At 62.4% G+C, this 56,175-nt stretch carries 52 protein-coding genes; 23 read left to right on the top strand and 29 right to left on the bottom strand.

Annotated features, from left to right (window positions below; genetic code table 11):
* Positions 1 to 148 precede the first annotated feature (148 nt).
* Complete coding sequence (locus tag ACLEJR_RS20135) at positions 149 to 1,159, bottom strand: DUF6515 family protein (protein ID WP_440816000.1); 1,011 nt, start codon at positions 1,157 to 1,159, stop codon at positions 149 to 151.
* A 415-nt stretch (positions 1,160 to 1,574) separates the two neighbouring features.
* Here ACLEJR_RS20135 and ACLEJR_RS20130 point away from each other — a divergent pair, with 415 nt between their 5' ends.
* Positions 1,575 to 2,054 carry an Lrp/AsnC family transcriptional regulator gene (locus ACLEJR_RS20130; protein WP_440815999.1) on the top strand — a complete coding sequence of 160 codons (480 nt, stop codon included), beginning with the start codon at positions 1,575 to 1,577 and terminating at the stop codon, positions 2,052 to 2,054.
* 243 nt (positions 2,055 to 2,297) lie between these two features.
* Entirely contained in the window at positions 2,298 to 2,507 is a 210-nt protein-coding gene (locus ACLEJR_RS20125) for a DUF2788 domain-containing protein (protein ID WP_003228500.1), read from the top strand.
* On the opposite strand, the gene ACLEJR_RS20120 is transcribed toward ACLEJR_RS20125, so the two are convergent.
* Positions 2,502 to 3,068, bottom strand: a complete 567-nt coding sequence (locus ACLEJR_RS20120) for a pseudouridine synthase (RefSeq protein WP_440816039.1) — start codon at positions 3,066 to 3,068, stop codon at positions 2,502 to 2,504. The two genes, ACLEJR_RS20125 and ACLEJR_RS20120, sit on opposite strands and share 6 nt — an antisense overlap.
* Before the next feature lie 149 nt (positions 3,069 to 3,217).
* Positions 3,218 to 4,717 (bottom strand): AMP nucleosidase, encoded by a 1,500-nt coding sequence (gene amn, locus ACLEJR_RS20115; protein WP_440798687.1) that lies wholly within the window; start codon positions 4,715 to 4,717, stop codon positions 3,218 to 3,220.
* Between the two features lie 352 nt (positions 4,718 to 5,069).
* Here amn and ACLEJR_RS20110 point away from each other — a divergent pair, with 352 nt between their 5' ends.
* Positions 5,070 to 6,275, top strand: coding sequence for a hypothetical protein (locus tag ACLEJR_RS20110; protein WP_440815998.1), 1,206 nt, complete (start codon positions 5,070 to 5,072; stop codon positions 6,273 to 6,275).
* Positions 6,276 to 6,369: 94 nt separating this feature from the next.
* Here the strand turns inward: ACLEJR_RS20110 and ACLEJR_RS20105 are convergent, their stop codons facing one another.
* Entirely contained in the window at positions 6,370 to 8,019 is a 1,650-nt protein-coding gene (locus ACLEJR_RS20105; protein WP_440815996.1) for an acyl-CoA dehydrogenase family protein, read from the bottom strand.
* 74 nt (positions 8,020 to 8,093) lie between these two features.
* Positions 8,094 to 10,478, bottom strand: coding sequence for a hybrid sensor histidine kinase/response regulator (locus tag ACLEJR_RS20100; protein WP_440815994.1), 2,385 nt, complete (start codon positions 10,476 to 10,478; stop codon positions 8,094 to 8,096).
* A gap of 410 nt (positions 10,479 to 10,888) precedes the next feature.
* On the opposite strand from ACLEJR_RS20100, the gene ACLEJR_RS20095 reads away from it, so the two are divergent.
* From ACLEJR_RS20095 to ACLEJR_RS20080, 4 genes are all read left to right on the top strand, one after another.
* Complete coding sequence (locus tag ACLEJR_RS20095; protein WP_440798729.1) at positions 10,889 to 11,686, top strand: hydroxymethylpyrimidine/phosphomethylpyrimidine kinase; 798 nt, start codon at positions 10,889 to 10,891, stop codon at positions 11,684 to 11,686.
* Between the two features lie 17 nt (positions 11,687 to 11,703).
* Entirely contained in the window at positions 11,704 to 12,330 is a 627-nt protein-coding gene (thiE, locus tag ACLEJR_RS20090) for a thiamine phosphate synthase (RefSeq protein ID WP_440815991.1), read from the top strand.
* Between the two features lie 23 nt (positions 12,331 to 12,353).
* Positions 12,354 to 13,637, top strand: coding sequence for a glutamate-1-semialdehyde 2,1-aminomutase (gene hemL / locus ACLEJR_RS20085; protein WP_440815989.1), 1,284 nt, complete (start codon positions 12,354 to 12,356; stop codon positions 13,635 to 13,637).
* A 217-nt stretch (positions 13,638 to 13,854) separates the two neighbouring features.
* Entirely contained in the window at positions 13,855 to 14,409 is a 555-nt protein-coding gene (locus tag ACLEJR_RS20080; protein ID WP_440798696.1) for a tetratricopeptide repeat protein, read from the top strand.
* Positions 14,410 to 14,574: 165 nt separating this feature from the next.
* Here the strand turns inward: ACLEJR_RS20080 and ACLEJR_RS20075 are convergent, their stop codons facing one another.
* On the bottom strand, positions 14,575 to 14,904 hold the full coding sequence (locus ACLEJR_RS20075) for a DUF1820 family protein (RefSeq protein ID WP_003185742.1): 330 nt from the start codon (positions 14,902 to 14,904) through the stop codon (positions 14,575 to 14,577).
* A 132-nt stretch (positions 14,905 to 15,036) separates the two neighbouring features.
* On the opposite strand from ACLEJR_RS20075, the gene miaB reads away from it, so the two are divergent.
* The 5 genes from miaB to lnt all read left to right on the top strand — a co-directional run bounded on the left by miaB (position 15,037) and on the right by lnt (position 20,475).
* Positions 15,037 to 16,365 (top strand): tRNA (N6-isopentenyl adenosine(37)-C2)-methylthiotransferase MiaB, encoded by a 1,329-nt coding sequence (gene miaB / locus ACLEJR_RS20070; protein WP_440798699.1) that lies wholly within the window; start codon positions 15,037 to 15,039, stop codon positions 16,363 to 16,365.
* Positions 16,366 to 16,582: 217 nt separating this feature from the next.
* Positions 16,583 to 17,593 (top strand): PhoH family protein, encoded by a 1,011-nt coding sequence (locus ACLEJR_RS20065; protein WP_440798700.1) that lies wholly within the window; start codon positions 16,583 to 16,585, stop codon positions 17,591 to 17,593.
* A complete protein-coding gene (ybeY, locus tag ACLEJR_RS20060) occupies positions 17,586 to 18,044 on the top strand; it encodes an rRNA maturation RNase YbeY (protein WP_440815986.1) in 459 nt (152 codons plus the stop codon). The genes ACLEJR_RS20065 and ybeY overlap by 8 nt, the downstream gene beginning before the upstream one ends.
* A 40-nt stretch (positions 18,045 to 18,084) precedes the next feature.
* Positions 18,085 to 18,924: an HlyC/CorC family transporter gene (locus ACLEJR_RS20055; protein WP_440798704.1), complete on the top strand. Its 840-nt coding sequence runs from the start codon at positions 18,085 to 18,087 to the stop codon at positions 18,922 to 18,924.
* A gap of 27 nt (positions 18,925 to 18,951) precedes the next feature.
* Positions 18,952 to 20,475 carry an apolipoprotein N-acyltransferase gene (gene lnt, locus ACLEJR_RS20050; RefSeq protein WP_440815983.1) on the top strand — a complete coding sequence of 508 codons (1,524 nt, stop codon included), beginning with the start codon at positions 18,952 to 18,954 and terminating at the stop codon, positions 20,473 to 20,475.
* Positions 20,476 to 20,627: 152 nt separating this feature from the next.
* On the opposite strand, the gene ACLEJR_RS20045 is transcribed toward lnt, so the two are convergent.
* Entirely contained in the window at positions 20,628 to 21,389 is a 762-nt protein-coding gene (locus ACLEJR_RS20045) for a YdcF family protein (protein WP_440798708.1), read from the bottom strand.
* Positions 21,390 to 21,491: 102 nt separating this feature from the next.
* On the bottom strand, positions 21,492 to 21,815 hold the full coding sequence (locus ACLEJR_RS20040; protein WP_440798710.1) for a hypothetical protein: 324 nt from the start codon (positions 21,813 to 21,815) through the stop codon (positions 21,492 to 21,494).
* 291 nt (positions 21,816 to 22,106) lie between these two features.
* Between ACLEJR_RS20040 and leuS the strand changes: the two genes are divergently transcribed.
* The 5 genes from leuS (at position 22,107) to ACLEJR_RS20015 (ending at position 28,296) form a co-directional block, all read left to right on the top strand.
* Complete coding sequence (gene leuS, locus ACLEJR_RS20035; RefSeq protein WP_440798712.1) at positions 22,107 to 24,713, top strand: leucine--tRNA ligase; 2,607 nt, start codon at positions 22,107 to 22,109, stop codon at positions 24,711 to 24,713.
* A gap of 89 nt (positions 24,714 to 24,802) precedes the next feature.
* A complete protein-coding gene (locus ACLEJR_RS20030) occupies positions 24,803 to 25,411 on the top strand; it encodes an LPS-assembly lipoprotein LptE (RefSeq protein WP_440798714.1) in 609 nt (202 codons plus the stop codon).
* Positions 25,412 to 25,464: 53 nt separating this feature from the next.
* Positions 25,465 to 26,502 (top strand): DNA polymerase III subunit delta, encoded by a 1,038-nt coding sequence (holA, locus tag ACLEJR_RS20025; RefSeq protein WP_440798716.1) that lies wholly within the window; start codon positions 25,465 to 25,467, stop codon positions 26,500 to 26,502.
* A 234-nt stretch (positions 26,503 to 26,736) separates the two neighbouring features.
* Positions 26,737 to 26,901, top strand: coding sequence for an alternative ribosome rescue factor ArfA (gene arfA / locus ACLEJR_RS20020; RefSeq protein WP_072345410.1), 165 nt, complete (start codon positions 26,737 to 26,739; stop codon positions 26,899 to 26,901).
* Between the two features lie 72 nt (positions 26,902 to 26,973).
* A complete protein-coding gene (locus ACLEJR_RS20015; RefSeq protein WP_440815981.1) occupies positions 26,974 to 28,296 on the top strand; it encodes a lytic murein transglycosylase in 1,323 nt (440 codons plus the stop codon).
* Positions 28,297 to 28,426: 130 nt separating this feature from the next.
* Here ACLEJR_RS20015 and ACLEJR_RS20010 read toward each other — a convergent pair whose 3' ends face one another.
* The 14 genes from ACLEJR_RS20010 to ACLEJR_RS19945 form a co-directional block, all read right to left on the bottom strand.
* Positions 28,427 to 29,371: a S66 peptidase family protein gene (locus ACLEJR_RS20010; RefSeq protein ID WP_440815979.1), complete on the bottom strand. Its 945-nt coding sequence runs from the start codon at positions 29,369 to 29,371 to the stop codon at positions 28,427 to 28,429.
* Positions 29,372 to 29,592: 221 nt separating this feature from the next.
* On the bottom strand, positions 29,593 to 29,838 hold the full coding sequence (locus ACLEJR_RS20005) for a hypothetical protein (RefSeq protein ID WP_440816044.1): 246 nt from the start codon (positions 29,836 to 29,838) through the stop codon (positions 29,593 to 29,595).
* A 533-nt stretch (positions 29,839 to 30,371) separates the two neighbouring features.
* Positions 30,372 to 31,394, bottom strand: coding sequence for a lipoyl synthase (lipA, locus tag ACLEJR_RS20000; RefSeq protein WP_440799630.1), 1,023 nt, complete (start codon positions 31,392 to 31,394; stop codon positions 30,372 to 30,374).
* A 1-nt stretch (position 31,395) separates the two neighbouring features.
* A complete protein-coding gene (gene lipB, locus ACLEJR_RS19995; RefSeq protein ID WP_440815977.1) occupies positions 31,396 to 32,043 on the bottom strand; it encodes a lipoyl(octanoyl) transferase LipB in 648 nt (215 codons plus the stop codon).
* Complete coding sequence (locus tag ACLEJR_RS19990; protein ID WP_107432461.1) at positions 32,043 to 32,318, bottom strand: DUF493 domain-containing protein; 276 nt, start codon at positions 32,316 to 32,318, stop codon at positions 32,043 to 32,045. Before ACLEJR_RS19990 ends, lipB begins: the two co-directional genes overlap by 1 nt.
* Positions 32,319 to 32,399: 81 nt before the next feature.
* Positions 32,400 to 33,557: a D-alanyl-D-alanine carboxypeptidase family protein gene (locus ACLEJR_RS19985; protein WP_440799637.1), complete on the bottom strand. Its 1,158-nt coding sequence runs from the start codon at positions 33,555 to 33,557 to the stop codon at positions 32,400 to 32,402.
* Positions 33,558 to 33,900: 343 nt separating this feature from the next.
* On the bottom strand, positions 33,901 to 34,926 hold the full coding sequence (locus ACLEJR_RS19980) for a septal ring lytic transglycosylase RlpA family protein (protein ID WP_440799640.1): 1,026 nt from the start codon (positions 34,924 to 34,926) through the stop codon (positions 33,901 to 33,903).
* Positions 34,926 to 35,936: a lytic murein transglycosylase B gene (gene mltB / locus ACLEJR_RS19975; protein WP_440799643.1), complete on the bottom strand. Its 1,011-nt coding sequence runs from the start codon at positions 35,934 to 35,936 to the stop codon at positions 34,926 to 34,928. Before mltB ends, ACLEJR_RS19980 begins: the two co-directional genes overlap by 1 nt.
* A gap of 17 nt (positions 35,937 to 35,953) precedes the next feature.
* Entirely contained in the window at positions 35,954 to 37,057 is a 1,104-nt protein-coding gene (rodA, locus tag ACLEJR_RS19970) for a rod shape-determining protein RodA (protein WP_440799688.1), read from the bottom strand.
* A 31-nt stretch (positions 37,058 to 37,088) separates the two neighbouring features.
* Positions 37,089 to 38,984, bottom strand: coding sequence for a penicillin-binding protein 2 (gene mrdA / locus ACLEJR_RS19965; protein ID WP_440815975.1), 1,896 nt, complete (start codon positions 38,982 to 38,984; stop codon positions 37,089 to 37,091).
* A 10-nt stretch (positions 38,985 to 38,994) separates the two neighbouring features.
* The gene (gene rlmH / locus ACLEJR_RS19960; protein ID WP_003185785.1) at positions 38,995 to 39,462 is read right to left on the bottom strand and encodes a 23S rRNA (pseudouridine(1915)-N(3))-methyltransferase RlmH; all 468 of its coding nucleotides are present in this window, start codon (positions 39,460 to 39,462) and stop codon (positions 38,995 to 38,997) included.
* A 9-nt stretch (positions 39,463 to 39,471) separates the two neighbouring features.
* Positions 39,472 to 39,897: a ribosome silencing factor gene (gene rsfS, locus ACLEJR_RS19955; RefSeq protein WP_053151789.1), complete on the bottom strand. Its 426-nt coding sequence runs from the start codon at positions 39,895 to 39,897 to the stop codon at positions 39,472 to 39,474.
* A gap of 72 nt (positions 39,898 to 39,969) precedes the next feature.
* The gene (gene nadD, locus ACLEJR_RS19950) at positions 39,970 to 40,644 is read right to left on the bottom strand and encodes a nicotinate-nucleotide adenylyltransferase (RefSeq protein ID WP_440799649.1); all 675 of its coding nucleotides are present in this window, start codon (positions 40,642 to 40,644) and stop codon (positions 39,970 to 39,972) included.
* Positions 40,645 to 40,672: 28 nt separating this feature from the next.
* The gene (locus ACLEJR_RS19945; protein ID WP_440815972.1) at positions 40,673 to 41,944 is read right to left on the bottom strand and encodes a glutamate-5-semialdehyde dehydrogenase; all 1,272 of its coding nucleotides are present in this window, start codon (positions 41,942 to 41,944) and stop codon (positions 40,673 to 40,675) included.
* 409 nt (positions 41,945 to 42,353) lie between these two features.
* On the opposite strand from ACLEJR_RS19945, the gene ACLEJR_RS19940 reads away from it, so the two are divergent.
* Both ACLEJR_RS19940 and ACLEJR_RS19935 read left to right on the top strand, forming a co-directional pair.
* On the top strand, positions 42,354 to 43,034 hold the full coding sequence (locus ACLEJR_RS19940; RefSeq protein WP_440799655.1) for a DNA-3-methyladenine glycosylase: 681 nt from the start codon (positions 42,354 to 42,356) through the stop codon (positions 43,032 to 43,034).
* 291 nt (positions 43,035 to 43,325) lie between these two features.
* The gene (locus ACLEJR_RS19935) at positions 43,326 to 44,642 is read left to right on the top strand and encodes a bifunctional DedA family/phosphatase PAP2 family protein (protein ID WP_440815969.1); all 1,317 of its coding nucleotides are present in this window, start codon (positions 43,326 to 43,328) and stop codon (positions 44,640 to 44,642) included.
* Positions 44,643 to 44,785: 143 nt separating this feature from the next.
* On the opposite strand, the gene ACLEJR_RS19930 is transcribed toward ACLEJR_RS19935, so the two are convergent.
* The 3 genes from ACLEJR_RS19930 to ACLEJR_RS19920 are packed head-to-tail and all read right to left on the bottom strand — an operon-like array spanning position 44,786 to position 46,465.
* Positions 44,786 to 45,376 carry an LON peptidase substrate-binding domain-containing protein gene (locus tag ACLEJR_RS19930; RefSeq protein ID WP_440799661.1) on the bottom strand — a complete coding sequence of 197 codons (591 nt, stop codon included), beginning with the start codon at positions 45,374 to 45,376 and terminating at the stop codon, positions 44,786 to 44,788.
* A gap of 10 nt (positions 45,377 to 45,386) precedes the next feature.
* Positions 45,387 to 46,103, bottom strand: coding sequence for an LrgB family protein (locus tag ACLEJR_RS19925; protein ID WP_440799664.1), 717 nt, complete (start codon positions 46,101 to 46,103; stop codon positions 45,387 to 45,389).
* Complete coding sequence (locus ACLEJR_RS19920; RefSeq protein ID WP_440799667.1) at positions 46,100 to 46,465, bottom strand: CidA/LrgA family protein; 366 nt, start codon at positions 46,463 to 46,465, stop codon at positions 46,100 to 46,102. Before ACLEJR_RS19920 ends, ACLEJR_RS19925 begins: the two co-directional genes overlap by 4 nt.
* A gap of 191 nt (positions 46,466 to 46,656) precedes the next feature.
* Between ACLEJR_RS19920 and ACLEJR_RS19915 the strand changes: the two genes are divergently transcribed.
* From ACLEJR_RS19915 to ACLEJR_RS19905, 3 genes are all read left to right on the top strand, one after another.
* Positions 46,657 to 47,112, top strand: coding sequence for a MaoC family dehydratase (locus ACLEJR_RS19915; protein WP_440799670.1), 456 nt, complete (start codon positions 46,657 to 46,659; stop codon positions 47,110 to 47,112).
* A 102-nt stretch (positions 47,113 to 47,214) separates the two neighbouring features.
* Positions 47,215 to 48,933, top strand: coding sequence for a C13 family peptidase (locus ACLEJR_RS19910; protein ID WP_440815966.1), 1,719 nt, complete (start codon positions 47,215 to 47,217; stop codon positions 48,931 to 48,933).
* 27 nt (positions 48,934 to 48,960) lie between these two features.
* The gene (locus ACLEJR_RS19905; protein WP_440799676.1) at positions 48,961 to 49,602 is read left to right on the top strand and encodes an oxidoreductase; all 642 of its coding nucleotides are present in this window, start codon (positions 48,961 to 48,963) and stop codon (positions 49,600 to 49,602) included.
* Between the two features lie 225 nt (positions 49,603 to 49,827).
* On the opposite strand, the gene ACLEJR_RS19900 is transcribed toward ACLEJR_RS19905, so the two are convergent.
* The 4 genes from ACLEJR_RS19900 to ACLEJR_RS19885 form a co-directional block, all read right to left on the bottom strand.
* Positions 49,828 to 50,112: a YceK/YidQ family lipoprotein gene (locus tag ACLEJR_RS19900; RefSeq protein ID WP_440815963.1), complete on the bottom strand. Its 285-nt coding sequence runs from the start codon at positions 50,110 to 50,112 to the stop codon at positions 49,828 to 49,830.
* The gene (ubiX, locus tag ACLEJR_RS19895) at positions 50,105 to 50,752 is read right to left on the bottom strand and encodes a flavin prenyltransferase UbiX (protein ID WP_440815960.1); all 648 of its coding nucleotides are present in this window, start codon (positions 50,750 to 50,752) and stop codon (positions 50,105 to 50,107) included. Before ubiX ends, ACLEJR_RS19900 begins: the two co-directional genes overlap by 8 nt.
* A complete protein-coding gene (gene mpl / locus ACLEJR_RS19890; protein ID WP_440815957.1) occupies positions 50,749 to 52,098 on the bottom strand; it encodes a UDP-N-acetylmuramate:L-alanyl-gamma-D-glutamyl-meso-diaminopimelate ligase in 1,350 nt (449 codons plus the stop codon). Before mpl ends, ubiX begins: the two co-directional genes overlap by 4 nt.
* Before the next feature lie 140 nt (positions 52,099 to 52,238).
* Positions 52,239 to 54,146 (bottom strand): sigma-54-dependent Fis family transcriptional regulator, encoded by a 1,908-nt coding sequence (locus ACLEJR_RS19885; RefSeq protein ID WP_440815955.1) that lies wholly within the window; start codon positions 54,144 to 54,146, stop codon positions 52,239 to 52,241.
* A gap of 460 nt (positions 54,147 to 54,606) precedes the next feature.
* On the opposite strand from ACLEJR_RS19885, the gene exaC reads away from it, so the two are divergent.
* Positions 54,607 to 56,127 carry an acetaldehyde dehydrogenase ExaC gene (gene exaC / locus ACLEJR_RS19880; RefSeq protein ID WP_440799583.1) on the top strand — a complete coding sequence of 507 codons (1,521 nt, stop codon included), beginning with the start codon at positions 54,607 to 54,609 and terminating at the stop codon, positions 56,125 to 56,127.
* Positions 56,128 to 56,175: the final 48 nt, after the last annotated feature.

Here is a 56,175-nt window from a genome sequence, read left to right as displayed (position 1 = left end):
CCTGTGGCGAGGGAGCTTGCTCCCGCTCGGTTGCGCAGCGACCGCAAGATCCTTGGGCCGCTTCGCCCGAGGCGTCGGACCGTCCCAGCGGGAGCAAGCTCCCTCGCCACAGGGGAACGCGTTCTCACTACAAGGGACCGCATTGCGCTCAGTAACTCACCTGATACCCCCGGCTACTCAAGCAACTGCCCTGGGCCTGCCGATAGGTCTGCACCACCTCCGGCGCCGGCGGGTAGGTGTAGTTGCGCGGGTCGAAGCCGCTCTGCTGCACGGCCCAGCGATAGCAATCGTAGCCATCCTGATTGACCTGCTCGGGTGACTGGCCGTTGGCCGGATACGCCACCACGTCGTAGCTGTTGCCCTGGGGTTGCGGCTGCGGGTTGGCAACGGGCGCATCGACCACCACGTAATCCTGGGTGTTGGCCTCATAGATGTAATAGGCCCCGGCGGCGAGGAAAAACAGCGAGCTGCCGATCCACACTTCCCGGGCGTAGTCGGGCAGGTAGCGGGTGCGAATACCCCGTGGCGGCTGGACCACGACATAGCGCGGACCCTGTGGGCGATACCAGTAGCCGCCCGAATAGAAATAGTCCTGCCCGCGATAGGGCACGCGGTAATTGCGATCCGGGAAGCGATCGATCACATACCCCGGACGATATTGCGGGCCAGGCCCCCAACCGTTGCCATGGCCGTCCGGCCGTCCCGCCCAATGCGGGTCAGGGCGGTTGTGATGGCCCGGTCCAGGACGCGGCCCACCGTTGGGATAGCCGTCGTTGCGGCGCGGAATATCGCGGTAATAACCCGGTTGCGGTTCCCGGGTCTGGGTCACGCTGTCGGGACGTCCCTGGATCGGTAGATTATTGCCCGGTTGCTGCGGCGGCCGCCCCTCGCCGTTAGGGTCGTGAGGCGGCCGATAATAGTTTTGCCCGCCTTGACGCTGGGCACCGGGTTCGAACTGGCGACTATTGTCGCCCCGAATGATCTCGTTGCTCTGGGGCCGAGGCTGGCCTGAATACCCCTGGCCGTTGCCGCCTCGCCCATCGTGATCGCGCCCACCGTCAGGACCTCCACGGTTCTGCTGATCATCGGCCATTCCCTGCGCACTGACACTTGCCCACAACAGACCAACACCTGCCAAACGCCAGATGCGCGACTTCATGTTATTCCTCACGACGGTTCAGGGCCTGATGATAAGACTGGAGAAATCACAGGCCGGTTCGGCGACAGATTATCAGCCGCTGGGTTTATTTCGCAGGCATTAAAAAAGGGAGACCCGTCGGCCTCCCCTTGAGAACTTCGTCCGTGCGCGACGCTTTTGACGTCGGCTCACCTCACATCGTCTTCTGGACAGTGTGCAGCTCGGGGGGCGCCAGCTACCTGTAGGTGCCGCGACCGCAGCCGGCCTGATTGGGCGGGCTGCACTGGACTGTTTGTCCGAGCAGTGATCTTGGTGATAAGAATAGGCTTGGCGCGCCGACAGATGATTGCGAAGATTGCGTAAATAAACATCACTTGCGCAATTTTTAACCTCGGATAGATAATCTGCCGCAATTATCAAGATAAAGGCCCGACCGATGAGCAAACTCGACCGTTACGACCTGAGCATTCTGGCGGAATTGCAGCGCGACGCACGCATCTCCAATCAGGAACTGGCCGAACGCATCGGCTTGTCGCCTTCTCCCTGCTCGCGTCGGGTCAAGCAGTTGGAGGACGACGGCTACATCACCCGCCAGGTCGCCCTGCTCGATCGCAAGTTGCTCGGCCTGAGCCTGACCGCCTACGTGCTGATCGGCATGGACCGCCACACCCCCGAGCGTTTCGAGAACTTCGAAGCAGCGATCCGCAACCTGCCGCAAGTGCTGGAATGCAGCCTGGTGACCGGCATGGATGCCGACTATCAACTCAAGGTCGTGGTGCCCGACATGGACCACTACCAGAAATTACTGTTGGGACACCTGACCCGGATCGACGGCGTCACCAGCGTGCGCTCCAGCTTCGTGCTCAACCAGGTGCTCAGCAGCACGGAACTGCCGTTGACTCACCTGCGCAACTGAAGCCGCCAAGCCCTTTGTGGGAGCCGAGCTTGCTCGCGATAGCGGTGGAACAGTCACACCGTTGCCGGCTGGCATGCCGCCATCGCGAGCAAGCTCGACTCCCACAGGGTCCAGGCAGGTCAAAAAACAACATGGTCACAAGGCGATGAACAGCTGCGACACACCGCCGCAGGCCAATCCCTAGCTCATCCCCCATGCCGTATAATCGCCCAGCCTTTCAACCCCCCACGCCGGAGTATCCCGATGGATCCTGCTGTTTTCGAAGAGTGGATGATGACCGGCCTGGTCAGCATCCTGATCATTTTCATGGGCTTCATCGTCTGGGATCTGGCGAAGAAATCCAAGGCCGGGCGTTTCGGCTCGTTCATCCTGTTCTTCGTACTGGGTCTGGGCGTGGCCGCCTTCATCATCAAGAGCGTGGTGATCGGCCTGATCGAATCCGGGGCGTTATAAGCGCGCCGGTACTTCCTTCCACTGGCCCTGGTCCAGCCCTTCGAGGGTCCAGTCGCCGATTCTGACCCGCACCAGTCGCAGCGTCGGCAACCCCACCGCAGCGGTCATGCGCCGCACCTGGCGATTGCGCCCTTCACGAATCACCAGTTCCAGCCAGCTCGTTGGAACACTTTTACGAAAACGTACCGGCGGATTGCGCGGCCACAGTTGCGGCTCATCCAATGGGCGGGCCTCGGCGGGCAAGGTCATGCCGTCGTTCAACTCCACCCCATCGCGCAGGCGCTGCAACTGCTCGGCACTCGGCTCGCCTTCCACTTGTACCCAATAGGTCTTGGCCAGCTTATGTGTGGGATCGGCGATGCGCGCCTGCAGTTGTCCGTCGTTGGTGAGCAACAGCAACCCTTCACTGTCACGATCCAATCGACCAGCCGGGTAGATACCGGGCACGTCGATGAAATCCTTGAGCGTCGCCCGCCCTTCCCCATCGCTGAACTGCGTCAGCACATCGAAAGGCTTGTTGAACAGAATCAGCCTGGGCTCGGCCGGTGGAGCCTTGGCCACCCGACGCGGGGCGCTGGCTTGGGGCCTGGCGCCAGGACGGCGTGAAGCGGGACGTGGAGGACGGGGCATGGCGATTACAACATCTAACGGTCAGGGCCGACCATGCTAGTGGCCCGACCGTTAAATAACCACTGCCCGTCAACAGGGCATCAGCGGAACGGCGGCTCGTCGAAGCTGCGCAGTTTGCGTGAGTGCAACGAAGTGAGTTCGGTGCGCAGCAGATCCAGCGCCTCGATACCGATCTTCAGGTGCTGGTTGACCGCACGCTCATAAAACGCGTTGGCCGAGCCCGGCAGTTTGATTTCGCTGTGCAACGGTTTGTCCGACACGCACAACAACGTGCCGTACGGCACCCGCAGGCGATAGCCCTGGGCGGCGATGGTGCCGCTTTCCATGTCCACTGCCACGGCACGGGACAGGTTGATCAACGGCCGCTCCTGGGCCCAGCGCAGTTCCCAGTTACGATCGTCGTAGGTCAGCACGGTGCCTGTGCGCAGGCGTTTTTTCAGCTCATCGCCCTTCTCGCCGGTGATGTTCGCCGCGGCCTGTTGCAACGCCAGCTGCACCTCGGCCAGGGCCGGGATCGGAATGTTCGGCGGCACCACCCGGTCGAGAATTCCATCGCGACGCATGTAGGCGTGGGCCAGCACGTAGTCGCCAATGGTCTGGGACTGCCGCAGCCCGCCGCAGTGACCGATCATCAGCCAGCAATGCGGGCGCAGCACCGCCAGGTGATCGGTGATGTTCTTGGCGTTGGACGGACCGACGCCGATGTTCACCAGGGTCACGCCATGGCCATCGCTGGCCTGCAGGTGATAGGCCGGCATCTGGTAACGGTGCCAGACCACGCCGGCGGCGATGGCCGACGCTTCGCCGTGGTCCATGTTCTTGTCGATGATCACGTTGCCCGGCAGGACCATGCGCACGAAACGCGGATCACTGCGCAGTTGCTCCAAGCCATGCACGATGAATTGGTCGACGTAGCGGTGATAGTTGGTCAGCAGGATCCACGGCTGCACATGGCGCCAGTCGCTGCCGGTGTAATGCACCAGGCGCCTCAGAGAAAAGTCCACGCGAGCGGCGTCGAACAGCGCCAGGGGCAGCGGGTCGGTATTTTCCCAGTCGTACAGGCCGTCGGCGATGCCATCGGTGGCGGCCGACAGGTCAGTGCTGGGGAACACCCGCGCCAGCACCGCAGCGGTCACGCCGGAGCCGGCCAGCTCATCGCCCTGCTCCACCACGTACGGGTACGGAATATTCTGCTCGCTGACGCCGACTTCCACGGTGACCGTAAAGTCGTGCATCAGCGGGACCAGTTGTTCCAGCAGGTATTTGCGGAACGCGGCAGGATGGGTGACGGTAACGCAGTAAGTGCCCGGCAACTGGACCTTGGCATAGGCGCGAGTGGTTTGCGGGACTTCGCCATGGCAGTGATAGGTCAGGCGCAGGGCCGGGTAGCGAAACAACGCCCGTTCCTCGGCACTCGGCTCGACACGGTCCTTGAGATAACGCATCAGCGCCTGGTTCAGCGCGGTGGTCGCACGCTCGTGCAGGGCCGCCAGGCGATCCACGGCTTGTTCGGCGGTTTGAACGACAATAAACGCTTCGGTCACGATCAGCTTCCTGTGTTCTGACTTGCAGGCCTTCATCTTGCCTGCATCGTCGTCTTACGGGAACAGTGGCTTAATGGGCGCTGTTGGGCAGCCGCTCATCCCAAAGCCATGGCAAATCCCTGTGGGAGCGAGCCTGCGCGAAAGCGGTCCTTCAGTCGGTGCGCTGGTTGGAGGTGCCATCGCCTTCGACGCATAACTCGAGGCCCACTCACCAGTCATTGCTTGCCCCTATCGACGCCCAGCTCACAATAGCTGTCAATTTTGACAGTATACAGAACAGCTACTTATGTGGTTCTGTTCTTGTGCCTGTTGCCAATCATAAAGCCGTATCGATTAAGAAGTTGATTGGGTTGTAAGGGCTCCCTCTAACAACCAAGGTCCACTCCAAATGAACACATCAACCAAAAATGGCACTGCTGCCGGGAACTTCGATGATAGCTTCGGAACTCAGGGAATTGTTCGCGTCCAACTGCCGACCGGGTCGTTTCACGGCACATCCAAGCTACTACCTGATGGAAAGATACTGTCAATTTCAGGGACCGAGCAAGTAGACACTCTGGCAATTGTGAGACACACAACTGAGGGGGTGCTAGATACCACATTTGGCAATGAAGGTGTGGTCCTTACTCGACTCCCAATCAGCACCAACTTCAAACTATTGAACTTCGTCGTATTAGCAAATGGAAAAATTGTCGTGGTTGCAGCGCTGGGTGAAAACTTCGATTATTTCCTTGGAGCACTGTTCGTTCGCCTGCTTCCCGATGGCCGTCTGGATCTTATGTTTGGCAGTGGTGGCGTCACAACTTTCGATATAGAGCTGGCGAATCGTTATAGAGCGGGAATAGCCGCTAAAGAGGATGGAAGCATCTTTGCGGCAACCGAAACCAGAGATACCGGAGCGGGGCGCGACGGGGTTATTTTTGGTCTCAATGCAGCGGGCAAGCCTGATGTGGATTTCGGTAACAACGGAATGGTGTACTCAATGGAAGGCGCCAGCTTTCAATCCATCGCTATACAAACAAACAAGATTCTGGTCAGTGGCATTTACCAAAAAGGCGGACTCATCGCTCGTTATACCAATCAGGGCGAGCTCGACTTGAGTTACGGCGGTTTCAATCAGGGGTATGTTTTAATTGATGGCACGGGGGGCGCTCATGTAGAGCTCATCCACTTGGCCCAGCAATCTGATGGAAAGACATTGGCTGCAGGATATATATTCAAAGGAGAGATGGGCAGCCTGCTGGGGACGTTACCTCTTCTGTCACGCGTTAATGCAGATGGCACACAAGACGGTACGTTCAACGGAGGAAACGCTCTGGAAATATTCGTACCCAACGAATCAGACTACGGATGGCACGCTTTGCATACCACGGCACAACCGGACGAAAAACTCATCGTGCTATGTCAAAAATCCAACCGAACCGCCTTGCTTCGATATATGAAAGACGGCTCCCCGGACGCCAACTTCAACGCCCCGGCACTCCAACTGATGGGTTCAAGACCGCTCCCGGCCATTCAGTTACAACCTGACGAGAAAATTTTGGTTTCTGGCTCGATCGACGGCATCGGTACCATTGTCCGACTGCTGGGTTAATCGAAGGATCATGTGAAGAGGGAATCATCAGTTTCCCTCGTCACGTTACCGTCCAAGCCACTACCCCATGCAAGTGATCACGATGATCGCCTTGTCAGATCCCCAGCGGGGTCGAACGGCCCACAATCGCCTCTACATCAACCCCGCGAGGCAAGCTGCCGTAAGCCCGCCCGCTTCCCTGCAATCGACTGGCGATGAAACCGTCGCTGACCTCGGCATTGCCCGCTTCCAGCAACAACTTGGCTTGCAAGGCCAGCGCAATATCCTCGGTCAATTGCCGGGCGCGGTACTGGATGTCATCGGTGTCCTTGAACGCCGCCTGCAACCGGTCGATATGAGCGGCCAGGCGTTTGTCGCCATGGCCGTCACCCAGTTCGCTGAACAACACTTCCAGCACCCCAGGCTCCTTGGACAGGGCACGCAATACGTCCAGGCATTGCACGTTACCGGAGCCTTCCCAGGTCGAGTTGACCGGCGCCTCGCGATACAAGCGCGGCAGGATGCTGTCTTCGACGTAACCGGCGCCGCCCATGCATTCCGCCGCTTCGTTGATCATGACCGGGGCGCGCTTGCAGATCCAGTACTTGCCCACCGCCGTCACCAGTCGGGCGAATCTGGCTTCGTGCTCGTCATTCAAATGGTCCAGCGCCCGGCCCATGCGCAGGCTCAAGGCCAATGCGGCCTCGCTTTCCAGCGCCAGGTCGGCCAGGACGTTCTGCATCAGCGGCTGTTCGCTCAACAGCTTGCCGCCGACCTTGCGATGGGCACAATGGTGGCTGGCCTGGGTCAGCGCCTGGCGCATCAGGGCGCTGGAGCCGACCATGCAATCGAAGCGGGTCATGGCGACCATCTCGATGATGGTCGGCACGCCGCGCCCTTCTTCACCGATCATCCAGGCCAACGCGCCACGAAATTCCACTTCGCTCGAGGCATTGGAGCAATTACCCAGCTTGTTCTTCAGCCGTTGGATATAGAACTGGTTACGGCTGTCGTCCGGACGATGGCGCGGCAGCAGGAAACAGGTCAGGCCCTTGTCGGTCTGGGCCAGCGTGAGGAAGGCGTCGCACATCGGCGCTGAACAGAACCATTTATGCCCCACCAGCTCATAGGCCTGGCCCGGACCACTGGCACCCACCGGGTAGGCCTTGGTGGTGTTGGCCCGCACGTCGGTACCGCCCTGCTTCTCGGTCATCGCCATGCCCAGGGTGACCCCGGCCTTGTGGGTCATGCCGACATTGCGTGGGTCATACTCAGTGGCGAGCACCTTGGGCAGCCAGCGCTCTGCCAGGTCCGGCTGCAAGCGCAGCGCCGGCACGCTGGCGAAGGTCATGGTCAGGGGGCAGCCGGTGCCGGCTTCGGCCTGGCTGTGCAGATAAGTCATCGAGGCACGGGCGACATGGGCGCCGGGTTGCGGATGAGCCCAGGGCAGGCTCGGCAGGCCATGCTCGACGGCGGTGCGCATCAGTTGGTGGTAGGCCGGATGAAATTCCACCAGGTCGATCCGATGCCCATAGCGGTCATGGCTGGAAAACACCGGTTTGTTCTGGTTGGCCAGGAATCCCGCCTCCATCAGCGGCCCGCCGGCCAATGCCCCATACTCATCGATCCGCTCCTGTGCCCAGCCCGCGCCGAAGCGCTGCGACCACTGCTGCAATGGCAGGTCGATGCGGTACAGGTTGACGCCGTCCAGGGACGGTGGCTGATTGGTGACGGCGTGGGTTTCGGCGAACTGATGCAGGTTCATGACGGCGCTCCTCGGTCGGCCAACAGGGACTCAGTTAAGCACCGCCTTCAGGCCGAACAAAGTGTCATATCCGCCTAAATATCGGCGCTTTCACCCTGTTTCGGACAAAGCACGCGACGCTGTAGCACTGCCTGCAGCGCCTCGAATTTTACCGGTTTGGCCAGGAAATCGATCAACGCACCCGAAGGGCAAAAGCTTTGCTCGCGGTCCGGGCTGACCACCAGCACCGGCAGGTCCTCGCAGCCGGCCAGCGTACGGATCTGGCAGCAGACCGACGCCCCGTCCAACGGCGGCGACTGACAATCGAGCAGCACCGCATCGAAACTCTCGTCGCGCAGTATATCCAGGGCCGCCAGCCCGCTGTCGGCGGTGCGCACTCGGTAGCCCAGCTTGAGCAACATGCCACGCATGACCAACTGATCGATGTTGTTGTCATCCGCCAGCAACACCGTGCAATCCTGCGGCAGACGAGAGTCCTGGTGCGCGCTGAATGAAAGCGATGAAGAGACGGCCTCGGGCACGGCCACTTCAAAGTCGACGTCCAGCTGAAAGCGGCTGCCGCGCCCAGGTTCGGAGGTGTGGGTCAGGCGCCCGCCCAACAGTTCCACCAACTGTCGACAGATCGCCAGCCCGACGCCGAGCCCGCCGTACTCGCGGGTCATCGAACCGTCGAGCTGGAAGAAGCGCTGGTACAAGGTCGCTTCCCCGAGGTCGGTAAAGCCGATGCCGGTGTCGACCACCGCGAAGGACAGCACCAACCGATCCAGCTCGGTCATCCTGCCATTGACCCGCAGCACCACGCCCCCGACCCGGGTGAACTTGATGGCATTGTCCAACAGGCATTCCAGGCACTGGGTCAGCTTGCCGCTGTCGCCCACCAAACGGTCCGCCAGCCCGGGCGCCATGTCGACCTTGAAGTCCAGCCCCTTGGCCGCCGCGCTGGCATCGAACTGCACTTGCAAGGCATCGATCACCCCGCGCAGGCTGAACGGTACCGGCCGGGCCTTGAGCTTGCCGGCCTGCAACTCGGTGAGGGTTAGCATGCCGTTGACCATGCGCATCATGTCCCGCGCCGAGCCGGCGGCGGTCTGTTGGTACTGGGTCAGTTCCTCGTCCATTTCGACCGTTTCCATCAATTCCAGGGAACCGATCACGCCATTCATCGGCGTGCGCAGTTCATGGGTCAGTGTGGCGAGGAATTCATCCTTGAGCTTGTTGCCCTGGGCCAATTGCTGGTTGAGCACTTCCAGCTTCTGCCCGGCATCGAACAGGGTCTGGGCCTGTTGCTCGCGCATGGCATTGATGCGGTCGGCCAGGGCCAGGGACAACAGCGCCACTTCGATGGCCGAGCCGATCTGGCTGGCGTACATGGTCAGGAACACATTGGGCAGATAGCCAAGCACCATCAATGTGTTGACGATGCCTCCCAGCAGAAACGCCGACCAGGCGATGATGAAGTAGCGCGCCACTCGCAGCCCACGCCACCAGGCGAACAGCCCGGCGGCAAAGATCACCACGGTGAACACCAGCGCCAGCAACGTCGCCAGGCGCAGCGCCAGGGCATAGCTGGTCATCAGCGACAGCCCCACCACCGTGGCGCTGTAAGCGATCAGGGCCAACAACAGGCGGTCAAGCCAACGGCTGTGCTGCGCCGTTTGCAGGAAGCTGCGGGCGAACTGACTGCCGAACAAGCCCGCGCAACCGATGAAAAACGGCGTCGCGGCGTTGGCCCACCAGGGATTGTCCGGCCAGAAATACTCCACGGCCGCGCCATTGACCGACAACTGATACAAGCCGAACGAGGCGATATAAACAATGTAATAGAGGTAACTGGTGTCTCTTACGCTCAGGTAGATGAACAGGTTGTAGACCAGCATCCCCAACAGCACGCCATAGATGGTACCCAGCACATACAGGCGCAACGGCTGCTGTTCGAGATAAGCGGTGCTCGACCACAGCGTCAATGGTGCCTGGATCGAACCCTGGCTCTGCAGGCGCAGGTAGACGGTCTGCTGTTGGTTCGGCTTGAAGTCCAGGCTGAACAGGTAATTGTTCTGGCGAATTTCCCGGGCGGCGAATGGCAACGCGTCACCGGTCTGGCGAACCAGGCGATACGTCCCTGTGGCGTCCGGCAGATACAGATCGAGATGATCCAGCGGCGGGTAGGCCAACTCCAACAGCCAGGTGCGCTGGGCGTCCGGGTTGCCGGGACGGTAGCGTAGATCGATTTTGAGCCAGAACACCGAACGCGAATAACCGGCGTTCAAGGTGGCTTTGTCGTGGGGTTTGAAACGTCCGGCGGCGGCCTGGGCCACAACGTCTTCAATCGTAGCCGTGCCGTCGGCGTCTTCCAGCACTTGCAGGGCATGGCCTAGAGGCAGGCTTTGGGTGAGTTCATCGAATTCGAGGGCACTTGCCAGAGGCGACAAGCACAACAGCAACATCAGCAAATAGCGCATTTAAGCCCCAGCGTGGCCTGTCCGGTTGAGTCAGGAAGCCCCCCATTCCCTGAGTAGACGTAAAACCGGCATTACCTGTTATTGGTTGGATCCATCTCTAGCATAGCCGTTGATGGCCAACTTGCACCATTGAAATTTTTCCCACAGAAGGCTCTAGAACGGGCGTTTCAGCGCGAAGCATTGAGATAGAGCTGTTGCTTTGGTCAGGTGGGGAATCTAACCGGACGAACGTGGCGAGGGAGCTTGCTCTCGCTGGAGTGCGCAGCGCTCCCAAAAACCAGGGCCGCTTCGCAGCCCAGCGGGAGCAAGCTCCCTCGCCACAGAGGCAACCCACTAAGCAAGCGATTGAGTACAAATCCCGCAGAGCCCGAGCACCGATAAAACAGGTTTTGGTGGTAAGCTCGCGCACCATGAATATCTACAGCACTCGCCCCGTTGTCCTCTGTCTCTCCGGCCACGACCCCAGTGGTGGCGCCGGCTTGCAGGCAGATATCGAAGCCCTGCTCGCCCAGGGCTGTCATGCCGCCCCTGCGGTAACCGCGTTGACTGTGCAAGACACGGTCAACGTCAGCGATTTCCGCGTACTCGACCGGGAGTGGGTGCTGGCGCAAGCCAATGCCGTGCTCAACGACTCGCCGGTTGCGGCGGTCAAGCTGGGGATGCTTGGCTCATTGGAGATGGTCGACACGGTGGTCGAACTGCTTCAGGCCCATCCGCACCTGCCAGTGGTTTGCGACCCGGTGCTACGCGCCGGCGGCGGCGGGCGGCTGGGCAAGGATGAAGTCGGCTATGCCATGCGTGAGCGCTTGCTGCCGCTGGCAATCATCGCCACCCCGAACCTGCCCGAGGCGCGGATCCTCGCCGAACTGCCCGAGGGCAGCGCCGACGACTGCGCGGAAAAACTGCTGCCCTTCGTCAAGCACCTGCTGATCACCGGCGGTCACGGCGATGAGCATGAAGTCCATAATCGCCTGTACAGCCGCGACGGTCGCCGCGAAACCTTTACCTGCCAGCGCTTGCCCGGCAGCTACCACGGTTCCGGCTGCACCCTGGCCAGTGCCCTGGCCGGCCGGCTGGCCCAGGGCGAACAGCTCGCCAGCGCGGTCAAGACAGCACTGGATTACACCTGGCGCACCTTGCGCGATGCCGACCGACTGGGCCAAGGCCAGTTCGTACCGCGCCGCCTGCCGCTGGATTTCTGCTCTTAGCACCGGAGGCCTGTGGAATGAAATTACGTGGCCTGTACGCCATCACCGACAGCCAGCTGCTGGCCGGCAAATTCCTTGCTTATGTGGAGGCGGCGCTGGAAGGCGGCGTCACCTTGCTGCAATACCGTGACAAAAGCAGCGACGAGGCCCGACGCCTGCGCGAAGCCGAAGCGCTGCGCAACCTGTGCGAGCGCTACAAGACCCATCTGATCATTAACGATGACGCCGAACTGGCCGCGCGCCTGGGCGTCGGCGTGCACCTGGGCCAGACCGATGGCCCGCTGGCGCCGGTGCGGGCCTTGCTCGGGCACCAGGCGGTCATCGGCGCCACGTGCCATGCCAGCCTGGAACTGGCCGAACAGGCCGCCCGTGAAGGCGCGAGCTACGTCGCCTTCGGGCGCTTCTTCAATTCCAATACCAAGCCCGGCGCGCCCAGCGCAAACCTTGAACTGCTCGGCCAGGCCCGCCTCAAACTGCCTATACCGGTGTGCGCCATCGGCGGCATCACCCTGGACAACGCGCCCCCCCTGGTGGCCCGTGGCGTCGACCTGCTGGCCGTGATCCACGGTCTGTTCGGCGCCGAAAGTACCGGGGAAGTGACGCGCCGCGCCCGCGCATTCAATGATCTTTTGAAGATCAACTAATTTCCGTTTTCGAGAGCCCAACCATGTCCCGTTCCGAAACCCTGTTTACCAACGCCCAGAAACACATCCCCGGCGGCGTGAACTCGCCCGTGCGTGCATTCAAGAGCGTTGGCGGCACCCCGCTGTTCTTCAAGCACGCCGAAGGCGCGTACGTGACCGACGAAGACAACAAGCGCTATGTGGATTACGTTGGTTCCTGGGGCCCGATGATCCTCGGTCACAGTCATCCGGACGTACTCGAAGCGGTGCGCAACCAGCTGCAGCACGGTTTGTCCTACGGCGCCCCCACCGCCATGGAAACCGAGATGGCCGACCTGGTCTGCTCGATCGTGCCGTCGATGGAAATGGTGCGCATGGTCAGTTCCGGCACCGAGGCGACCATGAGCGCGATCCGCCTGGCGCGCGGTTACACCGGGCGCGACAGCATCATCAAATTCGAAGGTTGCTACCACGGCCATTCCGACAGCCTGCTGGTCAAGGCCGGCTCCGGCGCGCTGACCCAGGGCGTACCGAGTTCGGCTGGCGTGCCGGCGGCGTTCGCCAAACATACGCTGACCCTGCCGTTCAACGATCTCGAAGAAGTCAAGAAGATGCTCGCCGAGGTCGGCCAGGAAGTGGCCTGTATCATCGTCGAGCCGGTGGCCGGCAATATGAACTGCGTACCGCCGGCGCCGGGCTTTCTCGAAGGCCTGCGCAGCCTGTGCGATCAACATGGCGCAGTGCTGATTTTCGACGAAGTGATGACCGGTTTCCGCGTGGCCCTCGGTGGCGCCCAGGCCCACTACGGCGTAACACCGGACCTGAGCACCTTCGGCAAGATCATCGGCGGTGGGATGCCGGTGGGCTGCTTCGGCGGCAAGCGCGCCATCATGGAATGCATCGCCCCGCTGGGCCCGGTCTACCAGGCCGGCACGCTGTCGGGCAACCCGCTGGCGATGGCCGCCGGCCTGACCACCCTGCGCCTGATCAGCCGTCCGGGCTTCCATGCCGAACTGACCGACTTCACCACCCGCTTGCTCGACGGCCTGCAGATCCGTGCCGACGCGGCCGGCATCCCGTTCGTGACGACCCAGGCCGGCGGCATGTTCGGCCTGTATTTCAGCGGCGCCGATGACATCGTCACCTTCGACGACGTGATGGCCAGCGATGCCGACCGCTTCAAGCGCTTCTTCCACCTGATGCTCGAAGGCGGCGTGTACCTGGCACCGAGCGCCTTCGAGGCCGGCTTCACTTCCATCGCCCATGGCGAGGCCGAGCTGAAAATCACCCTCGACGCGGCCGAACGCGCCTTCGCGGCATTGAAATAAGCCTGTGGATAACTGACGCTGGCTGACACCGGCGTCAGTGATTGCCGACAACCTCCGTGACTTTTCCTACGCATTTAGCCGAGATGCAGCAATTGGCATGCATTCGCAGCAGAAAAACGAGTAAAGACTTTGTAAGGATGGCCCCGCTTATTTCATAATGCGCGCTTATTGGATCCCCCCGAGGGTCCGCGCGCCCTTCAGAGGTAAGTCGATTCCCATGAACCGCACCGGCCGCATCCTTGCCTTGGGCTGCCTGTTGCTCTTTCAGCCCCTGCTTGCGAACGCACAGGCAGGCGGCAACTCGTTGTTGATCCCGGCACTGGGCCGTTGCACGCTCAACACCCAGCCACAAGATCTCGCACCGGCACTCGACGCCTGTAAAAAAGCGGCGGACGCGGGTGATACACAAGCGCAATACGAATTGGGCGAGTTCTACTACGAAGGCAAGGCCGCGCCCCGCGACCTCAAACTGGCCCTGGACTACTTCGAAAAAGCCTCGCTGCAAGGCCATGCCCAGGCGCAATACAAGCTGGGCGGCATGTTCTTCCATGGCGAAGGCGTACCGGCCAACAATGTCCAGGCCTACATCGTCCTGAAGATGGCAGCGGTCAACGGCGCCGAAGAAGCCCTCGACACCGCCGACGAAGTCGCCGAGCAGATGCCTCGCGATGAACTGGAAGTCGCCACCCAAGTGCTGGGGCAGATCTTCCGCAAATACCTGATGGAACTGCAGAACGCCGACGGGCGCACGCCTTTTTCGCCGTTGCCCTGAATCCACCCTGGCCTTGGCTGGGAGCAGTTGTGGCGAGGGAGCTTGCTCCCGCTCGGTCGGTCCGACGCCTCGGGCGCAGCGACCGCAAAATTCTGGGGCCGCTGCGCAGCCCAGCGGGAGCAAGCTCCCTCGCCACAAAGGACTGCGCTCAACTTATCGACAAGTTTACTTCTCAGGCATCGGCATCGGAAACGGCATCACATTGCCGACCGCGCCGCGGGCTTCGCTGATTTTCGGCGTGCCGAGGCGTTCGACTTCGTCGATGCGCACGATAGAGTGCATCGGCACGAAGCTGCGTACCACACCTTCGAATTGCGCCTTGAGCTTTTCCTCGCTCGGGTCGACGACCACTTGCGTGCGCTCGCCAAAGACGAACTCTTCCACTTCCAGGAAGCCCCACAGATCACTCTGATAGATCTGCTTGGCGTACATTTCGAACACCTGGCCCTGGTTGAGGAAAATCACCTTGTAGATTGGAGCTTCACGTTTGGTCATGGCTGGCGAAACACATCGGCGGGTCAAAAAGAGGGCGCGAACTATAGCATAGCCACTGCTCGCGCAGCGGTAGGAACCGAGGGACTTGTTCCCTATAATGCGCGGTTCTTTGAATCACGTGATGACCCGTCCATGGCCAAGAAGCTTTATATCGAAACCCACGGTTGCCAGATGAACGAGTACGACAGCTCGCGCATGGTCGACCTGCTGGGTGAACACCAGGCCCTGGAAGTCACCGCCCGCGCCGAAGACGCGGACGTGATCCTGCTCAACACCTGCTCGATCCGCGAACGCGCCCAGGATCGGGTGTACTCCCAGCTCGGCCGCTGGCGCGAATTGAAGCTCGCCAACCCGGACATGGTCATCGCCGTCGGTGGTTGCGTGGCCAGCCAGGAAGGCGCCGCCATCCGTGATCGCGCACCCTATGTAGACGTGGTCTTCGGCCCGCAGACCCTGCACCGCCTGCCCGAGATGATCGACGCAGCCCGCGTGACCCGGCTGCCGCAGGTAGACGTGTCGTTTCCGGAAATCGAAAAATTCGACCACCTGCCCGAACCGCGCATCGACGGCCCCAGCGCCTATGTGTCGGTGATGGAAGGCTGCAGCAAGTACTGCACGTTCTGCGTCGTGCCCTATACCCGCGGCGAAGAAGTCAGCCGGCCGTTCGACGATGTGATCGCCGAAATCATCCATCTGGCGGAAAACGGCGTGCGCGAAGTGACCCTGCTGGGGCAGAACGTCAACGGCTATCGTGGCCTGACCCACGATGGGCGCCTGGCGGACCTCGCCGAGCTGATCCGCGTAGTAGCGGCGGTGGATGGCATCGACCGCATCCGCTACACCACCTCCCACCCGCTGGAGTTCTCCGACAGCCTGATCCAGGCCCACGCCGAGGTCCCGGAACTGGTCAAGCACCTGCACCTGCCGGTGCAATCGGGCTCCGACCGGATCCTCGCGGCGATGAAGCGCAACCACACAGCCCTGGAGTACAAATCCAAGCTGCGCAAATTGCGAGCAGCGGTGCCAGGAATCTGCATCAGCTCCGACTTCATCGTCGGTTTCCCCGGCGAAACCGAAAAAGACTTCCAGCAGACCATGAAGCTGATCGAAGACGTGGGCTTCGACTTCTCCTACTCCTTCGTCTACAGCCAACGCCCCGGCACCCCGGCTGCCGACCTGGCGGACGACACCCCGGAAGAATTGAAGAAAGAACGGCTCAATGCGCTGCAACATCGCTTGAACCAACAGGGTTTCGAGATCAGCCGACAAATGGTCGGCACCGTTCAGCGGATCCTGGTCACCGACTATTCGAAAAAAGACCCGGGCGAATTGCAGGGAAGGACCGAAAACAACCGCATCGTCAACTTCCGCTGCGACACCCCGGCACTGATCGGCCAGTTCGCCGACGTGCACATCGACTCCGCGCAACCGCACTCCCTGCGGGGTTCGTTGATCCAGTGACAACGTAGCCACCTGTGGGAGCGAGCCTGCTCGCGATAGCGGTGTATTAGTCAGCATTGATGTTACTGATCCGACGCTATCGCGAGCAGGCTCGCTCCCACAAAGGACCGCGTCGGTCGCCTGGAATCCGCCTGGGTCCGCTTAAGACCTTTCGCACCCAGCCTACTGGCGCTATCCTTGCTTTACCTCAATTGCCTCTGGGCGGCTAAAAACGACCTTGAACGCACCTATCGAACCACATCGCTTTATTCTGGAGCCCTTCGAGGCTCGCCGCTTCGCCAATCTGTGCGGGCAATTCGACGAGCATCTGCGCTTGATCGAACAGCGCCTGGCCATCGAGATCCGCAACCGCGGAAACCAGTTCGAACTGATCGGCGAACCCAAACACACCACCTCCGCGGAAAACCTGCTGCGCCGTCTCTACCGGGAAACCAAGGGGAGCGAGCTGTCGCCGGACACCGTGCACCTGTTCCTGCAGGAGTCGGCGCTCGAAGAACTCGACAACCACGCGCCATCGGAACCTGCCGTGGCCCTGCGCACGAAAAAAGGCATGATCCGTCCGCGCGGCCTGAACCAGCAGCGCTATGTGAAGGAGATCCTCGGTAACGACATCAACTTCGGCATCGGCCCGGCAGGTACCGGCAAGACCTACCTGGCGGTGGCCTGCGCGGTGGATGCGCTGGAACGCGAACAGGTGCGACGCATCCTGCTGGTGCGTCCGGCGGTCGAAGCCGGTGAAAAGCTCGGCTTCCTGCCGGGCGACCTGACCCAGAAAATCGACCCGTATCTGCGCCCGCTCTACGACGCGCTATACGAAATGCTCGGTTTCGAGTACGTCGCCAAGCTGATCGAGCGCCAAGTCATCGAGGTCGCGCCGCTGGCTTACATGCGTGGGCGCACCCTGAACAACAGCTTCATCATCCTCGACGAAAGCCAGAACACCACGGTCGAGCAGATGAAGATGTTCCTGACCCGGATCGGCTTCGGCTCCACCGCTGTCATCACCGGGGACATCACCCAGGTCGACCTGCCGCGCGGCACCAAATCCGGCCTGACCCACGTGATCCAGGTGCTCAAGGACGTACCGGGCATCAGCTTCACGCATTTCATGCCCAAGGACGTGGTGCGCCATCCGCTGGTGCAACGCATTGTCGAAGCCTACGAGCGTTTCGAGAATCGCGCCGACGAAGACGCCACCGAAGGCAAGGGCAATCGCCACAATGCTTGAACTCGACCTGCAACGGGCCAGCGACCTTCCTGCCCCCAGCGAAGCCCTGTTCCGCCGGTGGTGCGAGCTGGCCCTGCGCCAGCGCAGCGCCGATTCGGAACTGACGATCCGTCTGGTGGACGAACCGGAAGGCCGTGAGCTGAACCACACCTGGCGGCAGAAAGACTATGCCACCAACGTGCTGTCGTTCCCTGCCGACGTCCCCGATGAGCTGCTCGACATTCCACTGCTGGGTGACCTGGTGATCTGTGTCCCGGTGGTGGAGCGTGAGGCCGCCGAGCAAGGCAAGGCCTCCGAGGCCCATTGGGCCCATCTGGTGATTCACGGCTGCTTGCATCTTCTGGGCTACGACCATATAGAGGATGACGAAGCCGAGGAAATGGAAGCACTGGAACAAACGTTGCTTGCAGAGTTGGGTCACCCCGACCCCTACGCTGGCGACGAACACTGATACATCAACCTGTAACGACAAAGGATTCAGAGTAATCGCTATGAGCGAAGATCGATCGAGCAACGGGCAGAAGTCATGGCTGGGCAAGCTCACCCAGGCTTTTGCCCATGAGCCGAAAAATCGCCAGGAGCTGCTGGAGCTGCTGCGCGATGCACACCAGAACAAACTGCTGGACAGCGAAGCGCTGGCCATCGTCGAAGGCGCCATCCAGGTGGCTGACCTGCAAGTACGCGACATCATGGTCCCGCGCTCGCAGATGGTCAGCATCAAGGCGACCCAGACCCCACGCGAATTCCTGCCCGCAGTGGTCGATGCCGCCCACTCGCGCTACCCCGTGGTCGGTGAAAGCCATGATGACGTCATGGGTGTTCTACTGGCCAAGGACCTGCTGCCACTGATCCTTCAGGAGAACGGCGCCAGCTTCAACATCAAGGACCTGCTGCGTCCGGCCACCTTCGTGCCCGAGTCCAAGCGCCTGAACGTGTTGCTGCGCGAATTCCGCGCCAACCACAACCACATGGCGATCGTCATTGACGAGTACGGCGGCGTGGCCGGGCTGGTCACCATCGAAGACGTACTGGAGCAGATCGTCGGCGACATCGAAGACGAGCACGACGTCGAGGAAGACAGCTACATCAAGCCACTGCCCAGCGGCGATTTCCTGATCAAGGCGCTGACGCCGATCGAAAATTTCAACGAATTCTTCGACAGCCAATTCTCCGACGATGAGTTCGACACCGTCGGCGGCCTGGTGATGAGTGCGTTCGGCCACCTGCCCAAACGCAACGAAACCACGGAAATCGGCTCCTGGCGCTTTCGCATCCTGAACGCCGACAGCCGTCGGATCCACCTGCTGCGCCTGTCCCCTATTGCCCGATAACCCCTGCGAGACCCGCTAAGGACGAAAATGCGCTGGATAACCCGCCCCGGCTGGCCCGGTAACCTGCTGGCCGTGGCGGCTGGCGCGATCACCACCCTGGCCCTGGCGCCGTTCGACATTTGGCCGCTGGCACTGCTGGCGGTCGGGTTGTTCTACGCCGGGTTGCGCGAGCTTTCGCCACGCCAGGCCCTGGGCCGTGGCTGGTGCTTCGGCTTTGGCCTGTTCGGCGCCGGCACCAGTTGGATCTACGTCAGCATCCACAATTTCGGCGGAGCCTCGGTGCTGCTCGCCGGGTTGCTGATGCTGCTGTTCATTGCCGCCATCGCCTGGTTCTTCGCCCTGCCCGCCTGGTTGTGGGCGCGCTGGCTGCGACGCAACGAAGCACCGCTGGCCGACGCCCTGGCGTTCGCCGCGCTGTGGTTGGGCCAGGAAGCATTCCGCGGCTGGTTCCTCACCGGTTTTCCCTGGCTCTATTCCGGCTACAGCCAGCTCGACGGTCCATTGGCCGGCCTCGCGCCGCTGGGCGGGATGTGGCTGATTTCCTTTACCTTGGCCCTGACCGCCGCGCTGCTGTGCAACGCGCCCCGCTTGATCCGCCACGGGCGCAAAGGCTTTATCGCCGCGGGCGTGGTGCTGCTGGCCGGCCCCTGGTTGGCGGGCATGGCGCTCAAGGGCCATGCCTGGACCAGCCCGTCAGGCGATCCACTGAGCGTCGCGGCGATCCAGGGCAACATCGAACAAAGCATGAAGTGGGACCCCGAGCAGCTCAACGCCCAGTTGGCGCTGTACCGCGACATGAGCTTCGCCTCCAAGCGCGTCGACCTGCTGGTCTGGCCGGAAACCGCGGTGCCGGTGCTCAAGGAATCGGCCCAGGGCTACCTGGACATGATGGGCAGCTTCGCGGCCGAGCGGCATTCGGCGCTGATCACCGGCGTACCGATTCGTCAGTTGGTGCACCGCGAGAAACGTTACTTCAATGGCATCACCGTGACCGGTGAAGGTGACGGCACCTACCTGAAGCAGAAACTCGTGCCATTCGGCGAGTACGTGCCGCTGCAGGACCTGTTGCGCGGGCTGATCGCCTTCTTCGACCTGCCCATGTCGGACTTCGCCCGCGGCCCGGCGGACCAACCCTTGCTGCAAGCCAAGGGCTACCAGATCGCACCGTTCATCTGCTACGAAGTGGTGTACCCGGAGTTCGCCGCCGGCCTCTCGGCCCGCAGCGACCTGTTGCTGACCATCAGCAACGACACTTGGTTCGGCACCTCCATCGGCCCGTTGCAACACCTGCAGATGGCCCGGATGCGCGCGCTGGAGGCAGGCCGCTGGATGATCCGCGCCACCAACAACGGCGTGACCGGCCTGATCAACCCCTTCGGCCAGATCACCGCCCGGATCCCGCAATTCGAACGCGGTATCCTCTACGGCGAAGTGGTGCCGATGCACGAGCTGACGCCTTACCTGCAATGGCGTTCGTGGCCGCTGGTCATCCTGTGCGTATTGTTGCTGGGATGGGCATTGATGGCGGGTCGGATGGCCAAGACGCTCTGATACTGCCCTCCAAGTTTGTGTGAACACTTTGTGGCGAGGGAGCTTGCTCCCGCTGGGCTGCGCAGCAGCCCCAAAAAACAGGGCCGCTGCGCGCCCCAGCGGGAGCAAGCTCCCTCGCCACAACGGCATTCGCCTTACCCGGTGCCGTGCCCTCAGCGATAGAACACCCAATACCCCACCAACCCCACCGCCTCATTCATCAACTGTCCGGACTGCCAGATCGATTTGAACTCCGGCATCCAGCCACCCAGTGGCCGGGCGTTGTCCGGCCCGAGAAAGCCCACCGGCGCCGGCACCACTTCAAACCCCGCACGCTGGAAGCTCAACAGAGCCCGTGGCATGTGCCAGGCCTGGGTCACCAGCACGACCCGGCGAGCACCCGCCGGCAGCAGGATCTCGGCGCTCATCCGGGCGTTTTCCCAGGTGGTGCGGCTGCGTCCTTCCTGCCAGCGCACGCTCACGCCGAAATCATCCTGCATCGAATCGGCCATCAGCTGCGCCTCGCTGGGAGGCGTGTCGTAATGCAGGCCACCGGAGGTCAGCACCGGCAACCCCGAGGCCTTGGCCAGTCGCGCCGCATAGCGCTGGCGCTCAAGCCCGACGCCGGTCGGCTGGTCGGCGCCCCAGGCCGGGTCGCCGCGCTCGCGACCGGAGCCCAGCACCACGATGGCATCGGCACGCTGGGCCAGGGTTGCCCAGTCGCTGCGTGGCAATGGCGGCTCGCGCTCCAGGGCTTTGGCGCCCCACTGCACCACCACTGGCAGGCTCATCAGCCAGAAACCGCCCAGGCCGATACAGAAACACCAACGCGCCAGGCGCGGCCTGGAGTTGCGCCACCACCAGGCAAGCGCCAGCAGCAGCAACAGAATGCCGGGCGGCAATAGAAGTTGTTTGATGAAATAGCGAAACGGCATCGGGCATCTCCAGAGATGCCCGAAGCCTAAGTGGGTTGACGCAAAGCGACAACAGATTCGAAACAGCCTTGAACCGAAAAAAGTGACATGCGGGAATCCGGCTTACTTGAACTGCAGCGACCGGACCTTTACAGCATCCTTGTCAGGCGTCCGGTCCTTGAGCCATACAATCTTGGCCGAACGGGGCGCATCGAGACGCTTTTCTGCCTGGGCCCCGGTGGTGGGGGCCTGATGTCCGGCCTGCTCAAGATAAGCCTTGACCAGTTCGAACTCCGCGGGGCTCAAGCCTCGCAGTTCCAGCTCTGCCGGACGTTCATTACGCAAGCGACCGGCGGTTCTTGCAGCGTCCAGGGCCACCCCGAGACGATCGATCAGTTTTTCGTACAACTCAGGTGTCGTTGTTACTTTTAGCTGTGATTCAACCATCCCTCACCTCATTGAAGATAAGACTCACTCCCCATTGAGAAGCTTAGCTTCGCTGGGCGAACCGGCAGGTCGCCGCGACCAACGGCCCTGAACGCCTGTCGGCACCGGCTGTCGCCCCTGCCCGGACGCAATCAGGGTTTCCCTCGGCCGAGTGCGGTCATGTATGCTACGGCGCTTCCTGTAACTCCACTTCCAGCCTGGCTGGGCATCGAAAACGCCGCATTCGGCGTCGTCCACGTCCAGCATGGCCATGAAGAGGATTGGGCCACCCCATTCAGTCCAAAAGTAGCCATGCACGAACACTATCAGCCCCGTGAAATCGAAGCCGCCGCCCAGTCGTTCTGGGACGAGCAAAAGTCCTTTGAAGTCAGCGAACAGCCAGGCAAGGAAACCTACTACTGCCTGTCGATGTTCCCTTACCCCAGCGGCAAGCTACACATGGGGCACGTGCGCAACTACACCATCGGCGACGTGATTTCCCGCTACCAGCGCATGCAAGGCAAGAACGTCCTGCAACCCATGGGCTGGGACGCCTTCGGCATGCCGGCGGAAAACGCCGCGATGAAAAACAACGTGGCGCCCGCCAAGTGGACCTACGAAAACATCGCCTACATGAAGTCCCAGCTGCGCAGCCTGGGCCTGGCGGTGGACTGGTCCCGCGAAGTGACCACCTGCAAGCCCGATTACTACCGCTGGGAGCAATGGCTGTTCACCCGCCTGTTCGAAAAAGGCGTGATCTACCGAAAGAACGGCACCGTGAACTGGGACCCGGTGGACCAGACCGTACTGGCCAATGAGCAGGTGATCGACGGTCGCGGCTGGCGCTCCGGCGCGCTGATCGAAAAGCGCGAGATCCCGATGTACTACTTCAAGATCACCGCCTACGCGGATGAACTGCTGGAGAGTCTCGACGAGTTGACCGGCTGGCCCGAGCAGGTCAAGACCATGCAGCGCAACTGGATCGGCAAATCCCGAGGCATGGAAGTCCAGTTCCCGTACGACGTCGCCTCGATTGGCGAAGCCGGCACCCTGAAGGTCTTCACCACCCGTCCGGACACCCTGATGGGCGCCACTTATGTCGCGGTGGCTGCCGAGCACCCGCTGGCGACCCTGGCGGCCCGGAACAACCCCGAGTTGCAAGCGTTCATCGCTGAATGCAAGGGCGGCAGCGTCGCCGAAGCCGACGTCGCCACCCAGGAAAAGAAAGGCCTGGCGACCTCGCTGTTCGTCGAGCACCCGCTCACCGGCGAGAAATTGCCGGTGTGGGTGGCCAACTACGTACTGATGCACTACGGCGACGGCGCCGTGATGGCGGTACCGGCTCACGACGAGCGCGATTTCGAATTCGCCCAGAAGTACAGCCTGCCGGTCAAGCCCGTGGTACGCACCAGCGCTGGTGACCAGACCCCGGCGCCCTGGCAGGACGCCTACGGCGAACACGGCGAGCTGATCAACTCCGGTGAATTCGACGGCCTGGACTTCGCCGGTGCCTTCGATGCCATCGAAGTGGCATTGATCAAGAAAAACCTCGGTGCCTCGCGCACCCAGTTCCGCCTGCGCGACTGGGGCATCAGCCGCCAGCGCTACTGGGGCTGCCCGATCCCGATTGTGCATTGCGCCAGCTGCGGCGACGTGCCGGTCCCGGAAGACCAACTGCCGGTAGTCCTGCCGGAAGACGTGGTGCCTGACGGTGCCGGTTCACCCCTGGCACGCATGCCCGAGTTCTACGAGTGCAGCTGCCCGAAATGCGGCGCGCCGGCCAAGCGTGAAACCGACACCATGGACACCTTCGTCGAGTCCTCGTGGTACTACGCCCGCTATGCCTCGCCGCACTTCGAAGGCGGCCTGGTGGAAAAATCCGCGGCCGACCACTGGCTGCCGGTGGACCAGTACATCGGCGGCATCGAACACGCCATTCTCCACCTGCTGTACGCGCGCTTCTTCCACAAGCTGATGCGTGACGAAGGCCTGGTGAGCTCCAACGAGCCGTTCAAGAACCTGCTGACCCAGGGCATGGTGGTCGCCGAGACTTACTATCGCCGCGAGGCCAACGGGGCCTACACCTGGTACAACCCGGCCGACGTCGAACTCGAACGCGACAGCAAGGCCAAGGTCATCAGCGCCAAGCTGATCGCCGACGGCCTGCCGGTGGAAATCGGCGGTACCGAGAAGATGGCCAAGTCGAAGAACAACGGCGTCGACCCACAGTCGATGATCGACCAGTTCGGCGCGGACACCTGCCGCCTGTTCATGATGTTCGCCTCGCCACCGGACATGAGCGCCGAATGGTCCGACTCCGGCGTCGAAGGCTCGCACCGCTTCCTCAAGCGCGTCTGGCGCCTGGCCCAAACCCACGTCACCCAGGGCCTGCCGGGCAAGCTGGATGTCAGCGCCTTGAATGACGAGCAGAAAGCCGTTCGCCGCTCGATCCACCTGGCGATCAAGCAGGCCAGCCATGACGTCGGCCAGAACCACAAATTCAACACCGCCATCGCCCAGGTGATGACGCTGATGAACGTGCTGGAAAAAGCCGCCCAGGGCACCGAACAGGATCGCGCCTTGCTGCACGAAGGCCTGGAAGCCGTCACGCTGCTGCTGGCGCCGATCACGCCGCACATCAGCCACGAGCTGTGGAATCGCCTGGGCCACGCTGACCCGGTGATCGACGCCGGTTGGCCGGTGGTGGACGAAAGCGCGCTGGTGCAGGACAGCCTGACCCTGGTGATCCAGGTCAACGGCAAGCTGCGCGGCCAGATCGAAATGCCCGCCGCTGCCACCCGCGAAGAAATCGAAGCCGCCGCGCGCGCCAATGAAAACGTATTGCGCTTCGTCGATGGCCTGACGATCCGCAAAGTGATCGTGGTGCCCGGCAAGCTGGTCAACATCGTCGCAAGCTAATTGGACCGGGCGCCCGGCCACAGGTCGGGCGCCGAATATACCTGCGGGGTCGCACAGTCGGCCCATAGGGTTTCAAGGGGAGCAACAAGATGATTAAACGTAATCTGCTGGTAGTGGGCCTGGCGGTCCTGTTGAGCGCCTGCGGCTTCCAACTGCGCGGCACCGGCAACACCGAGCTGGCGATCAAGGAGCTGGACCTCAGCGCACGGGACGCCTACGGCGAAACCGTGAAGATGCTTCGTCAGACGCTGGAAAACAGCGGCGTGCGGGTCTACAACGGCGCGCCATACAAACTGGTGCTGACCAACGAGCAGCAAAGCCAGCGCAGCCTGAGCTATGCCGGTGCCGGTCGTTCGGCCGAGTACCAGCTGACCAACGACCTGAGCTACGAGATCCGCGGCCAGAACAACCTGACGCTGCTTAATGACAAGCTCCAGGTGCAGAAGGTCTACCTGCACGACGGCAACAACATCACCGGTTCCGACCAGGAATCCATCGAAGTGCGCGGTGAAATGCGTCGCGACCTGGTCCAGCGCATGATGCTGCGCCTGCAACAACTGACCCCGACCCAGCTCGAACAGTTGCAGCAGACCGCCGACGCCCGCGCCAAGGCCGAGGCCGACGCGCTGGAAGCGGCGCGCAAGGCTGAGGCGGAAACCCCGCAACAGTCGCCGATGCAAATCCCGGCTCCTCAATAAGCCTTGCGGGGCGCCTCGGCGCCCCGCTCGTCCTTTCTTATGAATCGCGCTTTATGAAGCTGGCTCCCGCCCAACTCGGTAAACACCTGCAAGGTGCCCTTGCGCCGGTCTACGTCATCAGCGGAGATGATCCGCTGCTGTGCCAGGAGGCCGCCGACGCCATCCGCGCTGCTGCGCGCCAGCAAGGTTTCGACGAACGCCAGGTATTCGCCGCCGACGCCAACTTCGACTGGGGCACCCTGCTGCTGGCCGGGGCAAGCATGTCCCTGTTCGCCGAAAAGCGTCTGTTGGAACTGCGCCTGCCGTCCGGCAAACCCGGTGACAAAGGCGCCGCCGCGTTGATCGAATATTGCTCAAGGCCGGCCGAGGACACGGTGCTGCTCATCAGCCTGCCGAAACTCGATGGCAGTGCGCAGAAAACCAAATGGGGCAAGGCTCTGGTCGAAGGCCAGCAGACCCAGTTCGTGCAGATCTGGCCGGTGGACGCCAGCCAACTGCCGAGCTGGATCCGCCAGCGTCTGTCCCAGGCGGGCCTTTCGGCCAGCCAGGACGCGGTGGAACTGATCGCCGCCCGGGTCGAGGGCAACCTGCTGGCCGCCGCCCAGGAAATCGAAAAGCTCAAGCTGATGGCCGAGGGCGGGCAGATCACCGTGGAAACGGTGCAGGCGGCCGTGGCCGACAGTGCCCGCTTCGATGTCTTCGGCTTGACCGACGCGATCCTCAACGGGGAAGCCGCCCACGCCCTGCGCATGCTCGAAGGCCTGCGCGGCGAAGGCGTCGAGCCGCCGGTGATCCTCTGGGCCATGGCCCGGGAATTGCGCTTGCTGGCCAACCTGTCGCTGCAATACAGCCAGGGCGTGCCGCTGGACAAAGCCTTCAGCCAGGCCCGTCCACCGGTGTGGGACAAACGCAAACCGCTGATGAGCAAGGCCCTGCAACGCTACTCGGCGTCACGCTGGGCGCAATTGCTGCTCGAAGCCCAGCGCATCGATGCGCAGATCAAGGGCCAGGCGACCGGCTCGCCATGGATGAGCCTCAGCCGCCTGACGCTGTTGATGGCCGGGCAGCGGCTGCCGCTGCCGGCTGAATGACCCACCGCTCTGCCAGATACTTTTGTGGCGAGGGAGCTTGCTCCCGCTGGATCGCGAAGCGGTCCCAAAAAAGCGATGAGCGCTTCGCACTCAAGCGGGAGCAAGCTGCCTCGCCACACAAGCGCGCCTGACGCAAACTTTGCACACATTTGCTCCGGCCTGCCGGGACTGGACAGTCCCCCAACTCTGGCCCATGATGCGCCCCGCAAAACCCACCCTGTGAGAGATCCCACCATGAGCAAAAAGCCATCCAGGCATGGCCCCAACAAGGCCAAATCCATCATCGCCCAGCCCCTGTTCCGCAGCCGCCAGGAACGACCCGCCAAGGGCAAAGGCAGCTACCGCCGCGAAGCCTTCCAGTCTGACAACTGGGAGGCTTCTTGCTTTGTGGCGGCTTGAAACACCCGGACAAGCCCTATCCCCCTTTCGCATGTTAAGGTCAGCACCTGATCTGAATTTCTGGACCCGTGCATGCCCTTCCGTCTTCCCCGCCGTTGGCCCGTGCGCCAACTGATTGCAGCCACCAGCATTGCCCTGCTTGTCGCCTGCGCTGAAAAACCTACCGCCGCCGACGCCCAACCGCTCCAGACTGTCCCTGCCGTGACCGCCCCTGCGATGGTGCCGCCCGTTGTACCGACCGGCGACGACCTGGACCTCGCCCCGACCCAGACCTTTGCCGAATGGCAGGCCGGGTTCCGCAAGGAGGCACTGGCCGCCGGGATCCGCGCCGAGCTGTTTGACCGAGCATTTGCCGGGGTCAGCCCGGACATGAGCGTCATCAAGGCCGATCGCAGCCAGCCGGAATTCACTCGCCCGGTGTGGGAATACCTCGATGGCGCCCTCGCGCCGCTGCGGGTCAGCAAGGGCAAGAGCCTGCTTCAGCAGAACGCCCAGGTCCTGCAAAACATCGAGCAGCGCTATGGCGTCGACCGCCAGGCGCTGGTGGCGGTGTGGGGCCTGGAAAGCAACTTCGGTCAGATCCAGGGCAGCAAGTCGGTGATCAACTCCCTGGCGACCCTGGCCTATGAAGGGCGCCGCCCGGCCTTCGCCCATGCGCAGCTGATCGCTGCGCTGCAAATCCTTCAACAGGGTGATATCGCGCCGGAGAAAATGCTCGGTTCCTGGGCCGGCGCCATGGGCCAGACCCAGTTCATTCCCACCACCTACAACACCCACGCGGTGGATTTCGATGGTGATGGCCGCCGCGACATCTGGGGCAGCTCCACCGACGCCCTGGCCTCCACCGCCCACTACCTGCAAAGCTCAGGCTGGCAGCGTGGGCAGCCTTGGGGGTTTGAGGTCGAACTCGAAAAAGACTTCGACTACGCCCTGGCCGACGGCACGATTCGCAAGACCGTTGCCGAGTGGGTGGACCTGGGCGTTTCCACTTACGCCGGCGGGCCCATCGCGCCAGGCGAATGGAAGCTGTCGGCATCCCTGCTGCTGCCTGCGGGCCATAGCGGCCCGGCGTTCCTGGTGTTCGACAACTTCCGCGCCATCCTCAAGTACAACAACTCGTCGTCCTATGCGTTGGCGGTGGGGCTGTTGTCGGAGCGCTTCAGCGGCGGTGGCCTGGTCTATGGCCAATGGCCCAAGGACGACCTGCCCCTGAGCCGCACCGAACGCATCGAACTGCAGACGCTGTTGAGCAAGCACAACTACGACGCGGGCAACCCCGACGGTATCATCGGCGCCAACACCCGCAAGGCGATCCGCAGCGCCCAGCAGTCGTTCGGCTGGCCGGCGGATGGGTATCCGACGCATAAGTTGCTGGAGGCGTTGCGTAGCCGCTAACTTGTCTTATGGCTGAAAACGCTATCGCGAGCAGGCTCGCTCCCGCAGGGTGACCGTGTTTCCTTGAAAGAACGCGTTCAACTGTGGGAGCGAGCCTGCTCGCGATGACTGATTGGCAGGCAACACGCGATCAACGTGTGACCACCACATCCTGCTCCAACATCAAGCTCTTCTCCCCCGCATCCAGCCTCACCAACGCCCCCATCGGCAACGTCAGGTTCGGATCGCAATGCCCACTGCGCCAACCGGAGAGCACCGGAATCTTCAGTGGCTCGAAGGTTTGCTTGAGCAAGCGGTTCAACGCCTCGACCTCCACTCCCGCTATGTCCCCCACCAGCACGCCGCGTAACTTGGCCAACGTGCCAGCCAGGCGCAACTGGGTCAGCAACCGGTCGATGCGATACAGCGGCTCGTTGACGTCCTCGATGAACAGAATCACACCCTCGGCATCGATCTGATACGGCGTGCCCATGGTCGCGGCAATAATCGACAAGTTGCCCCCCAGCAAACGCCCATGGGCGATGCCGGGCTCGACGGTGGTCAATGGATAAGCCTCGGGATGACTCAGCACACTGCCCGCTTTCAACTGCCCACGCAGCAGGCTGAAAAACGAAGTGACGGTCACAGGCTCCTTGTCGCCCAACAGATCGGCATTGAGCAGCGGCCCGTGGAAGGTGACGAACCCCGCGTAACGGCTGATAGCCAGGTGCAACGCAGTGATGTCGCTGTAGCCGACGAACGGCTTGGGGTTGTGCCGCAAGAGCTTGAAGTCGATGCGATCCAGCAGACGTGGCGTGCCGTAGCCACCGCGCAAGCAAATGATGGCGTTGACCTCAGGATCGGCGAAGGCCGCATGCAGGTCGTTGAGCCGTACCTCGTCACTGCCGGCCAGGTAGTTTTGCTTTTCGTAGACGCCCGGGAATATTCGCAGTTCGTGCCCCCTTGTGCGCGTCCATTGGATGGCTTTTTCCGTGTCCAAGGGGGCGGGGCCAGCGGGGGCGATCAGGGCGATCAGGCCTTTGGGGGGGAGGGCTGGGACGGGGTGATGTGGGGTTAGGGTTTGGGTGGATTCCATGGGACTTCCGGTCTGTGGACGTGCATACGTGTGTATATCCATTTCTGCGGCAACGGCGACTGGCGGTTCCGCTCTTACAGCGGGTTACTTTTGGCAAACGCCCCAAAAGTAACCAAAAACGCTGTGCCCCACCACTCGGCACCTCGCCAAGGCGAGGTGTTCCCTCACTCCGGCATTGCTCCGTGGGCCCGCCGCGAAGGGCCATCCATGGCCCAGCGCGGCTATCCCGGCATCCATGCCGGGATGCCCACTGCGCAATGCCTGCGTTCGGCCAGCGTGGTTGATGGGGCTTCAAGATCAAGATCAAGATCAAGATCAAGATCAAGATCAAGATCAAGATCAAGATCAAGATCAAGATCAAGATCAAGATCAAGATCAAGATCAAGATCAAGATCAAGATCAAGATCAAGATCAAAAATAGAGCAGAGCAAAAGCAGGTGCAGGTGCAGGTGCAGGTGCAGGTGCATTTACTTAGCAGCAGTCGCTCCCACATGACTGCTCAACTGCCCACAAATCCTGTATCCACCACCAATCCCCTGTGGGAGCGAGCTTGCTCGCGATGGCGGTGGGTCAGCTTGCATCAATGTCGAATGAGACGGCCTCTTCGCGAGCAGGCTCGCTCCCACAATTGGATCAGGTACAGCCATAAGAAACAGATCAACCCAAAGCCCGCCTCGCTTTTGCTTTGCTTTGCTTTGCTTCTGCTTTTGATCTTGAGCGCCCCGTTAACCACGAAGGCCGAACGCAGGCATTGCGCAGTGGGCACCTCGGCATGGATGCCGAGGTAGCCGCGCCGGGCCATGGATGGCCCTTCGCGGCGGGCCCGCGGAGCAATGCCGGAGTGAGGGAACACCGAGCCTTGGCGAGGTGCCTGGTGGTGGGGCGAAGCCTTTTTTGCTTACTTTTTTTGGCGTTTGAAAAAAAGTAAGTCGCCGTAAGGGCGAAACCGCCAGCCGCCATTACCGCAGCAACGGATCTGCCCCCCTAAAAAGCCGGCAAATCAGCCCCCCAACAACTCAGCCTTAACCAACTTCGCCTGCTCATCCGCATGATACGAAGACCGCACCAACGGCCCCGAAGCCACATTCTTGAACCCCATCTTGTACCCCTCCTCCGCAAACCACGCAAAGGTATCCGGATGCACAAACCGCTGCACCGGCAGGTGACTACGCGAAGGCTGCAGATACTGCCCCAGAGTCAGCATATCAATGTCATGTTCACGCATACGCTTCATGACCTCGATGACTTCCTCATCGGTTTCCCCCAGCCCCAGCATCAACCCGGACTTGGTCGGAACGTGCGGCATCATCTGCTTGAAGCGCTGCAACAGGGTCAGCGACCACTGGTAATCCGACCCCGGACGCGCAGCCTTATACAGGCGTGGCACGGTTTCCAGGTTGTGGTTGAACACATCCGGCGGCTCGGCGGCGGTGATTTCCAGCGCGATGTCCATGCGGCCACGGTAGTCCGGCACCAGGGTTTCGAGCTGCACGTTCGGCGACAGCTTGCGGATTTCGCGGATGCAGTCGGCAAAGTGCTGGGCGCCGCCGTCACGCAGGTCGTCACGGTCAACCGAGGTGATCACCACGTAGCGCAGCTTCAGGTCGGCGATGGCGACGGCCAGGTTTTCCGGCTCGCTCGCGTCCAGAGGCTTTGGCCGGCCATGACCGACATCACAGAACGGGCAGCGACGGGTGCAGATGTCACCCATGATCATGAACGTGGCGGTGCCGCCGGAGAAGCACTCGCCCAGGTTCGGGCACGAAGCTTCTTCGCAGACGCTGTGCAGCTTGTGTTTGCGCAGCAGGGCCTTGATGCGGTCGACTTCCGGCGAAACCGGGATCCGCACGCGAATCCAGTCGGGTTTCTTTGGCAGTTCGGTGGTCGGGATGATCTTGACCGGGATGCGTGCAACCTTCTCGGCGCCGCGCAGCTTGACGCCGGCCTCGACCTTGGCACGTGGGGCCGGACGTTCGGTAACGTCCTGCGTCGGGATTACGGTTTGCACTGCGTCAGTAGTCATATCAGTCGATTCCGCCCGTGAGGGTCGTCTGCTCAGCATAGTCGAGGTGTTTGACGAGCTGCGCGCGCAGCCGGGCACTTACCTCGGCAAATTCAATCGGTCCTGTGTGATCGCGCAGCTGGGTCATTGCCAGCCCCGCGTAGCCACAGGGATTAATCCGTCGGAAAGGCGCAAGATCCATGTCCACGTTCAGCGCCAGGCCGTGAAACGAACAGCCATGGCGGATCCGCAGGCCCAGGGAAGCGATCTTCGCGCCGTTGACGTAGACCCCCGGCGCATCCGGCTTGGCCGCCGCTGCCACGCCATAACTGGCCAGCAGCTCGATCAGGCAGGTCTCCATCCGGGTGACCAGTTCGCGCACGCCAAACCCCAGCTTGCGCACGTCCAGCAGCAAATAAGCCACCAGTTGGCCAGGGCCATGGTAGGTCACCTGGCCGCCCCGGTCGACCTTCACGACCGGGATATCGCCCGGCATCAACAGGTGCTCGGCCTTGCCGGCCTGCCCCTGGGTGAACACCGAAGGATGCTCCACCAGCCAGACTTCATCCTGGACGCCGGTGCCACGCTCGTTGGTGAAACGCTGCATGGCATGCCAGACCGGCTCGTAAGCCATCCGCCCCAGCTCGCGAAAGCCCAGCGTACCCGGCATCACAACACCATGTGCACGAAACCGGTGGCGCGCAGCTCGCTGTTGATGTCGTAGAGCTGTTCCTGGCCGGTGGCGATGATGTGGAGCTGGATCGTCGTGTACTTGCCGTTGGTGCTCTGGCGCTCGGCCAGGGACTTGAGATCAACGGTGGCGTGTTTTTCAAGGATCGCGATGATCTTGTCCTTGAAGCCCACGCCGGTGTCGCCAATCACCTTGATCGGGTAATCCGCGCAGGGAAACTCGATCTTGGGTGCCTTTACTTCAGAGTCTGTCATGGCGTAACGGCCTCGTAAGCCGTGGTAACGAACATGGCCCCGCGCCAGACCGGAACGGGGCCATGCAGGTCAACACTCGAATCAGTTGAACAAGCCGTAGAAGAATAGACGGATGCTATCCCACATGCGGCGGAAGATACCACCTTCCTCGACCGCGTCCAGCGCGATCAGGTCGGCGCTGTGCACCACTTTGTCGTCCAGTTTGACTTCGACTTTACCGATCACGTCGCCCTTGGCGATAGGAGCGGTCAGTTGCGGGTTCATGGTCATGCTGGCAGCGAGCTTCTTGAGCTGGCCTTTGGGCAAGGTCATGGTCAGGTCCTGGGCCAGGCCGGCCTTGACCTGGCTGCTGGTGCCCTTCCAGACCTGGGCCTGGGCCAGTTCGGTGCCCTTCTGGTAGAACGTCTGGGTTTCGAAGAAGCGGAAGCCGTAGGTCAACAGCTTCTGAGTCTCGGCGGCACGGGCCACTTCGCTGTTGGTGCCGAAGACCACGGCAATCAGGCGCATGCCGTCACGCACGGCCGAGGACACCATGCAATAACCAGCCTCTTCGGTATGACCGGTCTTCAGGCCGTCGACGGTCTTGTCGCGCCACAGCAGCAGGTTGCGGTTGGGTTGCTTGATGCCGTTCCAGAAAAATTCCTTCTGGGAGTAGATGGCATAGTGCGCCGGGTCTTCATGGATGATCGCCCGGGCCAGCAGCGCCATGTCGTGCGCCGACGAGTAGTGCTCGGGGTTCGGCAGGCCGGTGGGGTTCATGAAGTGGCTGTTGGTCATGCCCAGGTCGGCCACGGTCTTGTTCATCATGTCGGCGAACGCGTCTTCGCTGCCGGCGATGTGCTCGGCCAACGCGACGCTGGCGTCGTTGCCGGACTGGATGATGATGCCATGCAGCAGGTCGCTGACGGTCACTTGCGAACCGACCTTGATGAACATCCGCGAACCGCCGGTGCGCCAGGCGTTTTCGCTGACGGTCACCGGATCGTTTTCACCGATCTGGCCGCGACGGATCTCCAGGGTCGCGATGTAGGCGGTCATCAGTTTGGTCAGGCTGGCCGGTGGCAGGCGCTGGTCACCGTTGTTCTCCACCAGCACTTCGCCGCTGCTGGCATCCATGAGCACAAAGGACTTGGCGGCCAGTTGAGGGGGTGCCGGCATCATTTCGACCGCGAACGCGGCAGGTGACAGCAGCAGCGGGACTAGCAGGCAAAGGCGTTTGGCAAAGGTGGTGATGTTCATCCGTCTCTCGAAATCGCTAATGGAAACTGCCCAAGGGCAATACTTGACAGGCAGCCTTCCTGGCTATGCCGATCAATCAAAAACAAGGCCTGCTCCGTATTCCGTGGCGAGGGAGCTTGCTCCCGCTGGAGTGCGAAGCGCTCCCTGAAAAGGAAGGGCCGCTCCGCAGCCCAGCGGGAGCAAGCTCCCTCGCCACAGGGGTTGTGCAGGACTTGACTGATCGGCAGTGACCTCTTGGCTGCCGCGTATTGTAGTTGCTCACTCACATCCCTTGCCGGGCTTTTTGTTATGCGTGGAGCCAACAACCTGGCCCGCTCGAACCACAAGCGGGCCTTCAATCAAATCACTCGGCGGTGACCAGGCTCGGCGAACCGAGATTGGCCAGGCGTACGCTGTTCTGCACCTGCTGGACCTCACCCGGAGAACCGATCGGCCCCAGGCGTACCCGGTGCAGGGTCTGTTGGTTGCGCACGATCGAGCTGATGAACACCGGGGCGCTCACCATCGAGCTCAGCTTGGACCGTAGCAGCTCGGCAGCGTCCGGGTTGGCGAACGCGCCCACTTGCAGATACTGGCCAGACGCTGGTGCAGAAGCGTTTTTTTTTGCATCGATCTGCACCGGCAGCACGGCGGCGGCATGTTGCTGCGGCGGCGGAGTCCATTGTTCGACCGTCCCGGCAGACGCCGTCACGGTTGGCGCGGCATTTTGCGCCACTTTTGGCTCGTTGAGCATCAAAGGCGCCGGACGGCCACGCTGGGCCCACCATTCCTGCGGGTCGATGCCTTCGACCTTGACCCGCGCGGTGCCGATTTCAGCGTAACCGAGTTTTTTCGCCGCCGCATACGACAGGTCGATGATGCGGTCGGAATAGAACGGCCCCCGGTCATTGACCCGCAGGATCACGCTCTTGTTGTTGTCCAGGTTGGTCACCCGCACGTAGCTGGGCAACGGCAGCGTCTTGTGGGCCGCGCTCATGCCGTACAGATCGTAGACCTCGCCATTGGCGGTGTTCTGGCCGTGGAACTTGGTGCCGTACCAGGACGCGGTGCCCGAAGCGACGTAACGCTTGGAGTCGGCCATCGGGAAATAAGTCTTGCCCAGCACCGTGTACGGGTTGGCCTTGTAGGGCCCGGTGTGCAGGGTCGGCGTCGCGTCAGGAATGCGCGAGACGTCCACGTCCCACCACGGCGCGCCGTCCTTGTGGGCCCGGTTGATGTCCAGGCCCGGCATGGCGCGCACGGCGCTGGTGTTCTTCTGGGCCGGAGCGCGGTTGGTCGAACAACTGACGACCAGCAGCGACAGCGCGGCCAATGCCACGAGCTTGAGGGGCCTGGCTTTCAGGGGTTGATAGGTAGGCAATGCCCGCATTATTTGACGCCCCGTGCTTTGACCAGCTCTTCAGACAGTTGATATACGGCCATGGCGTACATCACGCTGCGGTTATAACGCGTAATCGCGTAGAAATTCTTCAGGCCCATCCAGTATTCGGGGCCCTGCTCGCCTTCCAGGCGCATCGCGGTGACCGGCATGTCGTCACGCAGCGCATCATGACTCGACCAGCCCAACGCCCGCAACTCCCCGACGGTTTTCGTCGGCTCGATGCCCTCGGTCAGGCCCTCGTCCACCTGGTCGCCACGCACGTCGGCACGGCTGACCACCGGCTGGCCGGCCTCCCAGCCGTGACGTTTGAAATAGCTGGCGACACTGCCGATGGCGTCGGTCGGGTTGTTCCAGATATTGATGTGGCCGTCGCCGTCGAAATCCACCGCGTAGGCGCGGAAGCTGCTGGGCATGAACTGCGGCAGGCCCATGGCGCCGGCGTAGGAGCCCTTGAGGGTCAGCGGGTCGACCTGCTCTTCCCGGGCCAATAGCAGGAACTCACGCAGTTCCTTGCGAAAGAACTCGGCGCGCGGCGGATAATCGAACCCCAGCGTCGACAGCGCATCGATCACCCGGAAATTGCCAGTGTTGCGACCAAAGAAGGTCTCAACGCCGATGATCGACACGATGACCTGGGCCGGCACGCCATATTCCTGCTCGGCGCGGGTCAGGGCCGCTTCGTGCTGTCGCCAGAAATCCACGCCCCGGGCGATACGCGCCTCGGTAATGAACATCGGCCGGTATTCGTTCCACTGCTTGACGCGCTCGGCGGGCCGGGAGATTGCGTCCAGGATCGACTGCTTGCGCTCGGCCTCGCGGAACACCCCCATCAGCTGTTCACCGGCAAAACCGTAGTCGCGGGTCATCTCACCGACGAACTCGGCCACCTGCGGCGAGCCCTCGTATTCGCCGGCCCAGGCGTGCGATGCACCGCCCAACAACCCCACCAGGCCGATCCACGGCGCATGTCGCGTCGACCAGCCACGCATTGCTTGCATTGAACTCTTCACCTTATTCAAACCTGCGCGATCCACTTGCGATGGGTATGGATCGACATCAAAACCCCAAACGCTGACAGTAGTGTCACCAGCGAAGTTCCTCCATAGCTGATGAAGGGCAACGGCACGCCCACCACCGGCAACAGGCCACTGACCATACCGATGTTGACGAAAACATAAACAAAAAACGTCATGGTCAGGCTGCCGGCGAGCAATTTACCGAACAGCGTCTGGGCCTGCGCAGTAATCACCAGGCCCCGGCCAATCAACAGCAGGTAGATCAGCAGCAACACGCAAATGCCCACCAGGCCGAACTCCTCGCCCATCACCGCGATGATGAAGTCGGTGTGGCTTTCCGGCAAAAAGTCCAGGTGCGACTGGGTGCCCATCAGCCAGCCCTTGCCGAACACCCCGCCGGAACCGATGGCGGCCTTGGACTGGATGATGTTCCAGCCGGTGCCCAGCGGATCGCTTTCCGGGTCGAGGAACGTCAGGACGCGCTGCTTCTGGTAGTCGTGCATCACGAAGTACCACATCGCCACCGATACCGGCACGGCGGCGGCGATCACGCTGAGGATCCAGCGCCAGCGCAGCCCGCCCATGAACAGCACGAAGGCGCCACCGGCCAGGATCAGCAGCGAAGTGCCGAGGTCTGGCTGACGGACGATCAGGATGAACGGAATGCCGATCAGCAACAGGCTGATGCACACGTGCTTGAGCTGCGGCGGCAAGGTACGCTTGGACAGGTACCAGGCGATGGTCGCCGGCATGATGATCTTCAGGAATTCCGAAGGCTGGAAGCGAATCACCCCGGGAATATTGATCCAGCGCGTGGCACCCATGGCGTTATGGCCCATGACGTCCACCACCACCAACAGGCCCACGCCGATCACATAGGCCAGCGGCACCCAGCGCGCCATGAACCGCGGTTCGAGCTGGGCGATGACGATCATCGACACCAGGCCGATGCCGAACGAACTGGCCTGCTTGGCCAGCAGGTCCCAGCTCTTGCCGCTGGCCGAATACAACACGAACAGGCTGCCGGCGGCCAGAATCAACAGCAGGATCAGCAGCGGGCCGTCGATGTGCATGCGCTGCAACAGGGTCGCCCGACGACGCATCACATCTTCGCTGGAGAGGATGCGGTCGAAATTATTCTTCACGGGCCGTGGCCTCCGCGGTGGTAGGGCTTGCGTACTCAGGCTTGAGCTGGCCGTGCTCATCCAGCAACCAGGCGTCCATGACCTGGCGGACCACCGGCGCGGCGACACCGGACCCCGATTCGCCGTTCTCGACCATCACCGCGACAACGATCTTCGGGTTGTCGGCCGGGGCAAATCCTACGAACAAAGCGTGGTCGCGGTGGCGTTCCTGGACCTTGGAGCGGTCGTACTTCTCGCCCTGCTTGATGGCGACGACCTGGGCGGTACCGCTCTTGCCGGCGATGCGGTAAGGCGAACCGATGGCGGCCTTGCGCGCCGTACCCCGTGCACCGTGCATCACCTGCTGCATGCCGTTGTTGACCTTCTGCCAGTCCGACGGGTTGTGCAGGATGATGTCCGGCATCGGGTTCGGGTCCACCGGCTTCTGGCCTTCGATGGTCTTGGCCAGGTGCGGGCGATACCACTTGCCCTTGCTCGCCACCAGGGCGGTGGCCTGGGCCAGTTGCAGCGGCGTTGCCTGCATGTAGCCCTGGCCGATCCCCAGGATCAGCGTTTCGCCGGGGAACCACGCCTGGCGTCGGGTCGCCCGTTTCCATTCCCGGGACGGCATCAGGCCGGGGGACTCTTCGAACATGTCCAGGGAGACTTTCTGACCGATGCCGAACTTGTTCATGTAGGACGACAACCGGTCGATCCCCAGCTTGTGGGCCAGGTCATAGAAGTAGGTGTCGTTGGAACGCATGATCGCCGTTTCCAGGTCCACATAGCCGTCGCCGGTACGGTTCCAGTTGCGGTACTTGTGGTCATAGTTGGGCAGCATGTAATAGCCAGGGTCGTAGACCCGGCTCGACGCGGTCACCACGCCAGCGTCCAACCCGGCGATTGCCACCGCCGGCTTGATGGTCGAGCCCGGTGGATAAAGGCCGCGCAGCACCCGGTTGAACAACGGCCGGTCGATGGAATCGCGCAGCTCGGCGTAGGCCTTGAAGCTGATGCCGGTGACGAACAGGTTCGGGTCGAAGCTCGGCTGACTGACCATCGCCAGCACCTCGCCGGTGGCCGGGTCCAGCGCCACCACCGCGCCACGACGCCCGCCCAAGGCAGCTTCGGCAGCCTCTTGCAGTTTGATGTCCAGGCTCAGGACGATGTCCTTGCCAGGGATCGGATCAGTGCGCTTGAGTACCCGCAACACCCGGCCACGGGCGTTGGTCTCGACTTCTTCGTAACCCACCTGACCGTGCAGCTCGGGTTCGTAGAAACGCTCGATGCCGGTCTTGCCGATGTGGTGGGTGCCGCTGTAATTGACCGGGTCGAGGGTCTTGAGCTCTTTCTCGTTGATCCGTCCCATGTAGCCGACCGAATGGGCAAAGTGCGGTCCCTGGGGATAATGCCGCACCAGCTGCGCCACCACCTCGACGCCGGGCAGGCGGAACTGGTTCACGGCGATCAGGGCGATCTGCTCTTCGGTCAGCTCGAACAGGATCGGCACCGGCTCGAACGGCCGTCGTCCCTGGCGCATGCGCTTCTCGAAAATCGCACGGTCATCGGGTGTCAGTTGCAGCACTTCGACAATCACGTCGAGCACCTTCTGCCAGTCCCCGGAGCGCTCGCGGGTCATGCTCAGGCTGAAGCTGGGCCGGTTGTCGGCCACCACCACGCCATTGCGGTCGAAAATCAGCCCGCGGGTCGGCGGAATCGGCTGCACATGCACCCGGTTGTTTTCCGACAGGGTCGAGTGGTACTCGTACTGGATCACCTGCAGGAAATACAACCGTGCGATCAGCACGCCGATCAGCGTAACCACCGTTATGGCGCCGAACACGACGCGGCTACGCACCAGGCGGGCGTCTTTTTCGTGGTCCTTGATGCGGATCGGCTGAGGCATGAGGGCAGGATTACTTGTGGTAAGGGTGCCCGGACAGGACTGTCCAGGCACGATACAGCTGTTCGCCGATCAGGATCCGCACCAGCGGGTGCGGCAGCGTCAATGGCGACAACGACCAGCGTTGGTCGGCCCGGGCACAGACTTCCGGCGCCAACCCTTCCGGGCCACCGACCATGAAATTGACCGTGCGCGAATCCAGCCGCCAGCGATCCAGTTCCACCGCCAGCTGCTCGGTGCTCCAGGGCTTGCCGTGGACTTCCAGGGTGACGATGCGCTCGTTCGGCCCGACCTTGGCCAGCATGGCTTCGCCTTCCTGGCGGATGAAGCGCGCCACGTCGGCGTTCTTGCCACGGGTATTGAGCGGAATTTCCACCAGTTCCAGGGCCAGCTCGGACGGAAGACGCTTGGCATATTCATGCCAGCCTTCTTCCACCCATTTGGGCATGCGAGAACCGACGGCGATCAGGCGCAGTCGCACAGCGGTCCCTTATTGCTGGTCTTTGTTGAGCTTGGTGAAGTGCTCATGGGTGTTTTCCGGGCTGTGGTGACGGGCATCGGCCGCACGGCTCTGCTCGGCGCCGGCCCACAGGCGCTCCAGGTCATAGAACTGGCGGGCCGAGGCGGTCATCATGTGCACGATGGCGATGTCCAGATCCAGCAGCACCCAGTCGCTGTCGCCCTTGCCTTCTTCGCCCAGCGGCTTGAGGCCTTTCTTCTTCACTTCTTCGCGGACCTTTTCCAGCATCGCGTTGATCTGGCGATTGGAGGTACCGGTGGCGATGATCATGTAGTCGGTGATGCTTTGCTTCTCGCGAACATCCAGAACCTGGATGTCCTGGGCCTTCACGTCTTCCAGGGCATCGACGATCACTTTGACCATCGGGTTCTCGATTACTGCGTCTTTGTTCGTCATATAAAACTCGTTTTGCTCATGTGTTCGGGCGCTTGGTTACACGTTGATTCGTGTCGGCAAAGCACGCCTTGTTCAGTTCGACGCACGGTACAGTCCGTGCGCATCGATGTAGGCCAGGACCGCGTCGGGCACCAGGAAACGTACCGACTTACCGCTGGCCAGCAGTTGACGGATCTGGGTGGCGGATACCGCGAGCGGCGTCTGCCAGACGAATGCAATCTGTCCGCTCGGCCCCTTGAGGGCCAGCGGGTCGCTCACCGAGCGGGCCGCCAGCAGGTTGCGCAAGGCATCCGGCGGCTCGCTGTCGGCATCCGGGCGTTGCAGCACCAGGATGTGGCAATGCTGGAGCAACTCTTCCCAGCGATGCCAAGTGGGCAGGCCGCAAAACGCGTCCCAGCCCAGAAGCAGGAAAACCTGGGCATCGGCGGCGAGCTCCGCACGCATCAGCTCCAGGGTATCGATGGAGTAGGACGGTTTGTCCCGCTGCAATTCGCGGGCATCCACCACCAGCGGCGCGACACCGGCCACCGCCCGCTCGACCATCGCCAGACGCTGCCGCGCCGACACCTGCGGCGCATTGCGATGCGGCGGCCTGGCGCTGGGCACCAGGCGCAGCTCATCGAGGCCCAGGGCGTCGGCGACTTCCAGCGCACCGCGCAAATGGCCGATGTGCACCGGGTCGAACGTGCCGCCCAGGATACCGATGCGCTTTGGCGCGGTGGTCGCCGTCACAGCGGTCTTAGTCACAGGGGCCAGTGGGTCGAGATCGCCCAAGTCAGGCCGGCTCCTGTCCGCGCAACTGGCCGTCGCCGACCACGATGTATTTCTCGCAGGTCAGGCCTTCGAGACCCACCGGGCCGCGAGCGTGCAGCTTATCAGTAGAAATGCCGATCTCGGCACCTAATCCGTATTCGAAACCGTCGGCGAAGCAGGTCGGGGTGTTGATCATCACCGAGGCCGAGTCTACTTCGGCAACGAAGCGCCGGGTTTCGCCCTGGTGCTCGCTGACAATCGAATCGGTGTGGTGCGAACCATGACGGTTGATGTGTTCGATGGCTTCATCCAGCCCATCGACCACGCGGATCGACAGGATCGGCGCCAGGTATTCGGTGTCCCAATCTTCTTCGGTGGCCGCATTCGCCTCGATGATCGACCGGGTGCGCTGGCAACCGCGCAGCTCGACGCCTTTTTCGCGGAACTGGGCGGCCACCGACGGCAAAAATTGCTGCGCAACGGCCTGGTCCACCAGCAGGGTCTCCATCGCGCCGCAGATGCCATAGCGATAGGTCTTGGCGTTGAAGGCGATGCGCTGGGCTTTCGGCAGGTCGGCGTGGGCACTGACGTAGACGTGGCAGATGCCGTCCAGGTGTTTGATCACCGGCACGCGGGCGTCACGGCTGATCCGCTCGATCAGGCCCTTGCCACCGCGGGGCACGATGACGTCGACGAACTCGGGCATGCTGATCAGTGCACCGACGGCGGCGCGGTCGGTGGTCTCCACCACTTGCACCACGGCGGCCGGCAGATCGGCCTCGGCCAGACCGCGCTGGATGCAGGCGGCAATGGCGCGGTTGGAATGAATCGCCTCGGAACCGCCGCGCAGGATGGTCGCGTTACCGGACTTCAGGCACAGGCTCGCCGCGTCGATGGTCACGTTCGGCCGCGACTCGTAGATGATCCCGACCACGCCCAGGGGCACGCGCATCTTGCCGACCTGGATGCCCGACGGCCGGTAGCTCATGTCGCGGATCGCCCCGACCGGGTCCGGCAGTGCCGCGACCTGACGCAGACCGACGATCATGCCGTCGATGCGGGCCGGAGTCAGCGCCAGACGCTCGAGCATGGCCGGCTCCAGGCCATTGGCCCGGCCGGCGGCCAGGTCCAGTTCGTTGGCGGCGGACAACTCGGCGCGAGCGGCGTCCAGCGCATTGGCGGCGGCTTGCAGGGCGCGGTTCTTCTGCGCGGTGCTGGCACGGCCGATGATGCGCGACGCCTCGCGGGCGGCGCGACCCAGGCGGGTCATGTAGTCAAGAACGGACTCAGTCATGGTCTGTGTGGTCTTGGCGGTGAGGAAAGCGGCAGATTATAGCTGTCGTAACCCTCGACTAACAGCAGCAGCGACAGTCTGGCTGTACGCGGGTGACCGATGGGGCATGAAAATGGCGTAAAGCGAGCGATTGGAGCAAAGCCGATCCCTGTGGCGAGGGAGCTTGCTCCCGCTGGGGCGCGAAGCGGCCCATTTTTTTGGGGCTGCTACGCAGCCCAGCGGGAGCAAGCTCCCTCGCCACAGCAAGCTCCCTCGCCACAGTAAAGCTCATCCTTCACAACAAGCTCTCCGGCCTTAAAGACGCGCAACCTTTTAAGAAGCCCACCAGTCATAACGGCAAGCGTTCAGCCGTGATTAAGTTTTTCATTGCTATGATCGCGCTTCCCTTGGCCTCACTCCGTTTATCGACATGACCGATCTGCCTCGACCGCCAAACGCCCTGCCCCATTCGTTCTTTGATCGCGACGCCCAAGTGCTCGCCCGGGACCTGTTGGGCAAAGTCATCCGCCATAAGGTCGGGGACCTGTGGCTGAGCGCCCGGATCATCGAGACCGAGGCGTATTACTTCGCCGAAAAAGGCAGTCACGCCTCCTTGGGCTATACGGAAAAACGTAAGGCTTTGTTTCTGGATGGCGGACACATCTATATGTACTACGCCCGGGGCGGCGATTCGCTGAACTTCAGTGCCCAGGGCCCTGGCAATGCGGTGTTGATCAAATCGGCGTATCCGTGGGTCGACACGGTTTCCGGCCCGGCGAGCCTGGCGCAGATGCTGCTGAACAACCCCGACGCCCAGGGACGCCCGCGCACACCGCAAAAGCTCTGCGCCGGCCAGACTCTGCTGTGCAAGGCCCTGGGACTGAAAGTGCCGGAATGGGACGCCAAACGCTTCGACCCCGAGCGCCTGCTGGTGGAAGATGTCGACGTGCCGACGGTCAATGTGATCCAGACCACCCGCCTGGGCATCCCATTGGGGCGGGACGAACACTTGCCCTACCGCTTCGTCGACGCCGCCTACGCCCCGTGGTGCACCCGCAACCCGCTGCGACGGGGACAGGTCGAAGGCCGTGATTATTTTTTGCTGTCCTGATAACACCGCCGCCCCTTGTGGGAGCGGGCTTGCTCGCGAATGCGTCGGATCAGCAGAATTGATAGTGGCTGACACACCACTATCGTCGGAGCGCCGCCCAGAGCAGGCTCACTCCCACAATGGATCTTGGATGACCATGGATTTTCATTCACCTGCGAACCCTGTGGGAGCGAGCCTGCTCGCGATGGCGTCGGAACAGTAGAATCAGATGATAACTGGCACACCGCCATCGTCGGATCGCTCCCACCTGGCGCCTGGCGTAGCCGATGAATATTCAATGGAGTTGTCTTTATGGGCCCATGGCTCGATAGCATCACCGGTTGGTTGACCGTCAATCCGCAATGGCTGGCGGTGGCGGTGTTCATTGTCGCGTGCGTGGAGTGCCTGGCTATTGCCGGGTTGATCGTGCCGGGCACTGTGCTGTTGTTTGCCATAGCGGTGCTGGCCGGCAGTGGCGCGTTGTCTCTGGGCGAGACACTGCTGCTGGGCTTGCTCGGGGGCTTGCTCGGGGACGGGGTGTCGTACTTTCTGGGGCGGCACTTCCACCAGAACATCCGGCGCCTGCCGGGGCTGCGGCATCATCCGGAATGGATGAGTGCAGCGGAAAACTATTTCCAGCGCTACGGCATCGCCAGCCTGCTGGTGGGGCGTTTTATCGGCCCACTGCGGCCGATGTTGCCGATGGTCGCCGGGATGTGCGACATGCCGTTCCCGCGCTTTGCCGCTGTCAGCGTGCTGGCCGCGTCAGGCTGGACCGTGGCGTACCTGCTGCCGGGCTGGGCCACGGGGGCGGCGTTCCGCCTGCCGCTGCCCGAGGGTTTCTGGCCCCAGGCCGGTATCGTCATCGGCAGCATCGCGGTGATGATCGGGCTGAGCGTCAACAGCAGCATGCGCCGGCACCGGCACGCCGCCGCGTACATTGCCGGGCTGGGCCTGGTGATCCTGATCGGCCTGTTCCTCGGGTTTGGCTACCTGAGCGCCTTCGACCAAGGCCTGATGACCCTGGTCCAGGAACATCGCACCCCGGCGCTGGACGAAATCGCCGTGACCTTCACCCTGATCGGCGAATTCCGCAACATGCTGATCTTCAGCAGCCTGCTCACCGCTCTGCTGTTGCTGGCCCGCCAGTGGCGGCAGGCGATCTTCGCCGGGGGCACGATGTTGCTTACCTCCCTGGCTAACACCGGCAGCAAACACTTCTTCGCCCGCGTACGCCCGGAGATCCTCACCGACCCGCTGACCAGCTACAGCATGCCCAGCGGCCATGCTTCAGGCGCATTCGCGCTGTTCCTGAGCCTGGCCATCCTGGCCGGACGCGGACAACCGCCCCGCCTGCGCCTGACCTGGCTGTTGCTGGGTTGCCTGCCGGCCTTGGCGATTGCGCTGTCGCGGGTGTACCTGGGGGCGCATTGGCCGAGCGATGTAGTCGCCGGTGCCATGCTCGCCGCCTGCGTCTGCGCCGCCATGCTGTGGCTGAGCCAGCGCCCGGCCCCACTGCCGGCCATGCCGCCGAAAATCTGGTGGCTGATCCTGCCGGCGCTGGTAGCGGCGTTCAGTTTCTTTGCGTTGCGGCATTTGCCGCATGGGATGTTGAGGTATGCCTATTGAACACGGACTCATAAACACTGAAGCCCCCCTGTGGGAGCGAGCCTGCTCGCGATAACGCCTGCACAGTCAACATCACCGTCAACTGACACACCGCCATCGCGAGCAGGCTCGCTCCCACAGGGTCCAGCGGTTGCCCAGCGGTTTCAGGCAAACAACTCGCCCTGCAACTCATCGAGCAACGCCTGGATCGCATCCAGCCGCTGCTGCGGATCATCCAGTTGCAGCAGGTCGATCTTGTCCAGCTCATTGAACGGCAGCAGGTAAGCCAACTGATTGGCCAGCGACTGCTGCCCAGTCGCCTCGGTGCCCATGTTCAAGGCTTCGACCATCGGATGTTCGGCCAGGGCCTTGAGCAGCGCCACCAGATCGGCATCCTCATCCTGTAGCGGCTGCTCCGGCTCTTCTTCCAGCCATTGCACTTCGGCGACGGTCAGTTGGTCTGCCTGGACGCTGCTGCTGTGCACCAGAAACCGCCGCCCGCCCTGCACCCGAATGCCCAGGAGGCCGTTGTCCTGCTGGGAAAAGTCAGTGATCAGCGCCTCACAGCCGACCCGCGCATAGCCGTCCGGCGCGATGCCGACTTCCTCGCCATCGAGAATGCAGACCACACCGAAGCCTTCGCCCTTTTTCATGCAGCGCCCGATCATGTCGAGGTAACGCGCCTCGAAAATCTGCAGATCCAGGATGCAACCGGGGAACAACACGGTGTTCAACGGGAAAAGCGGCAAACTCATAACCAGTTCCTTAAACGGTCATCGACACCACCAACGGCAGCAACACCGCCGTGGCCACGCCCATCAGACTCATCGCCAGCGCCGCAAACGCACCGGACTCTTCACTTTCCTGCAACGCCACGGACGTGCCCACGGCGTGGGCCGTGAGTCCCAGCGCCATGCCCCGAGCTTCGGGACTGTGGACCCCCAACCGATTCAGGATGCCCGGCCCGAAAATCGCCCCAAGCACACCCGTGATCAACACGAACACCGCGGCCATGGCCGCCACGCCGCCGATCTGCTCGGCCACCAGCATGGCGATCGGCGAGGTCACGGACTTCGGCGCCATGGTCATCAGAATCATGTGGTCGGCGCCAAACGCCCAGCCCAGGACCACCGCCGAGCCCGTGGCAAACACCCCGCCTATCACCAGCGTAGTAAAAATCGGCCAGAACAATTGCCGGATCCGCCGCAGGTTCAGGTACAGCGGCACCGCCAGGGCGACCGTGGCCGGGCCCAGGAGAATACTGAGGATCTCGGTGCTCTTGCGGTATTCCGCGTAGCTGATGCCGCAACTGACCAGCACGCCGATCAACAGCACCATCGACATCAGCACCGGTTGCAGGAACACCCAGCGGGTCTTTTCGAACGCCGCCAGCACCACCTGATAAGCGCCCAGGGTAATCCCGATGCCGAACAGCGGATGATGGATCACCGAGGCCCAGGCGCCCTGCCAGTCAAACATCATGGCGCGTCCTCCGCTGCCGGGGCATGGCGCCGAGCCAGGCGCTGCATCAACACGCCGGTGAAGGCCATGGACAGCACCAGCGACAGCACCAGCGCGCCGACGATGGCCCAGAAGTCAGCGGCAATCGCCCGCGCATAGACCATCACCCCAACCGCCGGCGGCACCAGCAACAACGGCAAGTAACGCAGCAGGCTGCCGGCGGCCAGGCTCAGCGGCTCGGCGACTTCGCCGCGAATGATCAGGTAACCCAGCAACAACAGCAGGCCGACGATGGGCCCGGGCAACACCGGCAGGAACAAATGATTGATCGCAGTGCCCAGCAATTGGAACAACACCAGCCAGGTCAGGCCCCGTAGCAACATCCGTTCTCCCCCCGCAACAGCTGTTCATTGAATGCGCCCGCATTATAAGCACGCCCGCGCTATGGTTCGGCATTCGTAAAAAGCATGGTCGATGACCTTCGTTGTCCGCCATGTTGATCTACAGTGGTTCTCCGGAGGCCGAGGCCGCCGTTCCCAAAAAAAATAAAACCGATGAACCAAGGAGAGTCTCAATGCCCTATGTTCCCGTTGCAGAGCTCAAAGATTATGTCGGCAAGGAACTTGGACGTTCCGAATGGCTGACCATCGACCAGGACCGCATCAACCTGTTCGCCGAAGCCACAGGCGACTTTCAGTTCATCCACGTCGATCCGGTCAAGGCCGCGCAGACACCCTTCGGCAGCACCATCGCCCACGGGTTCCTGTCGCTGTCGCTGATGCCCAAGCTGATGGAAGACATCCTGATCCTGCCCGAGGGCGTGAAGATGGTGGTCAACTACGGGCTGGACAGCGTGCGCTTCATCCAGCCGGTGAAGGTCGACTCCAAAGTCCGGCTCAAGGTAGACCTGGTGGACGTCACCGAGAAAAAGCCCGGCCAATGGCTGCTCAAGGCCACCGCCACGCTGGAAATCGAAGGCTCGGAAAAACCGGCCTACATCGCCGAGCCGCTGTCGCTCTGCTTCGTGTAAACCTGGGCGGAAGCGAAGCCGCTCAGGCAGTTTCGCACCGCTTCTCTATATCCAGGAGGCTCGGCTGCGGCATACTCGTGGCCTGATTACCTGGATCCCGTTATGCGCTTACTCGTCCCCTTGACCCTGACCCTGTTGCTCACTGCCTGCGGCGACGGTGAATCACCGCTGCCTCCCGACGCGCGCCTGCCCGACGGCGGACGCTATCGCGGTGACCTGGTGGACGGCTTGCTGCAAGGCCAGGGGCGCATCGATTACCCTAATGGCAGCTGGTACGCCGGGCAGTTCGACAAGGGCCAGTGGCACGGCACCGGGGAATGGCATGGCAGCAATGGCGAGGTCTATCGCGGCCAGTTCCAGCATGGCCTGTTCCACGGCCAGGGCAGCCTGACCACGCCGACCAGCAGCTACACCGGCGGTTTCAAGCAAGGCCGGCGCGACGGCGAAGGCACGCTCAAGGAAAACGGCGTGACCTACCGTGGTGAATTCAAGGCCGACCGCTACTCGGGGCTCGGACGCCTGGAGCTTGCCGACGGCAGCCAATACCAAGGCCCATTCGTCAACGGCAAGCCCAACGGCGAGGGCCAGCGCTTCGATGCCGCCGGCAACCAGTTCACCGGGCATTTTGTCGATGGACAACTGCAGGGCAAGGGTACCTTCAACAGTGCCGAGGGCGACGTCTACGTCGGCGGCTTCAAGGACAATCAGCTCAACGGGCGCGGTCGCTACGAAAATGCCGACGGCGATGTCTGGATCGGCCAGTTCAAGGACGGCGCACTCACCGGCAAGGGCGAGCTGACCGGTGCCGATGGCAGCCATTACATCGGCCATTTCAATGAATGGCGCTTCACTGGCCAGGGTCGTCTGAACCTGCCTGACGGCAGTTTCTATGTCGGCAGCTTCGAAAACGACGCCTACAACGGGCGCGGAACCCTGGTGCTGACCGACGGCACCGTGCAGGACGGCACTTGGGCCAACGGCCAACGGGTGCGCGACGCAAATGGCCGGCTGTTGCCGGACGTGCTGGAACTCGGCCTGCTGGCCCAGGGCCGGCTGCTGGACGAAGCCCTCGCCAATATCCCGGCCTCAACGCCTGCCGTGGAACTGTACAGCCTGACCCTGGGCGGCGACGGCAAGCAGAGCGTGTTCCTGCGCGAATCCGACTATGTCGCCAACATGCTCGCCAGCCGCTTCGGCGCATTCGGGCAGATCCGCCTGGTGAACCACCGCGATCACCTCGGCGACCGGCCCATGGCCAGCCGGGAAACCCTGCGCCGAGCCATCGCCACCCTGGCCGAACGCAGCGGTCCGGAAGACCTGGTGTTCATCTACCTGACCAGCCATGGCACCAGCGAGCACGAACTGGTGCTCGACCAGCCGCGCATGGAACTGGCCGACCTGCCCGCCGATGAACTGGCTGCGGTCCTGGCACCGCTGAAGAACCGCGACAAGATCGTGGTGATCTCGGCGTGCTACTCCGGTGGTTTCATCCCGGCGCTCAAGGATGAACGCACGATGATCATGACCGCCTCGCGGGCCGACCGGGTGTCCTTCGGTTGCTCCGAAGAAGCCAACTTCACCTACTTCGGCGACGCCCTGTTTGCCCAGGCGCTGAACCAGACCGACGATTTGGAGCAGGCCTTCAAGCGCGCCAAGGCCACCGTGGCCGAGCGGGAGCAGGCGGATAATTTCGAAGCCTCCGAACCGCAGATCTGGGCCCCTCGGACGGTGGTTTCCCACTGGCAGTTGCTGCGCAAGCAGCAGGCCCGCAAAGCATTACAAAGCACTGCATTGAACGACGAGGCCATAAAGAGCAACTAAGCTGAACTGTATCAAGGGGGAAACACTATGTACTTGACGCCTCAGCATGTTTTGCTCGCCGGTGCGACCGGGCTGACCGGGGAACATCTGCTGGATCGGCTGCTCAACGAGCCGACCATCACCCGGGTCCTGGCACCTTCACGCCGACCATTGGCCGAACACCCGCGCCTGGAAAATCCGGTTGGGGAACCGGCTCAGGTTTTGCCGCAACTCAGTGGTCAGGTGGATATCGCCTTCTGCTGCCTGGGAACGACCATCAAGAAGGCCGGCTCCGAACAAGCCTTTCGCGCCGTGGACCTGGAGCTGGTCGTGGCCTTTGCCAAGCGCGCCCGGGAGCTGGGGGCGCGGCACCTGATCGCCATCAGCGCCCTTGGGGCGGACGCGCAGTCGTCGATCTTCTACAACCGGGTCAAGGGTGAGATGGAGGCGGCGCTGAAAAGCCAGGACTGGCCGCAACTGACCCTCTGCCGCCCTTCCCTGCTGCTGGGCGAACGCGTCGAACCGCGCCTGGCCGAGCAATTGGCCGGGCCGCTGTCGAAACTGATCCCGGGCAAATACCACGGCATCGAAGCCTGCCAACTGGCCCGCGCCATGTGGCGCCTGGCGCTGGAGGAGCAGGACGGGGTGCGGGTGGTGGAGTCGGATGAGTTGCGTAAGTTGGGTAAGTGATTCTGTAGTGCCTGACAGGACGCCACTACCCAACCTCAGCCAAACACAGCCCCTTTGTGGCGAGGGAGCTTGCTCCCGCCGGGACGGTCCGACGCCTCGGGCGAAGCGGCCCCAGGATCCTTTGTTGAGCCCGGAACGCGACTGCTGCGCAGTCGAGCGGGAGCAAGCTCCCTCGCCACATGATGCTCATTACACCCCAAGTCCAAAGCAATCGCGCAGGCTCAGTTACATCCCACCCGTCGCCTGAAACCCAACCCCCATCGCCGTAAACAACGACAACGGCAACAACAAGGTGTCGAGCAATGCACTGCCGGGCAGATCAACCCCAGGATAGCTCGGGGCCTCGGCGCCGAAGCGGTCCTTGGCGCAGCAGCCGCCATTGAGGGCGTAGAGGTCAAGGCGCGTCCCGGCGTACACCACCGGCGCGCCAGGCTTGGCGGCGTCGAGGGTGCGGGCGGTGGCGCAGCCGGTCAGTTGCAGCGCCAGCAGTACCATCAGCAGCTTATTCATCGCTGCTCAAATGATGCTCGCCCCAGCGCGGCAGCATGTCCTGGGGGATGCTCAGCAGATTGAGAATCCGCGCCACCACAAAATCGATCAGGTCATCGATGGTCTGCGGCTGGTGATAAAACCCCGGCGACGCCGGCAGGATGGTCACGCCCATGTTCGACAGCTTGAGCATGTGCTCCAGATGAATGCTCGAATACGGCGCTTCCCGCGGCACCAGGATCAACTGCCGGCGCTCCTTGAGCGTGACGTCCGCCGCCCGTTCGATCAGGTTGTTGCAGGCCCCGGTGGCAATCGCCGACAGCGTGCCGGTGGAACACGGCACCACCACCATCGCCGCCGGCGCGCCGGAGCCCGAGGCCACGGGCGACATCCAGTCTTCCTTGCCGTACACCCGGATCTGCCCTGCTGCCGCTCCCGTGTACTCGGTAAGGAACGCCTGCATCATCTGGGTCTTGGGCGGCAGGGTGACGTCGGTTTCCGTCGCCATCACCAGTTGCGCTGCCTTGGAAATCAGGAAGTGCACCTCGCGGTCTTCCCGGACCAGGCAATCGAGCAGGCGCAAGCCGTACTGGGCGCCGGACGCCCCGGTCATCGCCAGGGTGATGCGTTCGGGGCCATTGCTCTCCAAACGAGTGTTCATTTCAGCGCCTCGGCCAACTTGCCGTGCAGGCCGCCGAAGCCGCCGTTGCTCATGATCACCACATGGGTGCCGGGCTGGGCCTGGCTCTTCACGCGCTCGATGATGCCTTCCAACGAATCGCTGACAATCGCTGGCACACTGCACAGCGCGGCAGTCGCGCCCAGGTCCCAGCCGAGGTTGGCCGGTGCGTACCAGATCACTTGATCGGCATCCACCACGCTTTCCGGCAGACCGTCACGGTGGGCACCCAGTTTCATGGAATTGGAACGCGGCTCGATGATGGCAATCAGCGGCGCGTCGCCGATGCGCTTGCGCAAACCGTCGAGGGTGGTGGCGATGGCGGTCGGGTGGTGGGCGAAGTCGTCATAGATGGTGATGCCGCGCACTTCGGCGACTTTCTCCATGCGACGCTTGACGCTCTTGAACGCGCTCAACGCGGCGATGCCCATGGACGGCACGACGCCGACATGCCGGGCCGCCGCCAGGGTTGCCAGGGCGTTGGCGACGTTATGCTGGCCGGTCAGTTCCCATTCGACTACGCCTTGGGACACGCCCTCGAACATCACCTCGAACTGCGAACCGTCGTCCTTGAGCAGTTTCACCTGCCATTGCCCACCGGCGCCGGTGGTCTGCACCGGGGTCCAGCAGCCCATCTCGATCACCCGCTGCAAAGCCGGTTCGGTGGTCGGATGGATCACCAGGCCTTCGCTTGGGATCGTGCGGACAAGGTGGTGGAATTGCCGTTCGATGGCCGGTAGATCCGGAAAGATGTCGGCGTGATCATATTCCAGGTTGTTGAGGATCGCCGTGCGTGGGCGGTAATGGACGAATTTCGAGCGTTTGTCGAAAAACGCGCTGTCGTATTCGTCGGCCTCGATCACAAAAAACGGCGTGCCCCCCAGGCGCGCCGACACCGAGAAGTTCTGCGGCACACCGCCGATCAAGAAGCCCGGGCTCATGCCGGCGTGTTCCAGCACCCAGGCGAGCATGCTGCTGGTGGTCGTCTTGCCGTGGGTACCGGCCACGGCCAGGACCCAACGGCCCTGCAACACGTGGTCAGCCAGCCACTGCGGCCCGGACACATAGGGCAGCCCCTTGTTCAGTACGTACTCCACCGCCGGGTTGCCGCGGGACATGGCGTTACCGATGACCACCAGGTCCGGCGCCGGATCCAGCTGCGCCGGGTCATAGCCCTGGGTCAGCTCGATGCCTTGGGCCTCCAGCTGCGTGCTCATCGGCGGGTAGACGTTGGCGTCGGACCCGGTCACATGATGGCCCAGCTCCTTGGCCAGAACCGCCATCGAACCCATGAAAGTGCCGCAAATACCGAGAATATGGATGTGCATAGTCGACCTCGTAAAACATGGCCGCAGGTTAGCGTAGGGAGGGGGAAATCGCACCCTTTGTATTCGGAGTTGCCTGCTGTTCACAGGCAATGGATACCACCGCTCCCACAGGGGTTCTTTAGCGATCTGGGGATCGATGCTCAGCGAGCAATCCCATGCTTGCGCAACTTTCTATACAGCGTGTTACGGCTGATACCCAACTGCTCCGCCGTGTTGGTCATATGCCAGCGCGTCTGCTCCAGCGCATCGAGCAGCGCCAGCCGTTCGGCGTTTTCCAGTGGATGCTCCGGTGGCGGGGTGTCCTGCACCTGTGGCCGTGCCTGGCGAATCATCGCCGGCAGGTCTTCCACCCCAATCCGCCCGTCCTCACATAACGCGGCGAGGGTGCGCAGGACATTGCGCATCTGCCGCACGTTGCCCGGCCAGTCGAACGCCAGGAGCGCCCGACGCGCCGACTCGTCAATGCACACCGCCTCGGTACCGCGCTCTTCGGCCAGCAGAAAATCCAGCAACTGCGATTTGTCGCTACGCTCGCGCAACGCCGGCAATGGGATTTCCAGGCCGTTGAGCCGGTAGTACAGGTCTTCACGGAAGCTGCCGTCCTGCACCCGTTCAAGCAATTGCCGGTGCGTGGCGCTGATGATGCGCACATTCACCGTCTCGGGTTCACCGCCGATAGGCACCACCTGACGGTCTTCCAGCACCCGCAGTAAACGAGTCTGCAAGGCCAGGGGCATGTCGCCGATCTCATCGAGGAACAGCGTTCCGCCATCGGCCTGTTGCAGCTTGCCGCGCATGCCCTCCTTTCGGGCGCCGGTGAAACTGCCGCCGCGATAGCCGAACAACTCGCTCTCGATCAGGCTCTCCGGAATGGCCGCGCAGTTCAAGGCCACGAAGTGCTTGTCGGCGCGCTGGCTGGCCTGATGCACGGCCTTGGCGAAGGCTTCCTTGCCGGAGCCGGTCTCGCCGTGGATCAACAACGGGACATCGCGCTCGAACACCCGCAGTGCCTTGCGAAAATGCTCCTGCAACACCGCGTCCCCCAGGCAGATGCCCGGCAGTCGCGCTGGTTCAGTGACCTTGAGTGCTGGCATGAGCGGGATCGGGACGCTGCGCGGCTGCCCGCGCACCAGGGCGAACAGGTTCCGCCCGTCACGGGTGCGCAACGGCCAACTGGCGCTGGCCTGGGCACTGGCGCGGCCCAGCAGTTCGTCCAGCGAACAATCGAAGAACCCTTCCACCGATTGGCCCAGCAAGCCGCCGCGAATGTGCCCGAGCAGATTCAGCGCGCTCTGGTTGACGGCGCTGATCCGCCCTTCGCCGTCGAACGCCAGCAACCCTTCGCTGAACAAGCCCACGGACTCGGCTTGCAGGTGAAAGCGCAGCAGCCATTGATTGTCGAAACAGCGTAGGAAATAGCAGCTCTCGATCATCTTCGCCGAGAGATTGACCAGGGCCATGGTATGGAACTGGCTCTGGCGCGACACATCGGGCCGGGCCGAGGACACATCGAGCACTGCGAGCAGCTCGCCATGGGGATCGAACACCGGGCTCGCCGAGCAGGTCAGGCCGGTGTGTCGGCCGCGAAAGTGTTCTTCCTGGTGGATGGTCAGGGCCTGGCGCTCCACCAGGCAGGTGCCGATGCCGTTGGTGCCTTCGCAGGCTTCGCTCCAGTCGGCGCCGAGCCAGAGCCCGGCGCGTTCGAAAATCTTGCGTTCGCTAGGGGCAGTGACGCAATTGAGGATCACGCCACGGGCATCGGTGAGCAACACTGCGTGGCCGGCCCCGGAGAGTTGCTGGTGCAGGCTGTTCATTTCATTGCCGGCGATGTGCAACACCTGTTGCAAACGCTCGCGGCTTTCCAGCACCCGGCCATGTTCCAGCACCGTCGGTGCCAGGTTCTGCGCCGGGTCGAGGTGATAGTCCTCCAGGCAACGCAACCAGGAACGGGCTATCGACGGATCGCTGCCAGGGCCTTGCAGATGCGCCTTGCCCTGGGTGACCGTCAGGACCTGCTGGGCGTGACGGCTCAAATGGTTGCTGTGCATTTTTTATTATTCTCCCGAAGGATGCAGCTTCACTGGAGCGACGGTACAACTGTGGCGAACACCGAACCCGTGGCGAGGGAGCTTGCTCCCGCTGGGCTGCGAAGCAGACCCAAAAGATTTCACATCAAACCGAATGCGACTGCTGCGCAGTCGAGCGGGAGCAAGCTCCCTCGCCACAAAAGCTATCTCGCCCAAGCGCCCTGTGGCCCAGCATCCTCCAGCAACCCGCGCAATGCAATGCTGGCGCGACCCGTCAGTCAGCCGTTGTCTCAGCGATGGCACAAATTGTCACCCCGCCTGTATCGCAATCGTCACGCAGTGCTTCCGTCTGTCCGACGGATTAGTTCTAAAGTCTTGATTTACGGGCCCTGCAAGGCAATGGCCCAACCTTTGCTCTAGGCTTGATACCAGCGCGAAAGGCGCGGCTCCCTAATAAGCACAAAAGCCAAGGAGACTCATCATGCGTTACGCTCACCCAGGTACCGAAGGCGCCATCGTTTCGTTCAAGAGCAAATACGGTAACTACATCGGCGGCGAGTTCGTCGCGCCGGTCAAAGGTCAGTACTTCACCAATACCTCCCCGGTGAACGGCCAACCCATTGCCGAATTCCCGCGCTCCACGGCCGAAGACATCGACAAAGCCCTGGACGCCGCCCACGCCGCCGCTGATGCCTGGGGCGCCACCTCGGCCCAGGCCCGCTCACTGATCCTGCTGAAAATCGCCGACCGCATCGAGCAGAACCTCGAAACCCTGGCGATCACCGAATCCTGGGACAACGGCAAGGCCGTGCGCGAAACCCTCAATGCCGACATCCCCCTGGCCGCCGACCACTTCCGCTACTTCGCCGGTTGCCTGCGGGCCCAGGAAGGCGCGGCTGCCGAGATCGACGGCAACACCGTGGCCTATCACATTCATGAACCGCTGGGCGTGGTCGGGCAGATCATCCCGTGGAACTTCCCGTTGCTGATGGCCGCCTGGAAACTCGCCCCGGCCCTGGCCGCCGGCAACTGCGTGGTGCTCAAGCCTGCCGAGCAAACCCCGCTGGGCATCAGTGTGCTGATGGAATTGATCGGCGACCTGCTGCCACCGGGCGTGCTGAACGTGGTGCAAGGTTTCGGCAAAGAAGCCGGCGAGGCCCTGGCCACCAGCAAGCGCATCGCCAAGATTGCCTTCACCGGTTCCACCCCGGTGGGCTCGCACATCATGAAATGTGCCGCCGAGAACATCATTCCGTCCACCGTGGAACTGGGCGGCAAGTCGCCAAACATCTTCTTCGAAGACATCATGCAGGCCGAGCCGAGCTTCATCGAAAAAGCCGCCGAAGGCCTGGTCCTGGCGTTCTTCAACCAGGGTGAAGTCTGCACCTGCCCGTCCCGCGCCCTGGTGCAGGAATCGATCTACGACGAATTCATGCAAGTAGTCATGAAAAAGATCGAGCAGATCAAACGCGGCGACCCGCTGGACACCGACACCATGGTTGGCGCCCAGGCGTCCGAGCAGCAATTCGACAAGATCCTTTCGTACCTGGAAATCGCCAAGGGCGAAGGCGCGCAGCTGCTGACCGGCGGCGCGGTTGAAAAACTCGAGGGCAACCTGGCCAGCGGTTACTACATCCAGCCGACCCTGCTCAAGGGCACCAACAAAATGCGCGTGTTCCAGGAAGAAATCTTCGGCCCGGTGGTGAGCATCACCACCTTCAAGGACGAAGCCGAAGCCCTGGCAATCGCCAACGACACCGAGTTCGGCCTCGGCGCCGGCCTCTGGACGCGCGACATCAACCGCGCCTACCGCATGGGCCGGGCGATCAAGGCCGGCCGCGTGTGGACCAACTGCTACCACCTCTACCCGGCCCATGCCGCGTTCGGTGGCTACAAGAAGTCCGGCGTTGGCCGCGAAACCCACAAGATGATGCTCGATCATTATCAGCAGACCAAGAATCTGCTGGTGAGCTACGACATTAATCCGTTGGGCTTCTTCTAAGCCTTGGGGCGATGCAGGTCATCCTGCGTCGCCCTTTGGATAGCTATC

Origin of the sequence: Pseudomonas sp. SMN5 (assembly GCF_052041925.1) — a bacterium.
In the GTDB taxonomy this organism is placed as follows: Bacteria; Pseudomonadota; Gammaproteobacteria; order Pseudomonadales; family Pseudomonadaceae; genus Aquipseudomonas.
This window is presented reverse-complemented; position numbering and strand designations above follow the sequence as displayed.

Excerpts from the sequence above, each read along its gene's own strand:
- ACLEJR_RS20080 (WP_440798696.1), top strand. The coding sequence starts at position 13,855 with ATGAACCGCACCGGCCGCATCCTTGCCTTGGGCTGCCTGTTGCTCTTT.
- ACLEJR_RS20095 (WP_440798729.1), top strand. The coding sequence starts at position 10,889 with ATGAATATCTACAGCACTCGCCCCGTTGTCCTCTGTCTCTCCGGCCAC.
- leuS (WP_440798712.1), top strand. The coding sequence starts at position 22,107 with ATGCACGAACACTATCAGCCCCGTGAAATCGAAGCCGCCGCCCAGTCG.
- lipA (WP_440799630.1), bottom strand. The coding sequence starts at position 31,394 with ATGACTACTGACGCAGTGCAAACCGTAATCCCGACGCAGGACGTTACC.
- lnt (WP_440815983.1), top strand. The coding sequence starts at position 18,952 with ATGCGCTGGATAACCCGCCCCGGCTGGCCCGGTAACCTGCTGGCCGTG.
- ACLEJR_RS20030 (WP_440798714.1), top strand. The coding sequence starts at position 24,803 with ATGATTAAACGTAATCTGCTGGTAGTGGGCCTGGCGGTCCTGTTGAGC.
- ACLEJR_RS19935 (WP_440815969.1), top strand. The coding sequence starts at position 43,326 with ATGGGCCCATGGCTCGATAGCATCACCGGTTGGTTGACCGTCAATCCG.
- lipB (WP_440815977.1), bottom strand. The coding sequence starts at position 32,043 with ATGCCGGGTACGCTGGGCTTTCGCGAGCTGGGGCGGATGGCTTACGAG.
- ACLEJR_RS20040 (WP_440798710.1), bottom strand. The coding sequence starts at position 21,815 with ATGGTTGAATCACAGCTAAAAGTAACAACGACACCTGAGTTGTACGAA.
- miaB (WP_440798699.1), top strand. The coding sequence starts at position 15,037 with ATGGCCAAGAAGCTTTATATCGAAACCCACGGTTGCCAGATGAACGAG.
- amn (WP_440798687.1), bottom strand. The coding sequence starts at position 4,717 with ATGAAGGCCTGCAAGTCAGAACACAGGAAGCTGATCGTGACCGAAGCG.
- ubiX (WP_440815960.1), bottom strand. The coding sequence starts at position 50,752 with ATGAACACTCGTTTGGAGAGCAATGGCCCCGAACGCATCACCCTGGCG.
- ACLEJR_RS19940 (WP_440799655.1), top strand. The coding sequence starts at position 42,354 with ATGACCGATCTGCCTCGACCGCCAAACGCCCTGCCCCATTCGTTCTTT.
- arfA (WP_072345410.1), top strand. The coding sequence starts at position 26,737 with ATGAGCAAAAAGCCATCCAGGCATGGCCCCAACAAGGCCAAATCCATC.
- rodA (WP_440799688.1), bottom strand. The coding sequence starts at position 37,057 with ATGCGTCGTCGGGCGACCCTGTTGCAGCGCATGCACATCGACGGCCCG.
- ACLEJR_RS19900 (WP_440815963.1), bottom strand. The coding sequence starts at position 50,112 with ATGAATAAGCTGCTGATGGTACTGCTGGCGCTGCAACTGACCGGCTGC.
- ACLEJR_RS20005 (WP_440816044.1), bottom strand. The coding sequence starts at position 29,838 with ATGCACCTGCACCTGCACCTGCACCTGCACCTGCTTTTGCTCTGCTCT.
- mrdA (WP_440815975.1), bottom strand. The coding sequence starts at position 38,984 with ATGCCTCAGCCGATCCGCATCAAGGACCACGAAAAAGACGCCCGCCTG.
- ACLEJR_RS19980 (WP_440799640.1), bottom strand. The coding sequence starts at position 34,926 with ATGCGGGCATTGCCTACCTATCAACCCCTGAAAGCCAGGCCCCTCAAG.
- rsfS (WP_053151789.1), bottom strand. The coding sequence starts at position 39,897 with ATGACGAACAAAGACGCAGTAATCGAGAACCCGATGGTCAAAGTGATC.
- thiE (WP_440815991.1), top strand. The coding sequence starts at position 11,704 with ATGAAATTACGTGGCCTGTACGCCATCACCGACAGCCAGCTGCTGGCC.
- mltB (WP_440799643.1), bottom strand. The coding sequence starts at position 35,936 with ATGCAAGCAATGCGTGGCTGGTCGACGCGACATGCGCCGTGGATCGGC.
- ACLEJR_RS20110 (WP_440815998.1), top strand. The coding sequence starts at position 5,070 with ATGAACACATCAACCAAAAATGGCACTGCTGCCGGGAACTTCGATGAT.
- ACLEJR_RS20015 (WP_440815981.1), top strand. The coding sequence starts at position 26,974 with ATGCCCTTCCGTCTTCCCCGCCGTTGGCCCGTGCGCCAACTGATTGCA.
- ACLEJR_RS20010 (WP_440815979.1), bottom strand. The coding sequence starts at position 29,371 with ATGGAATCCACCCAAACCCTAACCCCACATCACCCCGTCCCAGCCCTC.
- ACLEJR_RS20105 (WP_440815996.1), bottom strand. The coding sequence starts at position 8,019 with ATGAACCTGCATCAGTTCGCCGAAACCCACGCCGTCACCAATCAGCCA.
- ACLEJR_RS19990 (WP_107432461.1), bottom strand. The coding sequence starts at position 32,318 with ATGACAGACTCTGAAGTAAAGGCACCCAAGATCGAGTTTCCCTGCGCG.
- ybeY (WP_440815986.1), top strand. The coding sequence starts at position 17,586 with ATGCTTGAACTCGACCTGCAACGGGCCAGCGACCTTCCTGCCCCCAGC.
- ACLEJR_RS20055 (WP_440798704.1), top strand. The coding sequence starts at position 18,085 with ATGAGCGAAGATCGATCGAGCAACGGGCAGAAGTCATGGCTGGGCAAG.
- ACLEJR_RS20075 (WP_003185742.1), bottom strand. The coding sequence starts at position 14,904 with ATGACCAAACGTGAAGCTCCAATCTACAAGGTGATTTTCCTCAACCAG.
- hemL (WP_440815989.1), top strand. The coding sequence starts at position 12,354 with ATGTCCCGTTCCGAAACCCTGTTTACCAACGCCCAGAAACACATCCCC.
- ACLEJR_RS20130 (WP_440815999.1), top strand. The coding sequence starts at position 1,575 with ATGAGCAAACTCGACCGTTACGACCTGAGCATTCTGGCGGAATTGCAG.
- mpl (WP_440815957.1), bottom strand. The coding sequence starts at position 52,098 with ATGCACATCCATATTCTCGGTATTTGCGGCACTTTCATGGGTTCGATG.
- ACLEJR_RS19915 (WP_440799670.1), top strand. The coding sequence starts at position 46,657 with ATGCCCTATGTTCCCGTTGCAGAGCTCAAAGATTATGTCGGCAAGGAA.
- ACLEJR_RS19925 (WP_440799664.1), bottom strand. The coding sequence starts at position 46,103 with ATGATGTTTGACTGGCAGGGCGCCTGGGCCTCGGTGATCCATCATCCG.
- ACLEJR_RS19985 (WP_440799637.1), bottom strand. The coding sequence starts at position 33,557 with ATGAACATCACCACCTTTGCCAAACGCCTTTGCCTGCTAGTCCCGCTG.
- ACLEJR_RS19930 (WP_440799661.1), bottom strand. The coding sequence starts at position 45,376 with ATGAGTTTGCCGCTTTTCCCGTTGAACACCGTGTTGTTCCCCGGTTGC.
- ACLEJR_RS19905 (WP_440799676.1), top strand. The coding sequence starts at position 48,961 with ATGTACTTGACGCCTCAGCATGTTTTGCTCGCCGGTGCGACCGGGCTG.
- ACLEJR_RS19945 (WP_440815972.1), bottom strand. The coding sequence starts at position 41,944 with ATGACTGAGTCCGTTCTTGACTACATGACCCGCCTGGGTCGCGCCGCC.
- ACLEJR_RS20125 (WP_003228500.1), top strand. The coding sequence starts at position 2,298 with ATGGATCCTGCTGTTTTCGAAGAGTGGATGATGACCGGCCTGGTCAGC.
- ACLEJR_RS19910 (WP_440815966.1), top strand. The coding sequence starts at position 47,215 with ATGCGCTTACTCGTCCCCTTGACCCTGACCCTGTTGCTCACTGCCTGC.
- ACLEJR_RS20100 (WP_440815994.1), bottom strand. The coding sequence starts at position 10,478 with ATGCGCTATTTGCTGATGTTGCTGTTGTGCTTGTCGCCTCTGGCAAGT.
- exaC (WP_440799583.1), top strand. The coding sequence starts at position 54,607 with ATGCGTTACGCTCACCCAGGTACCGAAGGCGCCATCGTTTCGTTCAAG.
- ACLEJR_RS19920 (WP_440799667.1), bottom strand. The coding sequence starts at position 46,465 with ATGTTGCTACGGGGCCTGACCTGGCTGGTGTTGTTCCAATTGCTGGGC.
- ACLEJR_RS19885 (WP_440815955.1), bottom strand. The coding sequence starts at position 54,146 with ATGCACAGCAACCATTTGAGCCGTCACGCCCAGCAGGTCCTGACGGTC.
- ACLEJR_RS20135 (WP_440816000.1), bottom strand. The coding sequence starts at position 1,159 with ATGAAGTCGCGCATCTGGCGTTTGGCAGGTGTTGGTCTGTTGTGGGCA.
- ACLEJR_RS20045 (WP_440798708.1), bottom strand. The coding sequence starts at position 21,389 with ATGCCGTTTCGCTATTTCATCAAACAACTTCTATTGCCGCCCGGCATT.
- holA (WP_440798716.1), top strand. The coding sequence starts at position 25,465 with ATGAAGCTGGCTCCCGCCCAACTCGGTAAACACCTGCAAGGTGCCCTT.